Origin of the sequence: Gemella haemolysans, assembly GCF_028308085.1 — a bacterium.
GTDB classification, from domain to species: Bacteria; Bacillota; Bacilli; order Staphylococcales; family Gemellaceae; genus Gemella; species Gemella haemolysans_D.
Map to the genome: position 1 here is coordinate 115,344 of NZ_JAQMFS010000027.1, position 57,671 is coordinate 173,014.

Sequence of the window (57,671 nt, forward strand, 5' to 3'; positions counted from 1 at the left end):
ATTACTTATTAAAGCTCTAGCAATTGCTATACGTTGTGCTTGTCCACCACTTAGCTCTTGTCCACCTTCACCAATGTTAGTATCAAATCCTTGTGGAAGAGTTGAAATTAATTTATCTAATCCTACTAATTTACTAATTTCTTTTAAGTACTCTTCACTAACATTTTCATCAGTATAGAATAAAATGTTATTACGAATTGTATCAGGGAATATATATGGAAACTGTGAAATATACGAAATATTATTTGACCAGTGTACATTTTTTAGATTTGTAACTTCGTCATTAATTAATATTTCACCTTCACTTTGTTCATTAAATCCAGATAATATTGAGATTAATGAAGTTTTACCACTCCCACTTTGTCCTACAAGACAAATTTTTTCACCTTTGTTTATAGATAAAGTTATATTATCAAGAATTTTCTTCTCGTCTTTTATTAAACCTATATTTTTTAGTTCAATACTATCCACACTCTCAATAGAAGATTTCTCAGATTTATTTTTCTCATTATCAATTATCATTCTGTTAATATCTTCATAAGCCATTTGACCATCGAGTGTTGCGTGATAATCTGTTGCAGCTTGTTTCATCGGCAGGAAAAATTCAGGTGCTATTAATAACACCGTTAATGATGGCAATAGTACTGTACTACCATCTAATAATAATATACCTAATCTAACCGCTAAAAGTGCAATTGCTATAGTTGTTAAGAAATCTAATGCGAAGCTATTTAAAAATGCCACACTTAGTGTTTTCATTGTACTTTGACGATATTCTCTATTTTTCTTCTCCATTATCGGTAAGTAATTTTTACTTACTCCTAAGAATTTAAGTGTTTCCACTCCTCGAATTGTATCAATAAAGTTATTAGACAGAGCTCTATATTTTTTATACTGTCTATTTGCCATATCTCTAGCATTAATTCCTAGCAGTATCATAAAAATAACGATAACTGGGATTACAGATATAATCATTAATGCAGATACATAATCTGTATAAAATATAAAAATAACTACTAAGGTTGGTATGATTGCTCCACGAATTTGTTTGGATACATTCAATTCAAAATACTGTTTTACTTTTCCAATACCATCAATTGCTAAAGTTACTAATTTTCCTGATCCTTCTCTTGAAGTAAAATCAGGGCCTAAATCAAAATAACTTCTTAGAAGTTTTTTTCTAAGTTCTTTTTCGAACTTGATCGCATGGTTTTCTGTGAAATATTGTTGTAAATGTAAAAATACTATCCTAAATATAAAACCTATTAAAAAAAGAACACTATCTCTAACAACATTATCATAATTTTTATCAAATAACCCTACTATAGCTTTTGATAAAAAAGCAGCCTGTATAATTATACAAGCTGCTTCGAATATTGATAATATTAATAGTGTCAATGTAAGACTTTTTTTAACAGGAAGTTTTAATTTTGCTTCCTTTTTTTTCATTGACTAATACTCCAATTCATCTTCTTTAGTTAGTCGTTTTCTAAAAATAGAATATGACCAAACTTGGTATCCTAAAACGAATGGCAATAGGAATAATGCAACTATTGTCATAAGTCTTAGTGTGTATACTCCACTAGCAGCATCATAAATAAATAGTGACTGACTAACATCATTGCTGTTTATAATAGCACGTGGGAACATACCAGCGAAGACACTTAGAGTTAGGAACGCTAAAGTTCCAGATGTACTTAAGAATGCACCTAAGTCACGACCTTTAAAGTTTAAAACAAATGATAACACGAATAATGCTACCGCTACTAATGCTAATACTAAACCAACATAGTAGTTTGTTGTGAAAATATCTGTTTTAAATAATGCCCAAATTGCGAATACTAATGTTACTACTGCAGCGAATGGGAATAATAATGCTGATGTAGCACGAGCTGCATTTCTTAATTCTCCTGTAGTTTTAAGAGCTAAGAATTGTGCTCCGTGAACTAACATAAGAAGTAACATCATAATTCCACCAAGAATAGTAAATGGTGATAATAATCCTAAGAAACCGTCAACTAAGTTTTTCTTATCGTCTAGGTTTGCTCCTGTCATGAAGTTAGCTACTGCAACTCCCCATAATACTGGAGGAAGTAAGCTACCAACAAACATTGCTATATCGAATGATTTAATCCAAGCTCTATTATCTCCTAATTTACCTCTAAATTCAAATGATACGCCTCGTAGGATTAACGCTATAAGCATTAATACAAATGCGATGTAGTATCCACTGAATAATTTACCATACCAGATAGGAAACGCTGCGAACATCGCTCCACCACCTGTTAATAACCAAACTTCGTTTGCATCCCAGAAAGGACCAATTGTATTGAAGTAAACACGTTTATCTTCATCAGTTTTACCTAGTACTTGAGCTAGTACCCCAACTCCGAAGTCATATCCTTCTAACACGAAGAACCCTGTAAATAGTATTGTAATAAGTAAGAACCATATATTTGGTAAAGCTACTGACCAATCCATACTATGCTACCTCCTTCACAGTTGTTTCTTTTTTGTTCATTGTATATCTGAACGCTACAAATTGTGCAATACCTAAAATTGTGTATAGTACACAGAATACTAATAGTGAGAACAATACTGATGATGCTGAGTTTGGAGAAACTCCAGATTCAGTAGCCATCACTCCGAAGATTAAGAAAGGTTGACGACCCATCTCTGCCATAATCCAACCACAAGCAGTAGCAACTTCAGCTACTAGTAAAGTCCATGGCATAAGTTGTAAGAACCAACGTTTTTTAATTTCAGTTCTCTTGAATGCATATATAGTACCAAGTAACGACATTAAGATTAAGATACCAACTGAACCAGACATAACTCTAAATGAGTAATAAATTGTTGGTACGTCTGGTGTGTAATCGATGTGTTTTCCGACTACTGGATAGTATTTCTCATCCATTTCTTTTTGAAGAGTTTTCATACCTTTAAGGCTTCCTTCAAATTTATCATATGCTAAGAAACTTAACATACCTGGAACTTCAAGGTAATGTTCTGCTTTCTGTTGTTTTTGATCAATTGTTGCTAAAACTGAGAATGGTGCTGAATTTCCTGTATCTTCATACAGAGCCTCAGCAGCTGCAACTTTCATAGGATATTCTCTTACTAAGTATTGCATTTGAGAATGTCCAGTCCAAAACAATCCTAATGAACCGATTAAAGCAGCTACGATAGATACTTTAAATGCTTTTCTAAACACTGCAACTTCTTGTTTACGAACCATTTTCCAAGATGCAATACCTGCAATTGTAAATGCTCCTACAGTTAACGCCATTGTTACTACGTGAGGGAATTGGTTCCATAAATATGGGTTTTTAATGATTGCTAAGAAGTCAATCATCTCTGCTTTTTTACCAATTACGTTGTTCTCAACGTATTTAACACCAACTGGGTGTTGCATGAATGAGTTAGCTGATAAAATCCAGAACGCTGACATAAGTGTTCCGATACTTACTAACCAAATACACATTGCGTGTAATTTTTTGTTAATTTTCTCCCAAGAGAAAATCCAAATACCGATAAATGTAGACTCAAGATAGAATGCAAGTAATGCTTCTATCGCAAGTGAAGGTCCAAAAACATCCCCTACGAATGAAGAATATTCAGACCAGTTCATACCAAATTGGAACTCTTGTAGGATACCTGTAACAACCCCAACAGCGAAGTTAATTAGGAATAAGTGACCAAAGAACTTCGTAATTCTTTTGTAATGTTCATCGCCAGTTTTAACATAAATGCTTTCAAAAATCGCGATTAAGAACACCATACCAATAGTAATTGGTACAAAGAAGAAGTGGAACACTGTTGTCGCTGCGAATTGTATCCTAGCAAGTAATAGTGGATCCAACATAGATATACCTCCTTTAAAAATATTAAATTATATTTAGTGCAAATATTTATATTATTATTGTATAACATAGTCTTTATTATAGCAAAACAAAAATGATAAAAAGTAGCACTTTTCCTACTTTTTACCATTTTTCGTTCACATTTTGTTCACAAATTACAATAAAATCAATATTATCGCATTATTATACTTTATATTTTTAAATTTTTTTCTTATTTTAATTGTGAGTTACTCCCAACATTAGACTAACGATTAATATTATTAAAACTAATATACAAATTCTTACGAATCTGAAATCTTTTTCTTCAATATAAACATAAAGTAACCCAAAGATTCTCAGTACTGGAGTTAATATTAACAAAAAGATACCAAACATTAAATACGAATGATAATTTAATGTAGTTAAACCTTTTAGCATTTCTGAGAAAGTATATCTTTCAATAGTTAGTACACCATCCACTCCATATATAAAGCTAAGCACTATACCTGTTATAATAAAGAATGAACTAATGAATACTCCAGTCTTTAAAATATTAGAAATAACGATATTTATATCTTTTTTCTTTTCCATATTAAAGCACCCCCACCCCTTTTAAGAACATATTAACTATGGTAAATAATAAGATCGGTAGGAATATATATCTTATATATTTTGCATCTAATCTTTGCATTACCTTTGCTCCAGTTCTAGAACCTATTAAAGTTCCTATAGCTATAGGAGCTGCGATTGCTGGATTTATTGTCCCATTAAAGAAGTAAATTAAAGCACTTGCTGTTGCTGTAACACCCATCATAAAGTTACTCGTAGCTGTACTTACTTTTATAGGAAGTTTCATATAACTATCTAATGCAACAACTTTGAACGCTCCACTACCAATTCCAAGCAATCCACTAGCAAAACCTGCTCCAAACATTACTAGTGATCCTTGAGGAACATTAGTAACATTATATGCTACGGTTTTACCTGTTGCTTTATCATAATATGTTGAATTTAATTTATATCGATCAGCATATTTATCATTTTCTACTTTTTCTTCTTTTTTCACCTTAGTTATTAATCCTGTTTTCTTCAACATACCATAAAAAGAATTCAACAGAATTAACGAGAAAAAGATATATAGCAACTTAGAAGAGAATATTCCTGCCATAAGGGCTCCTACAACTCCTCCTGCTGTAGTGAAAACTTCTAAAAGCATACCAACTCTCATATTACTCACATGATCTTTCACAAATGCTATTGCTGAACCACTACTTGTCGCAATTACCGCAATGATACTTGCACCTATTGCATATTTAATATCTATTCCAAATAAGATTGTTAATGCTGGTGTAATAATAATTCCACCACCAAGTCCTACTAAAGAGCCTAGAAATCCTGCTAAAACTGCTATTATCATAAACTGTATTATCTCAATCATAATTTCTCCTTCTAATCTTTAGAATATATTACTAATACATTTGAACTTACTTCCAACTCAATAGCTTTTTCATTAGCAAATTCGTTACTCGTTGCATTAGGACGATTTAAAGTCAAGACTAAATTTTCTACTTCATATTTAGAATTTTTTATAGACATCTTCGTATTCTCATAAATTGGAACTATTGAGAAATACTTATACCCTTCAATTTTTTCAAAAATATTTTGTCCACTATGTGCTATAGTTATTATATTATTATCATCAATAATTTTTACTTTAACATTGTTATATTTTTCATTATTTAGAAGTAAAATATTTCCAAAGAAGTGATCAAGTCTTCTGCCTGTTGCTCCATATATATCTATTTCTTCTACTGAATCAAATAGTTCTAGTATATTTTCTAAAGCAAAGTCAGCATCAGTTAAATCTTCACTATGTTTTACTCTAAAGTACTTAGATTTTTGTTCAACTTCTTTTCTTTGTTCAGAGTTTATTGAATCAAAATCTCCGCAACTTAATAATGGATTTATACCCTTATCAAGTAAGTACAATGCTCCTCTATCTACTCCACACCATAAGTCAGATAAAGGTAATTCTTCTGGAAATACCCCACCTAACATTATGCTTATTTTTTTTGTATTCATTATTTTAACAACTCACCTAATGTTTTTTCTTTATCGCTTGCTCCAAATAAAAATGATCCACAAACTAATAAGTCTGCACCTTTATCTCTACAAGCTTTCGATGTTTCTACATTTATTCCACCATCTACTTCTATTAAGAAGTTATAATTTTTTTCTTCTCTTATCTTAGCTAATTCTTCAATTTTCTCAAGCATTTCTGGAATGAACTTCTGACCACCAAACCCTGGATTAACAGTCATAATTAGAACATAATCTACTTTTGGTAATAAGTATTTAATACTTTCAAATGGTGTTTGAGGATTTAATACTATACCAGCTTTTTTTCCATTATTCTTGATTACTTGTATTAATCTGTCTGCATGATTTGTAGCTTCTATATGAAAAGAAACCATATCGCAACCAACTTTACAAAATTGTTCTACATAATTTTCTGGATTAGCAATCATTAGATGACAATCAAAAACTTTGTCTGTTTTAGGTCGGATTGCTTCAATTATTGGAAATCCAAAAGAAATGTTAGGAACGAAATTCCCATCCATTACATCTATATGAAACATATCAATTCCTATATTTTCTAATTCTTTAATATCTCTTTCTAAATTAGCAAAATCTGCTGATAAAATTGAAGGTAAAATTTTCTTCATCTTATCTCTCCTTTATATATTTTCTTTTTTGATTTTGTTTTTCTGTAAATAAAACTTTATAATCTTCATAGCGACTTTCTAATATTTGTTTACTTTCTACCGCTTCTTTGACACCACATTGAATTTCCTCCATGTGATTACATGGTTTAAATTTACAATCATAGTCATGAAACTCTCTAAATAAGTATTGTAAATCTTCTTTTTCAATAAATGTAATATCAAGTGAAGAAAAACCTGGTGTATCTGCGATATAAAAATCATCAATTTGATAAAATTCCGTATGTCTAGTCGTGTGTCGTCCACGTCCTAAATGTTTCGAAATTTCTCCTGTTTCGATATCAAGGTGTTCTGCTAGTTTATTAATAAATGTAGATTTTCCTGCACCTGATTGACCAGATATCGCTACATACTTATTAGAAATAACTTCTTTTAATTTATCGATATCTTCTTCAGAATTCGTAAATACTTGATATCCTATTTCATAATAATAATTCATTATTTCTTTCATCTTTTCTAGTTCATCATCTTTTAATAAATCTAACTTAGTAAAAATGATAATAATATCTACATCACTATTTTCATTTAAACAAATTGTTTTATTTAGTAGCTTACTTGAAAACTCAGGATCTTTAACAGATACTACAATAATACTATAATCTATATTCGCAACCTTAGGTCTTAGTAATTCATTTTTTCTTTCTAAAATTTCTACTACATATCCTGTATTATTATCACTCATTTGAATTTTTACATCATCACCTACTAATGGTGTGATATTCTCATTTCTGAAATTTCCTCGTGCACGACACGTAACGATTTCTCCAGAACAATTTACATAATAAAATCCACTAAGCGCTTTTAAAATTTTTCCTTCTTTTGTCATGTTCCTCCTATACCTTTTTGGTATTTTTTGTAACTATTTGTTTAGTTTCGCTTTTATATCTGCTTTAGTTTTTTCTGCTAGTCTTAACATTTCGATAGAGTGTTCTTCAGAAAGTTTTGTCATAGTGTCTCCTGACACCATTCTTGCTACTTCAGCAATCTTCTCTTCTTCTGATAGTTCTCTAATTACAGTTAATGTTCTCTTATCTATTATTTCTTTACTGATTAGTAAATTTGTATCTGCTAAGGCTGTGGTTTGAGGTAAGTGCGAAATACAAAGTACTTGCGAACCTACACCAAGTTGATACATTTTTTCAGCCATCCTTTGCGACACTCTTCCACTTACTCCAGTATCAATTTCATCAAATATTATCGAAGTAGCTTCTATGCTTCTTGAGAAAATTATTTTCAGAGCTAACATTACCCTTGAAAGTTCCCCACCTGAAGCAACTTTAGATAAGGATTTTAAAGGTTCTCCTAAATTCGCACTAATTAAAATCTTAACATCGTCTTTTCCTGTTGTTGAAAATTCTTTTTCTTTGAAATCAACTTTAATAGTACTCTTTTCCATGTATAAGAATTTCAACTCATCTTGAATAAGTTTTTCTAGTTTTAGCGCTGTCTCTTTTCTTATTGAACTTAACTCTTCGGCTAGAGTCGTCAGTTCTTCTTCGATTTTTTTACTTTCCTCTAAGTAGTTTTCAAAGTTCTCTTCATAGTTTTCCAACTCATCTAATTCTTCTTTAATCGTTTCTGTAAAGGTAATAAGATCATTAAGTGGCTTAGAGTATTTTTTCTCTAATGTTTTTATTTTATCTAATCTAAAAATCAAACGATCTAATTTTTCCTCATCATATTCAATTACATCTGTATAACTAGAAACTTCATATTTTAAATCATCAAGAATATAGTATAAATTTGTAATCTCTTCATATTTTTCTTCAAAGTTAGAATTATACCTACTTAGCTCTCCTAGATTAGATCTAATTTCTGCAAGTTTTGATATTACTCCATACTCACCATCAATACCGTCTGTAATACTATGAGCAAGGGTATTTACCTTTTCGAAGTTCTCTAAGTAATCGATATCCTTTTCAAGATCTAAATCTTCGTCTATTTTAAGTTTCATCTGACTTAATTCTTTATACTGGAATTTTAAGAAATCCACTTTTTGAAGAACATCACTTTCTTGTTGTTTTAAATTATCGATTTTTTCTTTGATTACTTGGTATTCTTTAAATTTTTCTTTATATTTTAAATATGCAGGTTGAATTTTTTCTCTATTAAATGAATCTACCAAATTCAGGTGATTTTTTTCTACTAATAATACTTGATTATCGTGTTGTTCATGAATATCTAATAAATGAGCAGCTACTTTTTTTAACGTAGATAGATTAACTATTGTTCCGTTAATTCTACACACACTCTTTCCACTGCTGTAAATATCACGACGAACTACAATAACCTCATCTTCAAGATCTAAATCAAGTTCATTAAAAATTCTCTTAACTTCTTTACTCTTAGGAAAATCAAATACACCTTCAACACTCGCCTTCTCTTCACCATAACGAATATAAGACGTCGATGTTCTTTGACCAGACAGTTGTGAAATTGCCGCTAGAATCATTGATTTCCCTGCACCAGTTTCTCCACTTAAGACAGTTAAACCATTTTTAAGTTCTATAGTAGCTTTTTCAATTATTCCAAATTGCTTAATATTTAACTGAATTAACATCGGCTCCTCCTCTATTTAAAGTGATTATGAGCATTATTTACAATATGCTCTATATTGATTTTACTATTTTCCACTTCTTTATCTGCATTATATTTTAGAAGCATTAAGAATTCAATATTCCCTTCTCCACCTGTTATTGGAGAATAAGATAGATTTGTCATACTAAATCCAACACTATTTGCTAATAGCAATACTTTTTCTACGACTTCTAATTGAACTTTTTTATCTCGAACAATTCCACCTTTTCCTACCTTATCTTTTCCAGCTTCAAATTGAGGTTTTACAAGTGCGCAAACTTCTCCACCATCTTTTATTATTTCAGCAAGATTTGGGAGTATTAATGATAGTGATATAAATGAAACATCAATTGAAGCAATATCAATTTCATAGACATCAAAATCTTCTTTAACGGAATGTCTGAAGTTAGTTTGTTCCATTACTTTTACACGTTCATCATTGCGTAGTTTCCACACAAGTTGATTAGTACCAACGTCCAATGCATATACAAACTTCGCTCCGTTTTGTAATGCGCAGTCTGTAAATCCTCCAGTTGATGAACCAATATCAATCATTACTTTGTCTTTCACATCAAAGTTCAACTCATTAATCGCTTTTTCTAGTTTAAGTCCTCCGCGACTAACATAAGGCATCTGTTTACCTTTAATTCTAAGTTCCGCAGTTGATTCAACCTTCTCCCCTGCTTTATCAATTCTAATATTATCATTATAAACTATACCAGCCATAATAGCTCGTTTTGCTTTTTCTCTTGATTCAAATAATCCTTGACTTACGCAAAGGACATCTGCTCTTTCTTTTGCCATAGTTACCTCTTTTTTATTTACTAAGTGTGCATTTCAAAATAAATATTAATTTTAAAATTTACACAGTCTTTCCTTTTAATTTTATCATATTAATCGTATTTTATCTATGAGAATGGTACGTTTATATATACTTTATATCTAAATTTAAATAATATTCCACTTATTTTTGAGTGATTATTTTATAGTCTAATAAAAATAAGAGCAACCTAAGGAAAATTTTCCTATTAGGTCGCCCTTTATATTAATATTTTATTTTACTTTTTTTATGTTCCAAATATCTTTAGCATATTCAGCTACAGATCTATCTGCAGAGAAGATACCAGCATTAGCAGTATTTACTAAACTCATTTGTCCCCATTTTTCTTTATCTTGATAAGTTTCAGCAACTTTTTCTTGAGCTGTAATATAACTTTCAAAGTCAGCTAGACACATATAGTTATCTTGAGTTAATAAGTAGTCTACGATAAAGTTGAAGTTCATACCACCTACAGTCATAGTTCTAATGAAATCTAATGTTTCTTTAATTTTTACTGAATTATTGTAGTATTCCCAAGGTTTATATCCATGAGCATATAACGCATCTACTTCTGGAGTTTCTAAACCGAAGATAAAGATATTGTCATCTCCTACCGCTTCATGAATCTCTACATTAGCTCCATCAAGTGTTCCTAATGTTAAAGCTCCATTTAGCATTAGTTTCATATTTCCTGTTCCACTTGCCTCTTTTCCAGCTTGTGAAATTTGTTCACTAATGTCAGCCGCTGGAATTATTTTTTCTGCTAGTGTTACTTTGTAATCTGGTAAAAATACAACTTTTATGTATTCACGCACTAATTCATCACATTCAATCATTTGAGAGATTGAGTGGATAAATTTAATAATATTTTTAGCCATTTGGTATCCTGACGATGCTTTTGCAGCAAAAATAAATGTTCTAGGTACTGGACGTAATCCATTATATTTAATCTCTCTATATAAATATACGATGTGTAATGCATTCAGTAATTGACGTTTATATTCATGAAGTCTCTTAACTTGTACATCAAAGATAGACTCTGGATTTACAGTTATACCTGTTGTATTTTGAATGTAAGTAGCAAGTTGTTCTTTTTTAATTTTTTTAATTTCTAGAAGTTTATCAACAACTTTTTTGTCATTTTTATAATCATTTAATTTACTGATTTTAGATAAATCTTTAACGAAGTCATCACCGATTAATTCTTTCAGATATGATGCTAGTTCAGGGTTTGCCTGTCCTAACCATCTACGATGAGCTATACCGTTAGTTACATTTCCAAATTTAGTTGGATATAATTCGTTAAATGCTCTAAATGTTGATTCAACAAGAATGTCACTATGTAATTTCGATACTCCGTTAACATTATGACTTCCTACTATTGATAAATTAGCCATTCTTATTTGATTATCATAAATAATTGCTGTTTCTGCTAATGTATAATCTTTACCTTGATCAATTACCCATTGACAGAATCGTTTATTAATTTCTTCAATAATTGAGTAAATACGTGGTAATAATGGTTTAAATAAATCTACAGACCATTTTTCTAACGCTTCCGCCATAATTGTGTGGTTAGTGTAGGCAAAAGTTTTAATTGTAATTTCCCAAGCCTTATCCCAAGAATAACCATATTCATCAAGCAATAATCTCATTAATTCTGGAACTCCCATCGCTGGGTGAGTATCATTAATATGTAATGCAACGTGTTCACTTAAGTTTTCTAATGTTCCAAATTCATTATAATGATTTTTTACTAATTGTTGCAATGAAGCACTAATAAAGAAGTATTGTTGTTTAATACGTAATTCTTTACCTTCATTTGTGCTATCTGCTGGATATAATAATTTAGAAATTGATGAAGCTATTGCTTCTGCTTCTGAAGATTTTGAATATTCTCCGCGTTCAAACAGTTTCATATTAAATCCTGTTTTTGCTTTTGCTTCCCATAAACGTAATGTATTTACAGTTTTTGTTTTATATCCTGAAATTAATAAATCATATGGTTCAGCTTGAATTGAAGTATAATCTTTGTGTTCTACAGTGAATCCATTTTCTGTCATTTTTTCTTCAACATGTCCATAGAACCTAACCTCAATTTCCTCGTCATTTCTATAAACAAGACCATATTTCCCTAAATCTAACCAATAATCTGGGAACTCCTGTTGCCAACCATTGTTAATAACCTGCTTGAAGATTCCATATTCATAAAGAATAGAAAAACCTGTTACTGGATAATCACTACTTGTTAAAGCATCTAAATAACATGAAGCAAGACGTCCAAGACCACCATTCCCTAATCCTGGATCTGGTTCGATATCATAAATTTCATCTAAATCGAAGTTATTGTCAGAAAGATATTCTTTGATTTCTTTTTCGACTCCAAGATTAAATAAATTGTTTCTTAAAGTTCTACCTACAAGAAACTCCATTGACATGTAGTAAGCACGTTTTTGCTTTGTTTTCTTTAATTCTTGTTCATACGCAAATTTTTTCTCAGATAATTTTTCTCTAACAGTGCTCATTAACGCTTCATAAACTTGACGTTTACTCGCTGTTTTTATTGTGATCCCAAATTGTCTTTTTAAATATTTTTCTATTCTGTGTTCTAACTCTTGTTGTTTCATTAATCTCTCCTATAATCCATCTCGTTAGACGATTTCACTGTACATATTTATATATTGTAGTGCTGATTTTTTCCAACTTACATCTTGTTGAATTGCATTCTTCATAATTTTATTCCAAATATGACGTTCTTGATAATAACAATACGTTGCTCTATAAACCGCATCTAACATATCATATGCATCGAAACTTTCAAATGTAAATCCTGTTCCTGTTTTTCCATCGAATGGTTCAACTGTATCTCTTAACCCACCAACTCTGTGAACAATCGGTATAGTAGCGTATCTCATTGAAATAAGTTGAGATAAACCACATGGTTCAGTTTTAGATGGCATCAAGAACATATCACAAGAGCTATATACTTTTGATGATACTTCTGATGAGAACATAATTAAACTTCTTACTTTATCATGACGACGATATTCTAACGAACGAAGTGCATCTTCATAATGACGATCACCTGTTCCTAAAATCACAAGTTGAGCACCTGTTTTTAAGATTTCATCAGCTACATGAAGAACTAAGTCAATTCCTTTTTGGTGAGTTAATCTAGTAACCATTCCAATCATAGGGATATTTTCATTTACTTCTAACGCTAAATCTTCTTGGAATTTTAATTTGTTCTCTACTTTATTTTTTAATGTTTTAACATCAAAGTTCTTATAAATGTTTTTATCAGTTTTTGAATTAAACTTATCAATATCCAAACCATTAATTATGCCGTGAAGTTTTCCTTGCTCTATTCTTAGTATATCATCTAAACCATATGAGAAATATGGATCTAGTATTTCATGTGCATAAGTTTCACTTACCGTATTTATTCTATCAGCCAATTGAATAGCACCTTTCAATAGGTTTAAATCACCTTTGTATATAAGAGCATCAAAATATTTATTATCTAATCCAAAAAGATTACCCATTTCATAAGGATTGAACTTTCCTTGGAATTCAATATTATGGATAGATATTACACTTTTAATATTTTGATAAAAACCTTCTCCTCTTGACTTAATATCATCTAAGTAAATTACAGATAAAGCTGCATGCCAGTCATTAGCATTAACTATATCTGGTTTATAATCAATATGAGGTAATATTTCTAATGCAGCTTTTGAAAAGAATGCAAATCTTTCACCATCATCATCTTGACCATATACACTATCTCTATTAAAATATTGTTCGTTATCGATAAAATAATAAGTTACTCCATTTACTTGCGTTTCAAAAATTCCACAATAAACTGTTCTCCATCCTAAATTAATAAATATATGTTGTTTATATTTTAAATCATACTTTTGTCTATCTATTGAAGAATACAAAGGCAGTACTACCCTTGCTTCTACATTTTCATCTTGAAGTGCTTTAGGTAATGATCCTATAACATCTCCTAGTCCTCCAACCTTTACAAATGGTGCCGCTTCAGCTGCCACGAATAATATTTTCATTATTGTTCTCCTTATTCGTTATTTATTTCATACTAAAAGGGTTAGTTTTAGATGTAGTCTATCTGTTTATTATACTCCTTTTCCTTCCGAAAATCGAAGGTTTTACAAATATCTCCCACATTTTATTCTAACCCATATTTTTATTATACTACTTTATTTTTTTCTACAATAACTTGACAATTTTCAGCTCCTTTTAATTCCACTCTTTCGGAAACAGTAGCCGACTTATCTAAAATTACATAATCTAAGTAAGCTGATTTTTTAATAACACTATTAGGCATTATAATAGAATTTTTAATAACTGCACCTTCTTCTATTACAACGTCCCTAAATAAAATACTGTTTTCAACTATACCATTAATTTCACAACCATCACCTAGAATAGAATTTTTCACGATTGCACCTTCTCCATAAGTAGTTGGTACACTATCTTGTACTCTAGTTAAAATATCAGTACCTGATAAGAATAATTCATTCATCTTATTAGGATCTAATAAATCTCTATTAAAGTCATAAAACTCTTGAACACTATTAATTGTTCTTGTATAATTCTTGATTTCATATCCATAAACATTTAATCTATGGAAATTCTTAGTAATATAATCTAACAATAAATCCTGCCATCCATATGTCATCCCTTTTTTAACAAGTTCTTTAAACATCTCTTTAGACATTATGTAAATTTTAACTTGCGTAGGGCACACTTGATCATATCCATCATAATGATATAAACTATCATATACTCTATCTTTTTCATCAAAAATAATTTGTGATTCACGTTGTTGAGGTTTTCTATACGTATAAGCTAATGTAATATCAGCATTTGTAGATTTATGATATTTAAGCATTTCTTTAAAATCGATATTTCCAACAATATTTCCATCTGCCAATATACAATATTCTTCTAATAAAGTATCTGCATATTTTGCCGCATCTCCCAATGCTTCGATTTTATTTTGTGCAACTCTATTTGATTGATGGTTTGACATCGGTGTTATAAATTTCAACCCACTATTTTTTCTGTTTAGATCCCAGTCTTTCCCCCAACTTAAGTGATCCATTAATGACTTATAATGGTGATTTGTCACTACTGCTATATTAGATATCTCAGCTTTAACTAAAGAAGATAACATGAAATCAATCATTCTATATCTTGACGCAACCGCTAAAGATGCTAGTGTTCTATTTCTTACTAATCCTTGCAGATCATCGTTACGATAGTTATCCGCAAATAAAATACAAAACGCTCTTACCATATTATTTTCCCTCTACTTTCCTATTCTCATTTACAACTTCATCCCTACCGATTACTGTTATTTGTTCTTTTCCTAGAACAATTTCTCTATTACCTACTTCTACATTTTCTTTAACTACTGAACCTTCTGAAATAATTGAATTATAGACTTTAGCTCCTTTTTCAATAACTGCGCCTTTCATGATGATACTTCCCACTACTTCAGCACCTTCTTCGATTCTAACTCCTGAAGAAATTATAGATTCTGAAATAGTTCCATATACAGTAGTCCCATCTGAAATCATAGAATTTCTAACATTAGCACTATGTCCTAAATATTGAGGCATAGCACCTTCATGTCGATAATAAATTCTCCATAATTTATCATCAATATTAAAGTTTTCTTTATTTTTTATTAGATCCATATTTGCTTCCCATAAGCTCTCAATTGTACCTACATCTTTCCAGTAACCATAGAATGGATAAGCATAGATATTTTTTCCTTCGTTCAACATCATTGGGATAATATTTTTACCGAAGTCTTTTTCACTATCTGGGTTTTCTTCGTCACGAATTAAATATTCTCTTAATTGTTGCCAACTGAAAATATAGATTCCCATCGATGCCTTAGTTGAGATTGGATTTTCTGGTTTCTCTAAAAATTCAGTTACTTTAAGATCAAAGTTTGTGTTCAATATTCCAAAACGACTAGCCTCTTCAATTGGAACATTAATGTGTGCGATTGTTAAATCTGCTCCTTTTTCTTTATGGAAATCTAACATTTCTTTATAGTTCATTTTATAAATGTGATCTCCTGATAAAATAAGAACATATTCTGGGTTATATTGCTCTATATATTTAATATTTTGATATATTGCATTAGCAGTTCCTTTATACCATTCTCCAGTTTTTCCTGCAGTATAAGGTGGTAGAATAGATAACCCTCCATCCATTCTATCTAAATCCCATGGTTGACCATTCCCCATGTATGAGTTAAGTTCCAAAGGCATAAATTGTGTTAGTACTCCTACAGTTGAAATTCCAGAGTTCGCACAATTAGAAAGTGGAAAATCTATAATTCTATATTTTCCTCCAAAAGGTACAGCCGGTTTAGCCATATCTTTTGTTAATACTTGTAATCTTGTACCTTGTCCTCCCGCTAGTAGCATTGCTACAACTTCTTTTTTTCGTGCCATTAAGTTGACCCCCTTCTTCAAAACTTGTTTATTTCTTTTCTATATACATTGTCGCATAAGGCGGAATGTTTAAACTCAACGTATATTTAAATTCATTTTTTTCTTTATTAATTGTTTTAAGATTTCTATTTGATACTGCGATACCATCGTATTTTTTAGCATCAGAATTCAACACAATCTTGTAACTTCCCCAAGTATCTACCCCAATTTCATAATTTTTCAATACTTGATTTGAGAAATTACTAACCACTAAGACTTCTTTACCTGATCTATCTTTACGAGAAAAAGCAAAAACATTGTTATTATTATCATCTACAACATGCCATCTAAAGCCATCCCAATCACTGTCGTTTTCCCATAGTGCTGGCTTAGTTTTATAATACTTATTAAGTTCTTTTACATATCTATGTGTAAATACATGCTTAGGATATAACATTAATAACCAATCAAGTTCTCTTTCTTCATCCCATTCGATAAATTGAGCAATATCAATTCCCATAAATGCTAATTTTTTCCCTGGATGTGCATACATATACCCTAAAAATGCTTTTAAGTTTGCGAATTTATCCTCGTATGGAACAGGACTCTTATCTAAAAGAGATTTTTTCCCATGTACTACTTCATCATGTGAGATTGGAAGAATGAAATTTTCAGAGAATGCATAATGCATTGAAAATGTAAATTTGTTGTGTACTCCTTTTCTAAAGAAAGGATCTGTTTCTAAATAATCAAGACTATCATTCATCCATCCCATATTCCATTTGAAGTCAAATCCTAAACCACCATGTTCAACAGCAGCAGTTACTTTTGGATAGCTCGTTGATTCTTCTGCTATCATACTTACACCTGGATAATTTTCTTTTACGTATAAGTTAAGATTTTTTATAAAATCTATTGCTTCTAGATTTTCAAATCCACCGTAAATATTTCTAGCACATTTGTCTTCATCTCGGCAATAATTTAAAAATAACATAGAACTAACCGCATCGACTCTTATTCCGTCTATGTGGTAATCTTCAATCCATGATACTGCACTTGATGTTAAAAATGACTTAACTTCATTACGTCCATAATCAAACACCCTAGTACCCCAACCTTCGTGCTCCATTTTTCTCGTATCAGAATATTCATAACATGGTGTTCCATCAAATTCATATAATCCATGAGCATCCTTTGTAAAATGTCCAGGAACCCAATCTAGTATTACCCCAATATTATTTTGGTGACAAATATCAACAAAATACATAAAATCTTCCGGTGTTCCATATCTTGAAGTTGGTGAAAAATACCCTGTAGCTTGATATCCCCATGATTTATCATATGGATACTCTGTGACTGGTAATAACTCAACATGAGTGTAATTCATTTCTTTTACATATTCTACCAGTCTATGTGCTAATTCCCTATAACTTAGTTCTTTTCCCTCTTCGTTGTGTTTCCAAGATCCAAGATGTACTTCATAAATATTCATAGGCTGATGATAAGGTACCGTCCTATTATCCATCCACTTTTTATCTTTCCATTTATATTCTGGTAAAGTATAAACTTTTGATGCTGTTAACGGTCTAGTTTCAGCATGCTTAGCATATGGATCAGCCTTCCATAACTCAACCCCACTATGTGTAACAATTACATATTTATAAGCATCAAACTCACAAACACCAGGAACTTTAATTTCATAAATTCCTCTATCATTTATTTTTTTCATTTCATATGTATATGGATACCAAGAACAAAACTCACCTGTAACAAAAACTCTTTTCGCGTTTGGAGCCCATACTCTAAAAGTACAAGAATCCCCATCTAAAAACGATCCTAAAAATTTATGGCTATGGTAATTAGTTCCTTCATGGAATAAATATTCTGCCATATTATTATTCACTAAATACCCCCTCCTCTACAAAAGTAAACGTTTTCTTTTGATTTTAAAAAAATTTAATTTTATAAAAATTTCATAAAAAATAGTTTAAATTAACACTAATTTTTTCTTTATTTTTTATACCTATAGTATAACATATGAAAGCTTTTATGTAAATGTTTTCTTTGCTATTTTCTTATAAATTATTATCTCGAATTTAATGCTTTAATACTAATATAATTCTATTTTTTTAAATATTAACATTTACTTTTAAAAATATTTGTATTAAAATTAAGTAGATTATTTTTGTAAAACAAATTGATAATGAAAATTTTATGTTTCGGAGAAGAAAAAATGATTAAATTTAATCCTATAAAAAATAAATTTCCTAAAGGAGCAATAAATAATATAGAATCTTTCCACTTTGAGGTATTGATTAAAGATGATTTCTATTTCAATGATTTCAAAATTATTATAAAAAATGAGTTTACAGGTGATATTATATCTAAAAGTCTGAAATTTAAAGAAAAGTCTGAAAATAATTATTCCAAATATTTCGTAGAATTTGAACCTTTTAATATCGGCCTATACTTTTATCATTTTGAAGTTCACTTTGATAGTTTTTACGTATATTTAAAAAATGATAGATTAAATGCTAAACTTGTTAATAGTAATGATGAACTACCTGACTGGCAACTTACTGTTTATGATTCAAACTTTACAACACCAGATTGGTACAAAGGTTCAATTATGTATCAGATTTTCCCTGATAGATTTAAACGAAGTGATAAATATACCGCTACAATCGCAAAAAATGAAAATGTAAGAATTAGACATGAAAATTGGGACAGTATTCCACACTCATCTATTACTCATAAAAATTATGGTGCAAAAGATTTCCTAATGGGAAATCTACTTGGAATAGAGGAAGAAAAAGATTACTTTAAGAAATTAAATATAGAGAGTATTTATTTAAATCCTATTGTTGAAAGTCCTGAAAATCACCGATACTCTACTGCTGATTATTTTAATGTTGATCCGTATTTTGGAACTAATGAGCAATTCGAAAATTTCTGTAAAGATTTCAAAAAGGATAATATTAAAATTATTCTAGATGGTGTTTTTAGCCACACAGGTTCTGACAGTATTTATTTCAATCGATATAATAATTATGACAGTATTGGTGCTTATAACTCTCAAAATTCACCATACTATTCTTGGTTTAATTTTATTAATTTCCCTAATGAATATCACTCTTGGTGGGGATTTGACAATTTACCTACAGTTGTAAAAGAAAACAAAGAATATAGTGATTTCATCAATAATAAAGATACTGGTGTTATTAACTTTTGGCAAAAATTAGGAATTGCTGGTTGGAGACTTGATGTTGCTGATGAATTTCCTGATGAATTCTTAGATAGAATTCGTGAAAGTGCAAAATACTATGATAAAGATTCCCTAATTATTGGAGAAGTTTGGGAAGATGCAACTAATAAAATTTCTTACAATACACGACGACGATATTTCTTAGGTGATCAACTAGATAGTGTAATGAACTATCCATGGAAAAATGCTATTATTAATTTCGTAAAATATAAAAATGCAGATGATTTTACCCTTGAAATACTAAAATTGGTAGAAAACTATCCTCGTCCTGCCCTTGATGCGGTGATGAACTTACTTGGAAGTCATGATACTGAGCGTGTTCTTACAATGTTAGCATTTGATAATCCAGAAGATATACCTGTTCATGAACGACCAACATATAAAATGTCAAAAGAACAATATTACGAAGCAAAAAATCTATTGAAATTTGCTAGTTTTATACAATTTACATTACCTGGTGTTCCTTGTATTTACTATGGTGATGAAATTGGAATGTATGGATTTAGAGATCCATATAACCGACTAGGATTTTCTCATAATAATAAAGACGAAGATTTACTAAATCATTATATCGAATTGTCAAAATTTAGAAATGAAAATAAAAATGATTTTATTACAAATTTTGAATTTATTTATACTAATGAAAAATGTGTTGCTTACAAACGTAATCACATTCTTTGTATAATAAACTTAGATTCTAAGGCTCACTTTATCGAAGATTATTCTGGTGAAAAAATATTTGGAAACAATGAAATATATCCAACACCATTTGGGACAGTAGTAGCTCCTAACAGTTATGTTGCAATAAAAATTAAATAAAATAAGGGATCGACCCAAAAGTATTAGATTTAAAAAATAGTTTACATAAATACTCTTAGACGTAGTTGTTTATTAATATCTAAATTCGCTTCATAAAAACTTTTTAGATATCTAATAAAATGTAGGGAGGGACTCGACAAAATCTTGTTTCTTAAGAAATCACGATTTTGTTAAGTCACTCCCTCTTCGTTTTACATCCTTATTTAGGATTATATATACTTGGGAGTACGTAAAAATAGACACTAAGACTGATTCAATCTTAGTGTCATTTTTATATTATCCAGAGTTTCTAAGTCCAGTAGCAACTCCATTAATTGTTATATGAATTGTATTAATTTGAGATTCTGGTAACTTACCTTCTCTAGAACGTTTGATTAATTCTACCTGAAGTAAATTCAAAGTATTAAAGTATTGTAACCTATTTTCTAAACTTCGAGTTAAGTATGTATTATCTTCTAGAAACTCTTTATGTTCTGAGATTTCTAGTACTACTTGTTTAGTTAAGTTCCATTCTCTTAAAATTTCTTCATATACATTTTTAGTTTTTTCATCATTACAAAGATTTGCATATTCTTTTGCAATATCCATGTCTGATTTCGACATAACCATATCAACATTTGATAGTAATGATGTGAAGAATGGCCAGTTTTTGTACATTTTACGTAATTTTTCAATATTCTCTTTATCTTTATTAATGTAATTTGAGAACGCTGTTCCTACTCCATACCAACCTGGAAGCATGATTCTACTTTGCGACCATGAGAATACCCAAGGAATGGCTCTTAAGCCACCGATATCCGTAATTTTTTTACGTGACGCTGGACGCGATCCAATATTTAAACTTGAGATCTCTTTAATCGGTGTTGCTTCGAAGAAATAATTGTAAAAGTTTGGATTTTCAAATACTAACTCACGGTATTTATTATAACTATCATCAACAATTTCATCCATAATGATTTGAATTTCTGGAATATCTCTTATGTCAGTATTCACTTTATCAGCATTCATTCTTTGAATTACAGCAGAGAATAGTGCTTCTAGATTATAATAAGCTGCATCACTATTTCCATATTTAGCTGCAATGATTTCACCTTGCTCAGTAAGGCGGATTCTATCTTGAACACTTCCTAAAGGTTGTGAAATAATCGCATCATAACTTGGTCCTCCACCTCGACCTACAGTACCACCTCGACCGTGGAAGAATGTAACTTTGATATTGTGTTTCTCACCAAGTGATGAAAGTTCTTGTTGAGCTTTGTATAATGACCATCCAGATGATAAATATCCACCATCTTTATTACTATCTGAGTATCCTAACATTATCTCTTGGTATCGACCATTGTCACTCACCCATTTTTTCACTATATCTAAGCTTAAGTATTTATCCATAACTTCATATGAATTTTCTAAGTCTTCAATAGTTTCAAATAATGGTACGAGTTGTAACCTAGCAAAATCGCTACCTACTAATCCAACTTCTTTTAGCATTATTGCTAGTTCTAATAAATCTGATACACTAGTTGTATGAGATATAATGTTTTGTTTAATAACATTGTCTCCAAGTCTATCTTTTAATTTTCTAGCTGTTCTAAAGATAGCAAGCTCTTTTTTTAATTCTTCTGATTGTTTATCTACATCATTAATACTTAGAGGACGTGGATCTTCTTCTAATTGTTTTAATAACAATTTACATTTTTCATCTTCACTTAGAGAACTATAATCTTTTTCAATATTTGCACTTCTTAATAATTCCGCTACAGAAGCTTCATATACACTTGAATCTTGACGCATATCTATACTTGCTAAGTAGAATCCAAAGATTTTCACAACATTAAGTAATTCCTCAAATTCTCCAGTGATTAATATTTCACCTTTATTTTCTAATAAAGATGTTTTTATTACTTCTAAATCTCTAATAAATTCTAATGATGTTAAGTATTTTTCTCCTATTTCCTTGTCATTAAGTAAGAATTCTTTAGTATTTTCAAGTTTTTCTTTAATATAAAATATTGCTCTTCTATATGGTTCTTTTTCTCTATATACTGATGAATCATTAGAACGGTTAGCTAATTCTTCTAATTCTTTGCTTTCTTGAATATATTGAGTCGACATTGAGAAAGTTCTGTATAGACTTTCTAGTTTATCTAAATAGTAATTTGAAATAAGTTCACACTGCTTCATAGCTGATAAATTAAGTGTTTCAGCAGTTACAAAAGGATTTCCATCACGGTCTCCTCCAATCCACATTCCCATAGTTATTGGAGTTTCATTTTTTAAATCTATATTATATTCTTCTAATAACAACTTATACTCAGTCATTAATTTCCCAATAGCTTTTATGAAAGATAGATTATAGTATTCTAGCACATTAGTAATCTCATTTGCTACTTTTAGTTTTTTCTCACGAATAATATCACTTTGAATTAATATTTCAATATGTTTTTGAATTGAATTTTTCCATTTTCTTTCGTTGATTAGGCCATTTTTTACATCTCTATGTTTTCTCAATAATGAGTGTAATTTCTCAGTTAAATCAAGAATCGTCTTACGTTGAACCTGTGTAGGGTGCGCTGTTAACACAGGTACAACATTAATGTTGTCTAAAATATTTTCATCTTTAATATTTTTAATTGAATCAGATAACTTACCTATATAAGACTCACCTGAATTATTTTTATAGTTTACCTCGTAAGCTAAGTCAACATCTTCGGCAATATTTATTAAAAGAGGTAACACTGAAAAGAAATTTGCAACAATTTCCATTTCCTCTTGTGTTAAATCTTTAATAATAAGATTTAATTTTTCATAATTTTTCTGATCTGCTAATGATTTCAATTCTACTATCTTTTGAAAAGTTTCTTCTGAAATTAATTTTTGAGTTGCTTTCAATAACATTTCAGTAAGAATCTTAATCTCCTCTTGGATAATATTTTCATTTACATTGCTTTCTAGTCTTGTTTTTTGCATCTAGTTACTCCTTGATAAGATTTTTACTAATAAAGTTTATTTTATCAGTTTTAACTACATACTCCATTATAAAACTTTTTTAGAAATAACACAATGAATTTTGACCATTTTTTTCATTTTCTCATGTATTTTACTAACTTTTTTTGTTTTTTTAATTTTATTGTTCTTATTTTGTTTTATCAAATAATGTTTTATATTATCTCTAAAAATTCTAATAATATTCTAATATTCACATGATTTATCATTCTAACAACTAAAAGATTAAATCAGTAGTTGTTAATTTCTATACATAAAAAATCGAGGAATTTGAAAGTAAAATTTTATCAATCTTAGTCTCAATAATTTCCTCGATTTATATTTTATTATTCTTCTTCGTAAATTTCTTCTTTCGCTGCTAATGTAACAGTTGCTACTTTTTGGTCATCAACAAGATTAATTACTTTAACACCTGTCGCTGTTCTTCCAAGTGTGCTAATTGTTGAAACATCTATTCTAATAATAATTCCTTGGTCAGTCATAATCATTAAATCTTCATTTCCTGCGATTGATTTAACCGCTACAATCTTACCTGTTTTCTTAGTAACTTTAGCAACTTTAACACCTTTTCCTCCACGGTTAATCACATTGAATTCCGTAGATTTAGAAATTTTACCAATACCATTTTCTGTTACTGTTAAAATTTTCTTAGATTCATCAACAACTTCCATTCCTACTACATAGTCATCTGGAGACAGTGTAATACCTTTAACACCACGACTTACACGTCCCATTGTACGAACTTTTTCAGCATTAATTCTAATCGCTTGTCCATTTGCTGTAACAATCATAATATCTTGATCATCAGTAATTCTTTGAACATCAATTAGTGAGTCATCTTCATCAAGTTTAAGAGCAATCTTACCTTTCTTAAGAATACTTGCGTAATCTCCTAATTTAGATTTCTTAATGATACCATATTTAGTTGAGAAGATTAAGCTTGTTCCCTCTTCTTGAAGATCAGAAATTGCAATAATAGAATTTACTTTCTCTTCTTTTTCAATTTCTAATAAGTTAATGATAGGTATTCCTTTAGATTGTCTACTCATTTGGTTAATTTCATAACCTTTAAGAGTATAAACCTTACCTTTATCTGTAAAGAATAGAATATGATCGTGAGTTGAACAACTTAGCATATAAGCTACATTGTCCTCATCATTTGTAGTCATACCATTTACTCCACGTCCACCACGACCTTGAGACTTATAAGTACTTGCAGCAAGACGTTTAATGTATTGGTTATGAGATAAAGTAATAATAATTTGTTCTTTTTCGATTAAATCTTCATTTTCGATTTGATCTACTTGTCCTTCAATTATTACACTACGACGTTTGTCTCCGAATTTTTCTTTAACTTCTAATAACTCGTCTTTAACTATTTGAATTACACGTTCCGGTTTAGCTAGAATATCTTCTAAGTCAGCGATAAGTTCCATAAGTTTACTGTATTCTTCCTCAATCTTATCGCGTTCTAAACCTGTAAGTCTTTGAAGACGCATGTCTAGGATAGCTTGTGCTTGAATCTCAGTTAAACCGAATTGATCTATTAATCCAGCTTTTGCTTCCTCAGCAGTTTGAGATCCACGAATTAAGCTAATAATTCTATCAATATTATCTAAGGCAATTCGTAATCCCTCTAATATGTGGGCACGAGCTTGCGCTTTTTTAAGATCGAATTTAGTTCTTCTAACTACTACTTCTTTTTGGTGCTCAAGGTAGTAATAAAGTACTTCTTTAAGATTTAATAACTTAGGTACTCCATTTACAAGAGCAATCATGTTAACTCCAAATGAGCTTTGTAATGGTGTTAATTTGTATAAATTGTTTAAAATTACGTTACTGTTAACATCACGACGTAATTCAATTACAATTCTAATACCTTTTAAGTTACTTTCATCACGAAGGTCAGTAACTCCTTCAATTTTTTTATCACGAGCTAATTCAGCAATTTTTTCTACTAATTTAGCTTTGTTTACTTGGTAAGGAATTTCTGTAATAATAATTCTTTCTTTACCATTTTTCATTTGTTCAATTTCAGTTTTACCACGCATTATTACAGAACCACGTCCTGTTGTGTAAGCTTTAACTATTCCACTACGACCTAGTAAAAATGATCCTGTCGGGAAATCTGGTCCTTTTATCTTAGACATAAGTTCAGCAATAGTTATTTCAGAGTTATCTGCTAATGCGATTACTCCATCGATAACTTCCCCTAAGTTGTGTGGCGGAATATTAGTCGCCATACCAACTGCAATACCACTACTTCCGTTGACTAGTAAGTTAGGTATTCTTGCTGGTAATACTTTTGGTTCTTGTTTAGTACCATCATAGTTATCTTGCATATCAACTGTATCTTTGTTAATATCACGAAGTAACTCAGAAGCAATTTTGCTCATTCTTGCTTCCGTATAACGCATCGCAGCAGCTCCATCTCCATCAATAGAACCAAAGTTTCCTTGTCCATCTACTAAAGGATATCTACTGTTGAAATCTTGCGCTAAACGTACAATTGTACCGTATGTTGCAGAGTCACCATGTGGGTGATACTTCGCCATTACTTCCCCTACAACGAAGGCACTTTTTTTGTAAGGTTTATCATATGTTAACCCTAAGTCATTAAAAGCATAAAGTATTCTTCTATGAACTGGTTTTAACCCGTCACGTACATCTGGTAAGGCACGTGATACAATAACACTCATTGAATAATCTAAGAATGAATTTTCAATTTCAGTCGTTATGTTTCTTAAGGTAATATTATTTTTATTATCTTCCATGTTCTATCCTTTCTTTCTAAATGTCTAAGTTTATAACATTTAGAGCATTATCTTCGATGAATTTACGTCTTGGTTCTACTTTTTCACCCATCAATGTATCAAATGCTGCATCCGCTCTTTGAGCATCATCAATACTTACTTGATACATTAAACGATGTTCTGGATCCATTGTAGTATCCCATAATTCCTCCGCATTCATCTCTCCAAGACCTTTGTATCGTTGAACAGTGTACTTTTTATCTCCAGCATGTTCTTCAATATTTTGTTTAAGTTCTTCTTCTGTATGGCAGTAGAATTCTTTTTTACCTACTTTTAGACCGTATAGAGGTGGTCTAGCGATATATACATATCCTGCGTCGATAAGTTCTCTCATATATCTGAAGAAGAATGTTAATAATAATGTTCTAATGTGACTTCCATCGACATCGGCATCGGTCATGATAACAATTTTATGATAACGAAGTTTATCAATATTTAATGTTTCCCCTATTCCCATACCAATAGCTGTAATTAATGAACGTACTTCGTCATTAGATAATACTTTATCAATTCTTACTTTTTCTACGTTCAGAATTTTACCTTTTAATGGTAAAATAGCTTGGAATTTACTATTACGTCCAAGTTTTGCACTTCCTCCCGCAGAATCCCCTTCGACTAGGAACAGTTCACATTCAGCTGCATCCTTACTTGAACAGTCAGCTAGTTTCCCTGGAAGGTTTGTAAATTCTAATGCATTTTTACGACGTGTAGATTCACGAGCTTTCTTAGCTGCAATTCTTGCACGTGATGCTTGAAGTCCTTTTTCAACTATTATTTTTGCTATTTTTGGATTTTCTAATAAGAATCTATCTAGTTCTTCAGAGAATAACTTATTAGTAATTGTACTCATCTCTGAGTTTCCTAATTTAGTTTTTGTTTGCCCTTCAAATTGTGGATTTGGGTGTTTAATTGAGATAATCGCAACAAGTCCTTCACGAACATCATCACCAGTTAGTGACTCTTTGTCTTTTATAAGTTTATTTTTCTTTCCGTAAGAATTAATAATTCTCGTAAGAGCTGTTTTAAATCCACTTTCGTGAGTTCCACCCTCATGTGTATTAATGTTATTAGCATAACTTAATACATTATTAGAGTATCCTGTGTTATATTGCATTGAGATTTCAACTTCTTTCCCATCCATCTCACCATGCACATAAATAGCTTCGTGTAAAGCATCTTTATTTTCATTTAACATTTCTACGTATTCTAATAATCCACCTTCATAATAGAAAGTCTCTTCTTTTTCTTGTCCTTCTCTTTCATCTTTAAGTATAATTGTTATACCTTTATTTAAGAAAGCAAGTTCTCTAATACGTGTTCTTAAAATATCGTATTCATATACTGTTGTTTCTTGGAAAATTTCTGGATCTGCCTTAAAACGAATAGTCGTTCCAGTTCTATCAGTATTTCCTACCACTGTAATTCCTTGAACTACATCTCCTCGTTCAAACTTCATTGTATAGATTTTCCCATCACGATAAACTGAAGCTTCTAGATTCGTAGATAAAGCATTTACTACGCTGGCACCTACCCCGTGAAGACCACCCGATACTTTATATCCGCCTCCACCGAATTTACCTCCGGCATGAAGTACTGTAAGAATTACTTCAAGTGCTGGTTTTCCAGTTTGTTCTTGAATATCTACTGGAATACCACGTCCATTATCTTCTACTCTTATCCAATTTCCTTTTTCAATTGCAACTGTTATTGTGTCACAATATCCGGCTAAGGCTTCATCTATAGAGTTATCTACAATTTCCCAAACAAGGTGGTGTAGACCTTTACTAGATGTAGAACCGATATACATACCTGGTCTTACCCTAACGGCTTCAAGTCCTTCAAGAACCTGAATCTGATCGGCATTATATTCTTGTATTTGTTTTTTTTCTACCATGATTTTTCCTTTCATTTTAGTAAATTTATAAAATAAATTTTCTAGATTAATTCACTAATATTTCCATTTTCTATTTTGAAAACTTTAGCTTTTTTTAATAAATCTTCTTTAATATCTGATATCGAAGGTGTTGTAATGAATGTTTGTACATTTTCATTAATTGCATCTAATAATTTTAGTTGTCTATTCTTATCAAGTTCACTAAGAACATCATCTAAAAGTAAGACTGGATATGTACCCGTTTTTGATTTAAGATAATTTATCTCAGCTAATTTAAGTGATAATACAATGCTTCGTTGTTGTCCTTGTGATGCATACATTTTTGCATCAAGATCATTTATATAAAATCCAAGGTCATCTTGATGCGGTCCTATTTTAGTACTTCCACGCATTATATCATCAAAGGATTTTTTCATCATAACTTTAGTTAAATTCTCTTCAGTAAATCCTTCCTCCGTTACATCAGCTATATTAAGGGATTCTAGAACTGAACTTTTATATTTAATCGTTAATGATTCTTGGCCATTAGATATATTCATCATATTTTTATAGGTCAATTTTGAAATATCTTGAACAAACGATACTCTTTCTTTTGTTATATATATAGCGACTTTAGCTAATTGAAAAGTAAGGGTCTCTAAATATGCAAGAGATATCTCATCCTTTGGATTTTTTCTCATATCTTTTAAATAAGAATTTCTCTGTTTTAATAAATGTTGATACATTAGATAATACTTATGATAAATACGTGAGAACTGATAAAATTCTCTATTTATAAACTCTCTTCTAAGTGAAGGGGATCCTTTTACTAATTGTAAATCTTCTGGTGAAAATAATACAACGTTAAGCTCTCCTACAAAATCAGTTAGTTTATTTTTTTTTACTCCTGCAATTTTAGCACTTTTACCTTTATTACTTATACCTAACATAATATCGAGATTCTTATTATTTTTATTAACTACACATGACATTGCAGTGGCAGTTTCACCAAACATTATGCATTCACTATCGCTTTTTGTTCGATAACTGCGTCCAAGCGCTAAGCAAAAAATAGATTCTATAATATTAGTTTTTCCATTCGCATTGTTTCCTACTAAAACATTAAGCGAGGGATGTACATCTATATTCATTGATAAATAATTTCGAAAGTACAGTAATTTTAAACTCTTAATTCTCATTAATAATTATGAATTCATTTCCTTCTAATTTAATAATATCGTTTGAATATAATTTTTTCCCTCGTCTATTTTCTAATTCTCCGTTCAACTCAACTTCTACATCTTGTAAAAAGTACTTAGCCTCTCCTCCAGAACCTATGAAACCTTCTAACTTTAAAAATTGTGCTAACGTGATATATTCACTATTAATAAAAACTTCTTTCATTTTACACCTCCTAAGTATTTAAAAATGAAACTATATGTATATAAATATATTTTATATATTTTAATTATACCAAATTTCTATGTTTTTTTCAACATTACTCCTATTATTTTATTATTATGTAATTCAAAAATAACTATATATATCAACTATTTTAAAAGATTACAAACGATTGTAGTTCACATAAAAAACACCATGATAATTAATAAATTTAAAATACAATTTTTTTAATGTCATTATAAAAAAAATAGTATTTTAATACAGAAATTTATTTTTTAAAATGAATATATTGAAATCGTTTTTCTTTTATATTTATTACCTATATTGTATAATAAAGGTGAAAAGTATATTAAATTTCTGAAATAAAGGAGGGTATTTTATGTACAGCATTGAGAAATTAGAAAAAATACTAAATGAAAAAGTGTATTCTATCGAAGAAACAAGCTATGGAGTTACTAATAATAATTTTATAGTTACTACTGATAAAAATAAATACTTCTACAGAACTTCTAAAGATTCAACAAAAATAGTTAATAAAGATAATGAAAAAGAAGCTCTTAAACTACTATCAAATGAACCGTACTTTCTAAAACCAGTTTATATTAATAATGATAATTTAATTACTGTGTTTCAGCCAAATCCTAAAACATTCATTTCACAAAGAAGTTTGTCAAATATTGTAAGAATAGGAAAACTTTTAAAAGAGTTTCATTCAAAAAAATTTCAAGCAGAAAATACTTTTAATCCTATTGATCAATTTAATAGTTACTATAATCAAATCGATGAATTGCCCTATGGATTAGATGATTATATGTATATAATAGATGAATTTAAAAAACTATACAAGGCTGATAGACTATGCCATAATGATTTAGTTGAAGGTAATTTCCTCTTCACTAAAGATGCATTATATTTAATAGATTTTGAATATGCTGGATATAATGATTACTACTTTGATATTGCGAGCTTCATCTCAGAAAATGACTTAAACTATGAGGAAACAATAACCTTCTTAAAAGCATATTTTACTGATGAAGAATGTAATTATGATAAATTAAAAGTCTTCTTGAATTTTTGTGATTTACTTTGGTATACATGGGCTACACTGTTATATGAAAAAAGAAATGAAGAAATATATAATGAAATAGCTAAAGAGAAGCTTCATAGATTAAAGAATCCAAGAAAAATAGTCTATTAACTAATAAGTTTGATAAAAACTCAAGATAAGAATTGAATTCCTATCTTGAGTAAAATTTTATATCTTGAATATATTAAAAAAAAGGTTACTTACAAAATTATGCAAGTAACCTTTTTATCAACTTTTATTATTTAGCTAAAGCTGCTTTAGCTTGTTCACAAATGCTTGTGAATCCAGCTGCGTCGTGGATAGCGATTTCTGATAACATTTTTCTGTTAATATCGATTCCAGCAACTTTAAGTCCATTCATTAGACGGCTGTAAGATAATCCGTTTAATCTTGCAGCTGCATTAATACGAACGATCCATAATCTTCTGAAGTTACGTTTTGTTTGACGACGGTCTCTGAAAGCATACATTCCTGATTTCATTACTTGTTGCTTAGCAACTTTGAATAATGTATGTTTTGAACCAAAATATCCTTTAGCTAGTTTTAAAACTTTTTTACGGCGACGACGAGTCACAGTTCCACCTTTAACACGTGGCATATCTAATTCCTCCTTATGTATAACTTAAATAAGTATTTACGCTATAATTAATCTTCTTTAATATTATTTAACTAATAAAGTTCTAATACGTTTGTAATCACCACGAGATACTAATGAAGCTTTACGTAAGTGACGTTTTTGTTTAGTAGTTTTTCTTGAAAACCAGTGAGAAGTATAAGCACGGCTACGTTTTAATTTACCGCTAGCTGTTTTTTTCACACGTTTTGCTAAACCACGGTGAGATTTCATTTTTGGCATTATCAAATTCCTCCTATATTAAACCTTTATTTCTCTTTTTTTGGTGCTAGAACTAAGAACATACTGCGACCTTCCATTTTAGGTTTTTGTTCGACAGTAGCTATATCGCTAGCCTCGTTAGAAAAGTTTTCTAAAACTTTCTGTCCAATTTCTTTGTGGGTGATTGCTCTCCCTTTAAAACGAATAGAAACTTTAACTTTGTCTTCTTTTGCTAAGAATTTTCGTGCATTTTTCAACTTAGTTTCAAAATCGTGCTTTTCAATTGTTGGAGATAATCTTATCTCTTTTGTTGTTACGATTTTTTGTTTCTTACGTGCTTCTTTTTCTTTCTTCTGTTGTTCAAATTTGAACTTACCGTAGTTCATAATTTTAGCAACTGGTGTTTTAGCATTTGGAGCTACTAGAACAACATCTAGGTTCATACGCTCTGCAATTTGCATCGCTTCTACCTTAGTTTTAACTCCTAATTGTTCTCCATTTTGGCTAATTAAAAGAAACTCTTTCGCTTTAATACCTTCATTTACTTGTGCAGTATCTTTACTAATGATCAGCACCTCCTATTTATAAATTCATTAAATACTAAAAGCATTAAAAAAAACTGAGTGTAAAACACCCAGCATAAAATTCTACATTTCATCTACATTAACCTGTACAATCAAAATTGGCAGGTGAGAAACGGGTGCTTCTACTTTTGTATTCAACATTATTTATTTTACATATTTTTTCTAGATTTGTCAATAGGAATATAATATTTTTTTTATATTCCTATCAACTTTTATCTATTTCTTATTAAATAGAACCTAATTCTTCGTGTAATTCTTCTTCAATTGGTCTACTTAATTCATTATTAACTTCAGTTTCTAATACTTTTTCTGCTTTAATATCAACATCATTATATCTTGGCATTCCTGTTCCGGCTGGAATTAGCTTACCAATAATAACGTTCTCTTTAAGTCCCATAAGTTTATCAACTTTTCCTTTAACAGCTGCGTCTGTAAGAACACGAGTTGTTTCTTGGAATGAGGCTGCAGATAAGAAACTTTCTGTTTCTAATGAAGCTTTAGTGATACCTAGGATTACAGGTTTAGCTGTAGCCATGTTACCTCTTGCTTCAAGAATTTTTTTGTTTTCATCTGTAAATTTGTGAATATCTACTAATGAACCTGGAAGTAAATCAGTATCTCCAGCGTTGATTACACGTACTTTTCTTAACATTTGACGTACCATAACCTCAACGTGTTTATCACTGATTTCTACCCCTTGCATACGATAAACTTTTTGTACTTCAGTTAATAGGTAACTTTGTACTGCTTCTAGACCTGCAATTGATAGCAATTCTTTTGGTTCAATAGAACCTTCTGTTAAAGCTTGACCACGTTTAACTTTGTCATCTTCTTTAACTAACATACGGCTTGCACCATAGTCTTGGTATTCTCTTTCTTCACCGATTTCACTTAATACGTAAATTCTACGTACGTGGTTATTATCGATTTCTACTTTTGTAACTGTTCCATCAACTTCTGAGATTAATGCTTTACCTTTAGGATTACGTGCTTCAAATAACTCTTGAATACGAGGTAAACCTTGTGTGATATCGGCACCGGCAACCCCACCTGTGTGGAACGTACGCATTGTAAGCTGTGTACCAGGTTCTCCGATAGATTGAGCGGCAATTGTACCAACTGCTTCTCCAACTTCTACTTTTTCACCTGTTGCTAAGTTTTTACCGTAACATTTCTCACAAACACCGTGACGTGAGTTACATGTAAATGCTGATCTAATAACAACACTTTCGATTCCAGCTGCTTCAATTTCTTTAGCTGTATCTAATGTAATTAATTGACCATCTTCAACGATAACTTTTCCAGTCTCTGGGTGAACAACAGTTTCTTTACTGTATCTACCTTCAAGACGTTCTTGTAAGCTTTCGATTTCATCTGTTCCATTTTTAAGTGCTGCAACTCTTAATCCACGAGATGTACCACAGTCGTTTTCACGAACGATAACATCTTGTGCAACGTCTACAAGACGACGAGTTAGGTAACCTGAATCGGCTGTTTTAAGGGCTGTATCGGCAAGACCTTTACGCGCACCGTGAGAAGAGATGAAGAACTCTAATACTGTTAATCCTTCTTTAAATGATGAACGTACAGGCATTTCCATGATACGTCCTGATGGAGAAGCCATCAGACCACGCATACCGGCTAACTGTGTAAAGTTTGACGCGTTACCACGGGCTCCAGAGTCACTCATCATATAAATTGGGTTAGTAGCTGGAAGAGAGTCCATAAGTTGATCTTGGATAATATCTTTTGCTTTAGCCCATTGAGCAATAACATTTTGATATCTTTCTTCTTCTGTTAATAGACCACGTCTATATAATGTTGTGATTTTATCAACATTAGCTTGTGAGTCTGCTAAGATTTCATATTTGTTAGGAAGGACGAATACGTCACTTACCCCTACTGTAATACCAGCTCTTGAAGAATATTTGAATCCTAAGTCTTTCATTCTGTCTAACATCATTGAAGTTTCAGTAATGTGGAATCTATTGAAGATTTCAGAAATGATTTTTGATAAGAATCCTTTTTTAAATGGTGTTGCTGGTTCTTTTTCAGCTATATAAGCTTTTAATCCACCTTCTGTTAAGTCAGATGGTGCTACGAAATATTTATCAGGAGTCGCTGTTTCTAAGTTTTCCTTAGTAGGTTCATTTAAGAATGGGAATCCTTCTGGTAATATATCGTTGAAAATTACTTTACCAATTGTAGTAACAAGTAATTTTTTGTTTTGTTCTTCTGTAAACGTTGGGTTTTCAAAAGATTTAGCTGCGATACCTACACGAGTGTGAAGGTGAATATATCCATTTTGGTATGCAATTCTTGCTTCATCAGCATCTTTGAAAATCATACCTTCCCCTACTGCTCCAGGTCTTTCTAGTGTTAGGTAGTAGTTACCTAATACCATATCCTGAGATGGTGTAACTACTGGTTTACCATCTTTAGGGTTAAGGATGTTTTGAGCAGCTAACATTAGCATACGTGCTTCTGCTTGAGCTTCTTTTGATAAAGGAACGTGTACGGCCATTTGGTCACCATCAAAGTCGGCGTTAAACGCTGTTGTTACAAGAGGGTGAAGACGAATAGCACGTCCTTCAACTAAGATTGGTTCGAATGCTTGGATACCAAGTCTGTGAAGAGTCGGGGCACGGTTAAGTAATACTGGGTGCTCACGAATAATATCTTCTAAGATATCCCAAACATGATCTTCCATTCTTTCGATTTGATTTTTAGCATTTTTAATGTTATTAGCTAATTCACGTTTAACTAATTCACGCATAACAAATGGTTTGAATAATTCAAGAGCCATTTCTTTAGGTAATCCACATTGGTACATTTTTAAGTTTGGACCAACTACGATTACTGAACGTCCAGAATAGTCAACACGTTTACCTAATAAGTTTTGACGGAAACGACCGTGTTTACCTTTTAACATATTAGATAATGATTTTAATGTTCTATTACCAGGACCTGTTACTGGACGACCACGACGTCCGTTATCGATTAATGCATCAACTGCTTCTTGTAACATACGTTTTTCATTTTGTACGATTAGCCCTGGTGCTTTAAGTTCGATAAGTTTTTTCAGACGGTTGTTACGGTTAATTACACGTCTGTATAAATCGTTTAAGTCACTTGTTGCAAAACGTCCACCATCTAATTGAACCATTGGTCTTAATTCTGGTGGAATAACTGGTAACACAGTCATAATCATCCATTCTGGTTTATTTCCAGAGTGTTTAAACGCTTCGAATACTTCAACACGTTTAATAATTTTTACAACTTTTTGACCCGATTTATAATTACTTTCACTTAATTCTTTAAGTTCATTTTTAAGGTCTTTAAGTTCTTTTTCAATATCTAACTCAGCTAAAAGGTCACGAATAGCTTCAGCTCCCATTTTAGCTACGAAAGAGTTTGCTCCAAATGTACTACGTGCTTCACGTACTTCACGTTCAGAAACGATTTGTTTTTTCATGAAGTCAGTTTCACCTGGATCGATAACAATGTAAGAAGCAAAGTAAATTACTTCTTCTAATTGTCTTGGACTAAGGTCAAGTAGAAGACCCATTCTACTTGGAATACCTTTGAAATACCAAATGTGGCTGACTGGGGCAGCTAATTCTAAGTGCCCCATTCTTTCACGACGAACTTTGGCTAAAGTTACGTCAACTCCACATTTATCACATTTTATATTTTTATATCTTACTCGTTTGTACTTTCCACAAGCACATTCCCAGTCTTTAGTTGGACCAAAGATTCTTTCACAGAATAGTCCATCATTTTCTGGTTTTAAAGTTCTATAGTTAATAGTTTCAGGTTTTTTAACCTCTCCATAAGACCAACTTCTGATTTTTTCAGGAGAAGCTAAACTAATTTTCATATATGCAAAATTATTTACGTCTATCAAGGAGCATACCTCCTTTATTTTTTTGTATAAATGCCTTGAATAGTTCTTTGTGATTGATTGTCAAATTTTTATTATTCTTCATCTGTATCGTCTTCTACATCTTCATACTCATCAGTATCTGACATTAAAAGACTTGCCAAAGCTTGATATCCTGAAGTTTCTTCTTCAGCATCTTCTTCTACATCTTCGTATTCATCAGTATCAGATAGAAGTAAGTTTGCTAAACTTTGATATCCTTCTTCAGCACTTTCTTCAGAAGCTTCTTTTGTTTCTTTAGCTTCTTCTGATTTTTCTTCGTTGTGATCATGGTTATGTGATTCGTGGAAGTCAATTGTATCTCCTAAATCGATATCACCCATATCTACTTCGTTATCTTCATTATCCATTACTCTAAAGTCCATACCTAAGGCTTGAAGTTCTTTCATAAGCACTCGGAATGATTCAGGAACACCTGGACGTGGAATGTTTTCACCTTTAACGATTGCTTCATAAGTTTTAACACGACCGTTAGTATCATCTGATTTGTATGTTAAGATTTCTTGAAGAGTATATGCAGCACCATAAGCTTCAAGTGCCCATACCTCCATCTCACCAAATCTTTGTCCACCAAATTGAGCTTTACCTCCAAGTGGTTGTTGAGTTACTAATGAGTATGGTCCAATTGAACGTGCATGAAGTTTATCATCAACCATGTGGGCAAGTTTAATCATGTACATTACCCCTACAGATACACGGCTGTCGAATGGTTCACCTGTACGTCCATCATAAAGAACAGTCTTAGCGTCTTTAGCCATTCCAGCCTCAGCAACCGTTGACCAAACATCTTCATCAGTAGCTCCATCGAATACTGGTGTAGCAACGTGGATTCCTAATTGTTTAGCAGCCATACCTAAGTGTAGCTCTAATACTTGTCCAATGTTCATACGAGATGGAACCCCAAGTGGGTTTAACATTACGTCAACTGGTGTACCATCTGGTAGGTAAGGCATATCTTCTTCTGGTAAGATATTTGAGATAACCCCTTTGTTACCGTGACGACCGGCCATTTTATCCCCTACACGGATTTTACGTTTTTGTACAATGAATACACGTACAAGTTCATTTACACCGTTAGGTAATTCTGCACCATCTTCACGTTTAAAGATTTTAACATCAGCAACTACTCCATCTGCCCCGTGAGGTACACGTAATGAAGTATCACGTACTTCTTTAGATTTAGCTCCAAAGATAGCATATAATAATTTTTCTTCTGGAGTTTGTTCAGTTAATCCTTTCGGTGTAACTTTACCTACTAAGATATCTCCATCTTTAACTTCAGCACCGATTCTGATAATTCCTCGTGCATCTAAGTTTCTAAGTGCATTTTCACCTACGTTAGGAATTTCACGAGTAATTTCTTCAGGTCCTAATTTAGTATCACGAGCATCAGTTTCGTATTCTTCTACGTGGATAGAAGTATAAACGTCATCTTTTACAAGACGCTCACTCATGATAACAGCATCCTCATAGTTATAACCATCCCAGTTAACGAATGCTACTACAAGGTTTTTACCTAAAGCTAATTCTCCTTTATCCATTGATGGACCATCCGCAAGGATATCTTTAGGTTCTACTCTATCTCCAACTTTAACAATTGGTTTTTGGTTATAAGCTGTAGAGTGGTTAGAACGTACGAATTTGTGAATTACGTATGTATCTAAGTCACCTTTAATCTCTTTACCTTCAAGTGTTTCAATGCGACGTACTTTAATTTTCGCTCCATCTACGTATTCTACGATACCAGGATATTTAGCAATAACAGCCGCTCCTGAGTCACGTGCTGCAAGGTGCTCCATACCTGTACCAACAAATGGTGCTTCCGTAATCATTAGAGGTACTGCTTGACGTTGCATGTTCGCTCCCATAAGTGCACGGTTAGAGTCGTCATTCTCTAAGAACGGAATACATGCAGTGGCTGCAGATACTACCTGTTTAGGCGATACGTCCATGAAGTTCATCATTTCACGAGGTTTAACTGTGTTATCCCCTCTAAAACGACATACTACTTCTTCATCAACGAAGTAACCTTTTTCATCAACATTCGCAGTTGATTGTGCTACTACGTATTTATCTTCTTGATCAGCAGTTAAGTATTGTACATTTTCAGTTACGTATGGACGCCCTTCTGCATCAAATTCAACTTTTCTATATGGAGTCATAATGAATCCAAACTCATTTATTCGTGCAAATGATGAAAGTGAGTTGATAAGACCTATGTTTGGTCCCTCTGGTGTTTCAATCGGACACATACGACCATAGTGTGAATAGTGAACGTCACGAACTTCCATTCCTGCACGTTCCCTTGTTAAACCACCAGGTCCAAGTGCAGATAAACGACGTTTGTGAGTAAGCTCACTTAGTGGGTTTACTTGGTCCATGAATTGTGAAAGTTGAGAACTTCCGAAGAACTCTTTAATAATTGCTGTAACTGGTCTTACGTTAATAAGTTGTTGTGGAGTGATTTCATTAGTATCTTGAATACTCATACGTTCACGCACAACACGCTCCATACGAGAAATACCTACACGAATTTGGTTTTGTAATAATTCACCAATACAACGTAGACGACGGTTACCAAGGTGGTCAATATCATCTACACGACCGATTAATTCAAATTCAAATCCATCGTTATTTCTACGGTTTCTAATTAATAATAGGTAGTAGTTAATACTTGCTACGATATCAGCAATTGTTAATGTAAGAACATCTTTATTAGGTGCTCCATTACCAATTACATGTAATACTTGATCATCAGTTAATTCATCAATATCGAAGTCATTACCTACTTTTACTTGGTTTACAACTTTGAATAATTGTAATTTTAAGCTATCACTTCCATCAAGACTTTCATTCATATCGAATTCAACTACGTTAGCTGTAGTACCTAATTCTTCATAAATTCCATCAATGATTTCACGTGTTAACTTAGTACCTTTTTCTACTAAGATTTCTCCTGTTTCTGTGTCAACGATTGGCTCAACTAGAATTTGATTTTCTAGACGTTCTCCAACGTGAAGTTTGTTGTTTAATTTGTATCGTCCTACTTTAGCTAAATCATATCTTCTTGGATCGAAGAATCTACCATGTAAAGTAGCTTTAGCAGTCTCTACGTTAGCCGGCTCACCAGGACGTAATTTATCATAAATTACTTTTAACGCAGTTCCTGTGTCTAAGTTTTCATCTTTTTCTAATGTGTTTAATAGTTCTGCATCTTCACCGAATAATTTAATAATTGATTCATCAGATTCAAAACCTAACGCTCTGATAAGCGTTGTTAAAGGAATTTTTCTAGTTCTATCAATACGAGCATAAACTAATCCTTTAATATCTTTTTCAAATTCCAACCAAGCTCCTCTGTTAGGAATAACAGTTGTTTTATAGGCATTTGGAATATTTTTAACTTTAAGTTTGTCATCTTCTGTAAAATATACAGAAGGCGAACGTACTAATTGAGATACAATTACACGCTCTGCACCATTGATAATAAACGTCCCAGTTTCAGTCATCAACGGTAATTCACCCATAAATACTTCTTGTTCTTTAATTTCGTCACGTTCTTTATTGATTAAACGTACGCGCACTCTTAAAGGTGCTGAATATGTAGCATCACGTTCTTTAGATTCATCTACATCATACTTAGGTGTTCCTAATTTATAGTCGATAAATTCTAAACTCAATTTATCATTGTTACCTTCAATTGGTGATACATCTTTAAAAACATCTTTTAGACCAGTTTCTAAAAATTTATCATAAGATAAGGTTTGAATTTCAATTAAGTCCGGTAAATCAATTACCTCTGATATTCTAGCATAGCTACGTCTTTGTCTGTGCTTACCAAATTTAACTTTTTGCAACTGTGTCACCTCTCAGCTTTTCTCTTAAAAACTAAAAAGAAAATATATACATTTTCTCTTACTTACTTATATAATTTAGGCAATTCTATCCAAAAGAAAATAGAATTACTTGCAATATATCATTTTATCATAGTCATAGCAAGTTGTCAATTATTTTACGGCTTTCAGTATATAGTAGCCTTTATTTTTAGTAACTATTTCTACTCTAGAAAAAGTCTCTTCTAATAATTTTTTACAACTAGCCATTCCTTGTTTTTTTTGTATAACCACCCAAAGCTCCCCCTGAGCATTTAGATGTTCATAACTATCTGTCATTATTTTATGTACGATTTTTTTCCCAGCTCTTATCGGTGGGTTTGTTAATACTATATCAAAGTTTCCTTCGATATTATCAAAGGAACTACTTTCTAGTACTTCTACTTCATTATTTATGTTATTAAGTTCAATATTTTTTTTTGATAGTTCTAAAACCCTATTATTTACATCTACCATAGTAAACTTAAACGTCGGATATTTTTTTGCTAAAAATATAGATATAACTCCATAGCCACATCCAATATCAGCAACTTTAGCATCTTCCTTTTCAGTATTAAAACTTTCTAACATCGTTTTAGTTCCAAAGTCAACATTTTCTTTTGAAAATACCCCGTTATCTGTATAGAACTTCAAATTCTCATTTGCTATTGTTGAGTTGATAATTTTTTCACGACTTTCTGTCGTCGGATTATTTGTATAATAATGTTCCATAATAAAGACACCTCTTAAAATGAAAGAAAATAGTATATCCCACAGTTAGACACTTGAGATATACTATTTTTGTTATTATCATCGTATCAAATATTCTCAAATAGAATATTATTGTTTATTTACATCTATCTTTTTATCTACTTAGATTAGAAATTATTTAACTTCTACAGTTGCTCCAACTTCTTCTAATTTAGCTTTGATTTCTTCAGCTTCTTCTTTAGAAACTCCTTCTTTAAGTGTTGCTGGCGCACCATCAACTTTTTCTTTAGCTTCTTTTAGTCCGTCTCCAGTGATTTCACGAACAACTTTGATTACTTTAATTTTTGAGTCTCCAGCGCTAGCTAAAACTACGTCAAATTCAGTTTTTTCTTCAGCAGCTCCAGCAGCAGCTCCACCAACTACAGCTACAGGTGCAGCAGCAGTTACTCCGAATTCTTCTTCAATTGCTTTTACTAAGTCGTTTAATTCTAAAACTGACATTTCTTTGATAGCGTCTAAAATTTGCTCTTTAGTCATTATAAATTTCCTCCGATTTTTAAATTATATATTTTTAATATTGTTGTTTATTAAGCTTCTTGTTCAGCTTTTTGGTCTGCAACAGCTTTAACAGCTAAAGCAGTATTGCGCATTGGCGCTGTTAATACAGATAGTAACATTGAAAGTAATCCTTCGCGACTTGGTAATGTAGCGATAGCTTTAATTTCAGATTGATCTGCAACTTTTCCTTCTATAACACCAGCTTTTAGTTCTAAGTTTTCGTGTTCTTTAGCGAAATCGTTTAAAACTCTAGCAGGAGCTACAGCATCGTCTGTTGAGAAAGCAAAAGCATTTGGTCCAGTTAGAACTTCGTCTAATCCTTCAATTCCTGCTTGCTCCATCGCACGACGAACTAATGAGTTTTTATAAACTTTTAAAGTTAAACCTTCGTTACGCATGTTGTTACGTAATTCTGTTACTTCCGCAACGTTTAATCCACGGTAGTCAGCGATAACAACTGAAGAACTTGATTTAATTTCTTCTGCGATTTGATTTACTAACTCTTGTTTTCTCTCAATAGCTTTTGACATTGAACTTCCTCCTAAGTAGATTTATCAATTTCAGTACCATTAAAAAAACCTTCTTGCATGCGAGAACATACAAAAAGGCACATAAGTTTCTTTTCGAATTTTGTCCTCGGTAGGTTAATTAAGGATTTCTCCCCCTACTGTCTACGGTACATTTTCAACTGACTTAGTTATTTTAATATATATAATTTCATTTGTCAATAGTTTTTTTAAAATTTTCTTTTAAAAAACTATTTTAGAACATTTTTATCTTTCTTATTTATTTAATCTGTCACTACAATATTTCTCTATTGCTTTAGATGTATACTCTGCTACACCTTCACCAAATTTATCTATATTTTTTTTGAATTCTGGGTTATGAACATATCCTTTCCCTATATATGAGAAGACTTCTATACTACAATCAAAAGCATATTCGTTCATATTATTATATAAATCTTCTACCTTAGATTGTACTTCTTTTTCTGCTACATCTACATTTTCATCTTTGAATTTCGCCATCGAACGAAATACTTCATTAAATTCCTCGGTTACTATTTCTTCTCTTCCACTTTGACGCTTTTTAGATTCTTCAATTGTATCTTTACCATATTTTTCTACTGCTTGATTTTCATACTTATTTAGATCCTCTTTTTTAAATCCATTAAATTTTTCTTCTATTGTCATTGTTTTTTCTCCTTTATAATTGCTAATTGTTTTTTCTATATTATGTAAAATCACTTCAAACTTTTCTTTTTCTCTTAAAATTAATTCACGTTGTTGTTCAAGTATTTTTAAATTATCAAAATCACCTTCAAGTAATTCTTTTATATCATTTAACTTAAACTTAAGAAATCTATAGAATAATATTTTTTGTAATTTCTCTAAATTTTCCTCGGTATAATCTCTATAACCGTTATCTAACTTTTGAGGAATTAGTAAACCAATTTCATCATAATATTGTAATGTTCTTGCACTTACTCCAGTAAGTTTCACAACTTCATTTATCCTCATAATCATCCCTCTATAATTTATAATATTTCACTAGTGATATTCTTATTATATACTATGACGTTACGTGAGAGTCAATAATTTATAATAAAAAAATCGCTAGGAATTTTCCTAACGATTCTATATAAATATTATTCAAATACTTTTTTAAGATCAATCGCTTTATTTAAAGCTTCAGTAATAACAATACCGATAACCATAACGATTACTTGTGATAAAAGAAGTGATCCGTAGATAGCTGTAAATGCACCAAACTCGAATGGTACTCTAGCTGAATTATCACCACTAAAAATAGTAATTTCATATGCAATAATTGGCATACAAATAACTAGGTATAAAATAATATTAATGATGTGTCTAGCAATTCTATTTTTTACAAATTTAAAAACAAAAATACTGATTGCTAAAGCTAATCCTGTTCCTAAAGTTCCAAAGAACACATCTACTATACCAAGTGGACTAAAGATATTAGCGATTGCCACTCCTAAAGTAATTGGGAACCAATATTTTTTGCTAAACACTACTAATTGTGAAAGTGATTCACTTATACGAAATTGGATAGCACCGTATGAAAATGGCGCGATAGCTAATGTTAATACAACATAAATCGCTGCGATTAACGCTTGAATAGTTAAAACTTTAACTGTATTATTTCTCATTATATCTCCTTATCTTGTTCAAGAGAAAATAAAAAAGTACTGATTTGAGAAACCAGTACTTCAGGTTTTTTTTATAGATGGATCTCTCAAACATCTTTTATTATAATAAAGTCAGAAGACAAATAACCTTACCTATGTAAAATTAAATATCAACGTCATATATACTAACATACATTATAGTCATTAGTCAACCAAAATATAAAAAATTCTTAAAAAATAACTAATAGCAAAAAAAAGTATAAAAATACCTTGCATTTACAATTTTAATATGTTAAAATGAGGTAGTTGTATCTAACAACACTTAATTCATTGTAATTAAGAATATTAATTAATATTTCTTAGTAATAAAAATAAGGACCAGGAGGTGAATCGAATGCCAAACATTAAATCATCAGTATTAAGCGTAAGAAAAGATGCTAAAACAAACGCTGCTAACACAGCTAAAAAATCTGAAATGCGTACAGCTATTAAAAAAGCTAAAGTAGCTAAATCTGAAGGTGCTGCTAACGCTGCAGAGTTAGTAAACCTTGCTTACAAAAAAATCGATAAAGCTGCTAAAACTAATTTAATCCACAAAAACGCAGCTGCTAGATATAAATCAAACCTAGCTAAATAATTTAAAGACTACTCAGACTTCTGAGTAGTTTTTTTTATTTCCACAGAAAAAAGAAGAACATAGACATGTTATCTACATCCTTCTTTAAAATTAATACTATCTATTACAATTTTTTATGATTCTTTCAACAGCTTCTTGTATATTTTCTGGACTAGTAGCAAGATTAATTCTTACATAACTATTATACCCTTTTCCAAACCAATGTCCAAAGTCAATTGCTAGTCCACATTCATCTTGAATGAATTGTTTCGTGCTTTTTCCATTTAAAACATTCTCAAGGTTTAAAAATACTAGATATGTTCCTTCCAATGGATAAACTTTAATTTCTGGTACTTTTTTAGCTAATGTATCATGAATTAAATTATAATTGTGTAAGATTGTTGCTTTTAATCCTTCTACCCAATCTTTTCCATCTCTATAACCAGCTTCAAGAGCTATTTGCCCTAATAAACTTGGCTCTGCTCCTAGATTTTCTTTACTAAATTTATCAAATTGTTCACGAACATTACTATCCGGTATTAAAAGTGTCGCATGTACTAGTGAGGCAAGGTTAAAAGTTTTTGATCCTGAATTAGCTACTATTAAACGATTATTATATCTACCACCTTCTAATGCTAATGCTGAAATTTGTTTATGATTTCCATATGTGAAATCTTGGTGGATTTCATCAGATAATACAAGAACATCGTATTTTTCGCAAATTTCAAATACTCTTCTCTGCTCTTCTAATGTCCAAACTCTTCCGACTGGATTATGAGGTGAACAATGGATATATAACTTGACATCTTTTTCTCGAATCTCTTTTTCAAAAGTCTCAAAATCTATTTTGAATTTACCATCTTCCTCTAGTAATGGAGATTCTACTAATTTTCTACCACTATTTCTAATAGAATTAGCAAAAGGATAGTATACAGGTGGCATAATAATAACCGCATCTTCTTTTCTAGTATACGCCTGAATCACCCATAATATAGCTTGAACTATACCCGGAGCAAATCTTATCCATTGTTTATCTACTTCGAAATCGTATTTTTCTTTATGCCAATTTTTATATTCATTATAGTAACTTTCTGGTAATTTAGTATATCCAAATACTCCATGTGCAACACGTTCACTCAACGCTTCTCTAATACTTTCGGGAGTTTTGAATTCCATATCAGCTACCCATAAAGCTAGTAATTCAGGATCACCAAATCGTTCTTCCAAAGCATCCCATTTTAAACTATTTGTATCTCTTCTTTCAACATAGTATTTTTTTACAAATTCTTCTACTCTAGTCATTTTTTCTCCCCCTATGCTTCTAATGCTCTTAGAAAATCTTCAACTAAATCTTCAGCATCTTCTACACCTACAGAAATTCTTAGTAAATCTGGAGTAAGTCCATAAGATAAACGTAATTCTTCTGGTATATCAAAATGAGTTTGAGTAGTAGGATAAGTTACTAACGTTTCTACACCACCTAAACTCTCAGCAAAAGTAGCAACTCTTAATGAACGTAAAAATTTATCAATTTTAGTAGCATCATTTAATTTGAAACTTAGCATAGCTCCTTTTTTCGGATATAATACTTCTTTCACTTCAGGATGTTTCGCTAATTCTTCAGCTAATTTTTTAGCATTTTTTTCTTGTTGATTAAAACGAAGTGGCAATGTTTTTAAACTTCTAATGAATAACCAGCTATCAAATGCCGATAAGACAGCTCCAGTTGTATTAGAAATCCACGCTAATCTTTCTCCAATTTGTTCATCATTTGTAATAACAGCACCAGCAAGTATATCGTTGTGACCTGTTAAATATTTAGTTGCTGAATGAACAACAATATCAGCTCCCATAGTTAGTGGCTTTTGTCTTAATGGTGTTAATAAAGTATTATCAACAATTAACAACGCATTTTTCGATTTAGAAATCTGAGCAACCTTCTCTATATCAACTTCTTGCATTAATGGATTAGTTGGTGTTTCTATAAATACCGCTTTTATATTATCTGTGATTTTATCTTCAAGATCTTTTTCATCTGTGAAATAAACAAATTTCTGTGCACCTTTACGTTCTAACTCATCAAAGTATCTAAAACTTCCCCCATATAAGTCTCTAGACACTAAGAATTCACTATTTAAATCAAATAGTTCAAAAACTAGTTGAATAGCACTCATCCCTGAACTAGTCGCTATCGCACGACACCCTTCTTCAAGTTCACATAAACCTTCTTCTAAAATTGTACGAGTTGGATTTTTAGTTCTCGTATAATCATATCCTGTACTTTCTCCTAATCCAGGATGAGCATAAGCTGTCGATAAATATATCGGCGTTACTATTGCTCCAGTTACCTTATCTTTTCTATTTCCTAATTGAGCTAATTTAGTTTCTATTTTCTTCATTAAACAATACCTCATTTTATTTTTCTATTTTAACAATATTATTATATCACTATATTAAATTATAATAAACTAATTTATCTGAATTTTTTGTTTTTTATGAAATATTTTTCATTAAAAGTTTCTTAATTATCTGAATAAAAAATAAATGATTATCTGAACTTGTTTCAAATAACCATTTATTATGTAAATTTAGATATCGATAAACCATTTTAAAAATTTAAAATATTCAGGGTAACTAGTACTCAAAAAATTTATTTTTATTTTAATTCATCTATCAATTTATTAATATAAAGATCTAATATTATGTATTTATCCATATATGAAGATTTTAATAATTTGTCATAATCAGTTGATAATATTAATGTTTTCATAATTTTATCAACGCTATAATTTCTGATCCCTTGTGCTGCCAACTGCACTCTATACGGATGAACACCTAATTCCTTAGCTATATCTTTTTGTGAATAATGCTCATTTAGAAGTACTTTCACCTTATAATACATTCTTAATTGGCCGCTAATTAAAGATAGCAAGAATATTGGTTCTTCTTTTTTTAATACTAATGAATTATATACAACTCTCAATTTAGCATAATTTTTCCCAAATAATTCATTGGTTAAGCTGAAAACATCATACTCTAAACTTCTAGTTGCTAATAGTTCTATATCATCTCGAGTTATTATCTTCTTCTCGTCACAATATAAAAGTAGTTTTTCCAATTCTTTTTTTATATTTGCAAAATCTAAACGAGTGTAATTTACTAGAAATTCCGCATCTACTTTAGAGATTTTCATATCATGCACTGCCACTGTTTTCACAATGTACTCTGAAATCTCCTTCTCATTAAAGTTAGAAAATTCTTTAACTTCTCCTGCTTCTTTAATCATCTTTATTAATTTCTTTCTACTATCGATCTTATCCGATATTTTTAAAATCAACACAACTTCTTCATTGATATTCTCTAAATAATTCATCAATGCATCAACATTATGTTCTACTTTAATTTTTTTAGGTTTCGCTAATAAGAAATTACAATTCTCAGCAACGACAACTTTTTCATTCCCAAATAATCCACTACTTCTGCATTCATAAACTAAAGTTTCTATAGTATTTTCATGCATATTAATTTTTACATAATTAAATTCATCTAGTTCTTTAAGATATTTTTTCGCTATACTTTTCTCATAATCATTAATAGCTTCAAAATTTTCTCCATATATCACATAGATATTTTTCATCAATCATCTACCTCAATCTCAAATTCTCTATCCTGATTTTTCACCTTTACTTTTTTATCATAATAAAAAACAGATGTACTACCAAATTTCATCTCAGTTCCATTATTCAAAACGATATACTCTACTTTTTTATATTGAGCTATATCTTTTAATTCTAATAATTTTTTAGTCACACTATCTACTACTATAATCTTATTCACTAAGTTATTTGCTAATAAATTTGTCGCATATTCACTTTTATTTTTTTTAGCTGAAGTAAGTAATAAATAATTGATTCTATCCTTACCTTCATAGTTCATAAGTGAATCATATTCACTCATTATATCATATTCTCTATCTTTTTTTCTGTAATCTGTATAAAAATTTTTCATATTACTAGATGTATTTATTATCATATTATTACTATTTTCTCTAATGTAATAAATATTTTCTTTTCCTATTTTTAGCTCCTCTATATATTCTCTAGGTATATAACTCGAAATAATTAATAATATAGCGACTGTCAAAACTCCGGTTGCAGCACGCAAATATTTAAATCTGTTCAATTCTACCATAATATATACAACTACTATAAAAATAACAATTATTATAAATATACTTTGCTTTCCAATTCTTAACGGTTTTACATATAAGAATATTTCTTGAAGTTTATCGAAAATAGTAAAGGTAAAATTTAATAACGGTTTACACAGAATATTAAATATAGGAATACTTATTAAAAATATAATATAACTTATCAATACTAACGGGAACAATACTATACTGAATATTGGAACTAAAACTATATTACTTAGTACAGAAATATAAACTATAGTATAAAAATTATAAAGTAATATCGGCACACTTGCCAATGTAGAAATAATACTAATCCTCAAAGACATATGTAGTTTATTTCTAGAAGTTTTAATATAACTTTCTGACATCAATAAACTAAATGTTATAAAGAATGATAATTGAAAACCTATATTAAAAGCATATAACGGATTGTAGAATAATAAGATTAAAAATGTAAGAAGTAAACTATCCAATTTATCAATACTTTTTCTTCTGAAAATTATATATAATATAATCATAAAACCTGCTCTAAGAACAGATGCACTAGCCCCACTTAATAACATATATAACGGAATTATAATTAAGATTATTTTTTCAATATAATCAACACTTACTTTAAGTTTTAATAAAATAAAATATATTAATGATATTAGTACCCCAATATGTAAGCCAGAAATTGCTAATAAATGACTAGTACCTAAGTTTTTAAAAGAACTAATTTCATCTCTCAACAAATAACTTTTATCTCCAAAAATTAAAGCTTGAAAATACCCACTCTTATCAAAGGTAAGTTCTCTATCTATCTTCAAGGTCATTTTGTTCCTAAAGGTTTTGAATTTAAAAAGAAGAGAATCTAAATGCTTAACCTCAGATATTTCATTAATAGAAACTTTTTTAAAGATTCCTCTATTCTCGTTATACTTTTTATAATCAAACGAATAAAAATTAGTTTTACTTGGAACGTCTTCTATATTAGCAACTACAGATAATTTTCCACCCCAAAATTTTTCTTTAAAAAATTTCTTCTCTTCTTCACTCTTAATTTTATAGTTTATTAGTACATCCTCATCTCCAATACGTCCAATTCCCGACATATAATTTCCATTTACATTTAAATTATCAGAAATCACTAGTTCAAGATTATTATTTTCAACATTTTTCAAATGAGAAATATTAGTTTTTTGTTCATATGCTCCGCGAATAAAAAAAGCTAAGAAGACTATTAAACAAATAATAGTTTTCCTAGCATTAAGATTTTTATTTTTCCAAGTTATTAGTAGAAAAATAACAATACATAGCATAGATATCATTAAATTATAATTTAATAATATCGCCCCTAATGCTAGTAAAGAAAGTTGTAAGTATATCATTACTATTTATCTAGTAACCTTTCTACTACATTATTTACGTCATAATCTATTTTTCTTACGACAACGCCTGATTTTTCTAATAACTCTCGAGCATATTCATTATTTCTATAATCATTTGCATAGCAAATTTCTTTTATCCCTGCTTGAATTATAGATTTTGTACAATTCAAACATGGAAAGTGTGTAACATAGATTGTTGCACCTTCAGTTCCAACACCAAATTTAGAACATTGTAAAATAGCATTTATTTCGGCATGAATCGTTCTAACACAATGCCCTTCCACTACTTTGCAACCAACATCTATACAATGTTCATCACCTTTTATTGAACCATTATAACCACCTGAAACTATTCGTTTATCTTTAACTATTGTCGCTCCAACAGATAACCTGCTGCAAGTCGATCTAAGCGAAAGCAGGTGACTTTGAGCCATAAAGTACTCATCCCAACTAATTCTTTGCATAACTATACCTCTATTTTATCTTTAATTTTCTCAAAAGTAGCTTTTCCTATTCCTTTTACTTTTGTTATATCTTCTTTCTTTTTAAAATCCCCATTTTTTTCTCTATATGAAATAATTGCTTCAGCTTTAGTCTTTCCAACTCCTGAAATTTTCATAAGTTGTTCTTTATTGGCAGTATTTATGTTAATCACATCTCCACTAGATGAACTAGTAACACCATCGGATATTTGTTTTGGCTTTTCTCCATGTTTAAGAACATAAATAACCATCTGATCTTTAACTTTTTGACTTAAATTCAAAGTAGAAGTATCAGCATCTTCTAATAAGCCACCAGCTTCTTCAATTAAATCTTTTACCCTTTTATCCTTCGTTGTTTCAAATACTCCAGGGTGTTTAACCGCCCCTTTTACATCAACAAAAATTTTGGAATCTTGTTCTTCTTTTTTGTCATCCTTACTTACTTCTGAATTTTGAGAATTAGAAAAGGTTACATCATTATAGTCCTCTGTTTTATCATGACCAAAATACAAAAGTCCTCCAATTATAACAAGTAAACTACAGAGTAATGCCAAAACAATCGCCTTAACATTTTGTTTAAAAAATAAAACAACGCCTTCTTTATTAATTTTCATATTTCTCCCCCCTAGTACTAATATTATATCATTAAATTTATTATAATAATACTGAAAACTTAACCTTCTTATTATTTATAATTTATGCTATACTAAGGTAAAAATAAACATTATCATACAATAGATAGGAGAGTTACTATGGCTAACGAAATGAATTTATTAAATTGGACATTCTTCAGAGAAGTTGCTATCCCGCAAGATATTGCAAACTTATTGATAAACGGCGAACAACCAGTTGCTGCATTTGCAACAATAAGAGATGTTGCAGTATTTACAGATAAAAGACTTATTGTAAAAGATGCCCAAGGACTAACAGGAAAAAAAGCAGAAATCTATTCTCTACCGTACTCTTCAATATTAATGTGGTCAACTGAAAATGCTGGTAAAATCTTCGACTTAAATGCTGAAGTAGAACTTTGGACTAAAGTTGGAAAAATAAAAATTAATCTAAAAAAAGACATCGATATTCGAAGATTCGATACACTATTAGCTCAATACATACTATAGTCTTATTACTTAAAATTAAAAAACTAAAAATCCTAAAAATTAGAGTTTTTCTCTAACTTTTAGGATTTTATTTAAATATTACAGTTGAAGTTTATTTCCGTCTTTATATACTTCGTCAATAATTGCTCCACCTAGACATACATCACCATCATAGAAAACAACCGCTTGTCCTGGAGTAACAGCACGCACTGGCTCCTTATAAACAACTTTTACTTTGTTATCTTCTAATACTTCTACTTCTACTTCAGTATCTGGTTGACGATATCTGAATTTTGCTGTACAAGTGAATTTATTAGGTTGTGGATTTTTCGTTGTGAATGATAGTGAACTTGCTAGTAAGCTATCTGAATATAGTTTTTCATTGTGGAATCCTTGGCAAACATACAGTACATTATTTTCAAGGTCTTTACCACATGCAAACCATGCTTCACCTTCAGTATCTTTAGTTCCACCAATACCTAATCCATGACGCTGACCGATTGTATAGTGCATTAAACCAATGTGCTCTCCACGAACATTACCATCTAAATCAACCATTTTACCACTTTGAGCTGGTAGGTATTGAGATAAGAATTCTCTAAAGTTTTTCTCACCGATGAAACAAATACCTGTTGAGTCTTTTTTCTTCGCTGTAGCAAGACCCGCTTCTTCAGCAATCTTACGCACATCTTTTTTCTCAAGTTCTCCTACAGGGAATAGAATATTTTTGATTTGATGTTGTTTTAATTGAGATAAGAAGTAAGTTTGATCTTTATTATTATCAACACCACGTAACATTAAACGTTCTCCATCAACATCTTTAACTCGTGCATAATGTCCAGTCGCCACGTAGTCAGCACCTAAGTCTTCAGCATATTCTAAGAAAACTTTAAATTTAATTTCTTTATTACACATAATATCTGGGTTAGGTGTACGACCTTTTTTATATTCATCTAAGAAGTACGTAAATACTTTATCCCAGTATTCTTTTTCAAAGTTAATAGAGTAATAAGGAATATCTAATTGTTCACATACTTTAATTACATCTTCGTAATCTTTTTCCGCAAGACAAACTCCTCTGTCATCTTTTTCTTCCCAGTTTTTCATGAAAACACCGATAACATCATAACCTTGTTGTTTTAAAAGATATGCTGTTACAGATGAATCTACTCCACCACTCATTCCAACTACTACTTTTTTGTTGCTATTCATTATTAGTTCCTTTCTTTTATTCTTTTCTCTAAAGTTACAATCTTTTCAATAACTTCATCAATTAATTCTCTGCTAGTATCAAATCCTACACTAATTCTAACAGAATGTGCAGCACGTTCAATATTATACATTTCTGTAATTATACGACTTCCTTTAATGTTCCCTGAACTACAAGCTGATCCACCAGAAATATAAATGTCTCGAGCATCTAGATACGTAATAAGTCGTTGTGCTTCAATATTTTTAAAGTAAATATTTAATATATTCGGCAATGAATTCTCTATAGATCCATTTACTTCAAATTCAACTTCATTTTTTTCAAGTTCTGAAATAAAGTAGTTCTTCAATTCTCTAAGAGTTGGAATTGAGTTTAATGTCTCTGATAAACAGTCATTAAGAACTAATATCCCTAACAAATCGGTTGTACCGGAACGAAGACCATTTTCCTGACCCCCACCTAAAAGTAGTGGTTCAACATCTCCATCTTTTGCATATAAAAATCCAAAGTTATTAAGAGAACCTAATTTATGAGCTGAAGCTGAAGCAAAATCTAATCCTAATTCTTCCACATCAATTTCTACTTTACCTAAAGCTTGAACAATATCACTATGCAATAGTATATTTTTATCCGCAATAAGTTCTGAAACCTCTTTTATAGGATTTAGTACCCCTGTTTCATTATTTGCTAACATAATTGAAATTAATACTGTATTAGAATTAATCTTCTCTTTTAATTCATCTAGAGATATAGCTCCACTTTCATCTACTGATAATTCATGAACTTTAAATCCAAATCTTTCAAGTCTCTTGGCACTAGCTTTAACAGATGGATGTTCTATAGATGTAATTATTATTTCTCCAGTTTCAAATCTATTTAATACGTGATTAAAAACTGTATTATTACTTTCAGTACCACCTGAATTAAAAATTATTTCATTACTGCTTGCATTTAGAGTATTAGCTATTTTTTCGCGTCCTTCACGAACTAGCCTATTATTTTTCTTTCCTAGAGTATGGCCACTACTTGGATTAGCATAGATTTCTTTTAGTATATTCATATTCTTTTCTATGATATCAAAATGTTTTCTTGATGTTGCTGCGTAATCTAAATAAATATTCGCCATATCATCGCCTCCTAATATTAATCATATTATATTTTAACATAAATAATGGTCAAATAAAATCAATACCACTTTGTAACATAGAAATTCATAAGTTATAAAAATTATTAATCCCTTTCTTATCAATATAGAAAGGGACTAATATTAATATTATTTGATTTTTTCTCTTAGTTTACTTATGACTATTATTAATATTGCCAATACTCCTGAAACATACAACAATATATTTTGTTCCTCTAAAATAGGAGTATTAATCACTCGTGGTTGAGTGTATACTAAATAACAAAATGTCATTGGATAAAATAGAAGTTTTGCAGATCTTGTAGCACTAACTTTCTTTAATACTCTAACACTACTTACAATCGGAACAGTTATCAGAATATACATCCAATCAATTGGTAGTTTTCCGAAAAAGTAAGCAGGTATGATACAAATAAAACTTATGAAAGCTATTATTTTAAAAATTATTGTATATACTGTATACATAAAATCCGCAGAATTTTTTAATTTGAATAAGCCATTAACAATAATTAAAATAAAAATATAAGTACCTATAGTAAGTTTAATTTCATTACTAATATTGTAGTTAGACCCTTGTGTAATAAATGTAGAAATATTCATATATAAGTACATTATTATAATCGGAATATATGTCCAAACATACGCTAGGAATTTACTATTTTCAAAATATGGTACTTCCCATTCCCAGATGTACTGTCTATCAATTACTTCAAGAATAAGGGCATCTAAAAATGTTCCTGCTATTAAATTAAAAAGAACATCTTCAAAATTTCCTCGTGCTAACATTAACATTATAAAATTAACGATTACAAACAATCCGACTCCCAAGAAACCTGCAAAATATAACACTATCATTGCTGGTGTATTTTTAGAAGCACTCTGTCCGTATCTATTAAGATATTCTGTATTTTCTGCTACCAAATAATTATAAATATTTGAAATACTTGAATTATCTTGTTTATTTTTTAATATCCCAGCCAACAGCGATCTTACTGGGAAAAATTCAATTTTTGTAAAATCTATATTGCAAATTTCTGTCCAAAAATCATCATTCATTTCTGAATCCTTAGAAACTATTTTTGACAGTTCTCTCATACTTTTTAAATCATTAACGTTTTCTTTCAACTTATCAACTAAAAGTAATGCTTGTCTACGACTTTCTTCTAGTTTTTCTTCACTAATTTTATTCACTCTTCAACTCTCCTATTCCTTAATAGTTATTTAAAAAATAATTTTCAACATCTTCTAACATTTTTAACCCTAACTCCTCAAATTCTTTATCTTTAACACGTTTGGTATAGTTTAAAATACCTAATGCCGAGATAAAAATCATGCAGTACTCTAATTCCTCAGAAAGAACTTCCTCATTTGAGTGTTCATAATAATATTTTAAAAATAGATCTTTTTTTAATTTATCATTATCTAAATCTTGATAAAAATATTTAATGAAATCTAAATAATAACTAGCATATTTAACTCTTTCAAAATCTATTAATACTAAATTATCGTCTTTTCTCATAATATTTCTAAGACCAAAATCTCCATGAATTAAAACTAGTGTTTTTTCATACTCTTCGTCTAATTTACTAATATTTTTTAGAAACTTAGAATGAAGCTCACTTATTTCAGTATATTCTTTTCTATCAGCTAATCTATATACATTTTTTTCTAGAACTTTTTCCAATGAAATTTCTTTGTCATTTTCAATTGAGAGCCAATTTCCCCTATGAAAATCAGATATTAGCTCTGCTATTTTTATTATATCTTTATCATTCACGCTTTCTTTATTCAGTGGAATAAAGTCTTCATATTTCAATACAAGTGCAGAATATTCAGGAAAATCTAATAAAAAATTACCTTTATTTCTTAAAACTTTATACTCTAGTTTATATTTTAATGGATCTTTAAAAATTTTAACGAATACGCGTTGTCCTAATCTTTTAGAAAATCCAATAAAATGCCTATTTTCAGAAATATGATTTATTTGTTGTAAGTTAGTATCTAATAATTCTTCAAGTTTTCTTTTCATAATTACACCAAAATATTTATAAAAAGGGATTGACTCAAAAATCATGATTTTAAAAAAATCAATTTTGTCGAGTCAGTTCCCTTTCTAATGCTTATCCTCTAACTTCTTCTAAGTCTAATGTTGACTTCGCATTTAGCGTTAACGGATTAGCAAATATATTATTTTTATAATAATAATATCCTGCCGCTCCCATCATCGCCGCATTATCACTACAATAACTCATTTTTGGAATAAGTACTTCTACTCCTAATTGTTGTTCTAGCTCTAAGACTTGCTTACGAAGTTCGCTATTACCTGCAACCCCACCTGCTAAAATCAACTGTTTAACACCTAGATTCGCAATAGCTTTCTTAGTTTTTGCGATTAAAACTTCTACTACCGCCGTTTGGAAACTGCAAGCTAAATCTTCAGGTACGATCTCCTCACCTCGTTGTTTTGCATTATGTACAAAGTTAATTACCGCTGACTTCATACCTGAAAAACTAAAATTATAATCGTCACTATCAATCATTGCACGAGGGAATTTATACTTATCTTCGCCCAACTTAGCAAGTTTGTCTACTTTAGGACCTCCTGGGTACTCAAGATTTAACTGTCTTGCTACCTTATCGTACGCTTCACCTACAGCATCGTCATGAGTAGAACCGATTATTTCAAAATCAAGTTCATCTTTCAAATAAACTAGTTCTGTATGTCCTCCACTAACAACAAGAGCTAATGATGGATAAACTATATCATGGTCTATATTACTAGCATAAATATGTCCTGCAATATGATGTGCTCCTATTAAAGGTTTATCTAAAGCATAACTTAATGTTTTCGCTACATTAACACCAACTAATAATGAACCTATTAATCCAGGTCCTTGTGTTACACAAATTGCATCTATATCGTTTAAAATAATTTTGGCTTCTTCCAAAGCTTCTTCAACAATTTGCATTACTACTTCTATATGCTGTCTACTCGCTATTTCAGGAACTACCCCTCCAAATTGTTTATGTGTTTCAATTTGACTACTTACTATATTCGATAGTACTTCTTTTCCATTTTCAACTACAGCTACACTAGTTTCATCACAACTTGTTTCTATAGCTAAAATAGTTACATTTTCTAAATTTTTATATTCTTTCATTACTAAAATCCCTTACCATTACAAAAGCATTTTCTCCATTGTTTTTGTAATAATTTTTTCTCATATCGACTGTTGTGAATCCAGATTTTTCATAAACAGTTATTGCAGGCATGTTACTTACACGAACTTCAACAATTGCTTTTTTTACACCTTTTAGTTTTAAAAGTTGCATTACATAAGTGAAGAAAATTTGTCCTAATTTTTTATTTTGATGCGGTTTGTCAATAACTATCTTATTAACTTGATATTCATCAGCAACAAGCCAACCACCACAGAATCCAATAATTTCACCGTCATTAAATAATCCGTAATACTCTGAGTTTTCATGTTCCAACTCAGACTTAAACATTTCTTTCGTCCAAGCATCTTCGAAATTATCTACATCTATTCTTGATAATACATCTAAATCATTAACGTCAACTTTATTTATTTTTATCATTTTCAAGTTCCCTTTCTGCTTCAGTTTTTCTTAAGTATTGTGGTTTCATATTATAACAATCCACATCTTCTAATGAATCATAAATTTTAAAAACATTAGCCGCACGAACCATATCATTATTTTTTGAACCTTCTAAAAGAGAATCACTTAACTTTTCTATATCTTTACTAATATAAACAAATTCATCACTTTGAGATGATAAAAAGTTATTAATTTCTTCAAGAGAGTAGTATCCTTCTTCCAGTACCTCTACTAATTTTCCTTCTTCATTTTTATAAACTGCACCAAAAACATTTCCTCGACGAGCATCAATAAATGGAACTAGTAATTTGTTGCTATCAAACTCTAACAAAGCTTGTAACTTTAAAGAAGATACTTTCTTCAAATTAATCTTCAGTGTGTATGCTAAAGTTTTACAAACAGCAGCGACTACACGAATTGCTGTATACGATCCTGGTCCTTCACTAGATATAATTTCAGTTAAATCCGTTTTTTTCTTATCTGCTTCTTTTAAACAATTATCGATTTCTTCTAAAA

The 57,671-nt window shown here is 30.6% G+C and carries 47 protein-coding genes and 2 other annotated features (2 of these 49 cut by a window edge); of the genes, 4 read left to right on the forward strand and 43 right to left on the reverse strand.

Annotation, left to right across the window (positions count from 1 at the left end; genetic code table 11):
- The 15 genes from cydD to glgB all read right to left on the reverse strand — a co-directional run.
- On the reverse strand, positions 1-1,449 hold the 5' portion of the coding sequence (gene cydD, locus PNO30_RS02210; protein ID WP_271987008.1) for a thiol reductant ABC exporter subunit CydD. Its footprint begins 267 nt before the window's first position; only the first 1,449 of its 1,716 coding nucleotides appear in the window; it begins with the start codon at positions 1,447-1,449; its stop codon lies off the left edge, out of view.
- A gap of 3 nt (positions 1,450-1,452) precedes the next feature.
- Positions 1,453-2,481 (reverse strand): cytochrome d ubiquinol oxidase subunit II, encoded by a 1,029-nt coding sequence (cydB, locus tag PNO30_RS02215; RefSeq protein ID WP_271964708.1) that lies wholly within the window; start codon positions 2,479-2,481, stop codon positions 1,453-1,455.
- Position 2,482: 1 nt separating this feature from the next.
- Positions 2,483-3,865 (reverse strand): cytochrome ubiquinol oxidase subunit I, encoded by a 1,383-nt coding sequence (locus PNO30_RS02220; protein ID WP_102169637.1) that lies wholly within the window; start codon positions 3,863-3,865, stop codon positions 2,483-2,485.
- 214 nt (positions 3,866-4,079) lie between these two features.
- Positions 4,080-4,433 carry a DUF1634 domain-containing protein gene (locus tag PNO30_RS02225; RefSeq protein WP_271964709.1) on the reverse strand — a complete coding sequence of 118 codons (354 nt, stop codon included), beginning with the start codon at positions 4,431-4,433 and terminating at the stop codon, positions 4,080-4,082.
- A 1-nt stretch (position 4,434) separates the two neighbouring features.
- On the reverse strand, positions 4,435-5,280 hold the full coding sequence (locus PNO30_RS02230) for a sulfite exporter TauE/SafE family protein (protein WP_271964710.1): 846 nt from the start codon (positions 5,278-5,280) through the stop codon (positions 4,435-4,437).
- Between the two features lie 11 nt (positions 5,281-5,291).
- A complete protein-coding gene (locus PNO30_RS02235) occupies positions 5,292-5,924 on the reverse strand; it encodes a thiamine diphosphokinase (protein ID WP_271964711.1) in 633 nt (210 codons plus the stop codon).
- Positions 5,924-6,568 carry a ribulose-phosphate 3-epimerase gene (gene rpe / locus PNO30_RS02240; protein WP_271964712.1) on the reverse strand — a complete coding sequence of 215 codons (645 nt, stop codon included), beginning with the start codon at positions 6,566-6,568 and terminating at the stop codon, positions 5,924-5,926. The genes PNO30_RS02235 and rpe overlap by 1 nt, the downstream gene beginning before the upstream one ends.
- Before the next feature lies 1 nt (position 6,569).
- Positions 6,570-7,451 carry a ribosome small subunit-dependent GTPase A gene (gene rsgA, locus PNO30_RS02245; protein ID WP_271964713.1) on the reverse strand — a complete coding sequence of 294 codons (882 nt, stop codon included), beginning with the start codon at positions 7,449-7,451 and terminating at the stop codon, positions 6,570-6,572.
- A 33-nt stretch (positions 7,452-7,484) separates the two neighbouring features.
- Entirely contained in the window at positions 7,485-9,185 is a 1,701-nt protein-coding gene (gene recN / locus PNO30_RS02250; protein WP_271987009.1) for a DNA repair protein RecN, read from the reverse strand.
- A gap of 11 nt (positions 9,186-9,196) precedes the next feature.
- Entirely contained in the window at positions 9,197-10,006 is an 810-nt protein-coding gene (locus PNO30_RS02255) for a TlyA family RNA methyltransferase (protein ID WP_102169630.1), read from the reverse strand.
- A 249-nt stretch (positions 10,007-10,255) separates the two neighbouring features.
- The gene (locus PNO30_RS02260; protein ID WP_271987010.1) at positions 10,256-12,649 is read right to left on the reverse strand and encodes a glycogen/starch/alpha-glucan phosphorylase; all 2,394 of its coding nucleotides are present in this window, start codon (positions 12,647-12,649) and stop codon (positions 10,256-10,258) included.
- Positions 12,650-12,673: 24 nt separating this feature from the next.
- The gene (gene glgA / locus PNO30_RS02265; RefSeq protein WP_271964716.1) at positions 12,674-14,092 is read right to left on the reverse strand and encodes a glycogen synthase GlgA; all 1,419 of its coding nucleotides are present in this window, start codon (positions 14,090-14,092) and stop codon (positions 12,674-12,676) included.
- A gap of 143 nt (positions 14,093-14,235) precedes the next feature.
- Positions 14,236-15,348, reverse strand: a complete 1,113-nt coding sequence (gene glgD / locus PNO30_RS02270) for a glucose-1-phosphate adenylyltransferase subunit GlgD (protein ID WP_271987011.1) — start codon at positions 15,346-15,348, stop codon at positions 14,236-14,238.
- A 1-nt stretch (position 15,349) separates the two neighbouring features.
- A complete protein-coding gene (locus tag PNO30_RS02275) occupies positions 15,350-16,522 on the reverse strand; it encodes a glucose-1-phosphate adenylyltransferase (protein WP_271964718.1) in 1,173 nt (390 codons plus the stop codon).
- A gap of 28 nt (positions 16,523-16,550) precedes the next feature.
- Entirely contained in the window at positions 16,551-18,404 is a 1,854-nt protein-coding gene (glgB, locus tag PNO30_RS02280) for a 1,4-alpha-glucan branching protein GlgB (protein ID WP_271987012.1), read from the reverse strand.
- A gap of 330 nt (positions 18,405-18,734) precedes the next feature.
- On the opposite strand from glgB, the gene PNO30_RS02285 reads away from it, so the two are divergent.
- Entirely contained in the window at positions 18,735-20,585 is a 1,851-nt protein-coding gene (locus PNO30_RS02285) for a glycoside hydrolase family 13 protein (RefSeq protein ID WP_271987013.1), read from the forward strand.
- A gap of 276 nt (positions 20,586-20,861) precedes the next feature.
- Here PNO30_RS02285 and ppc read toward each other — a convergent pair whose 3' ends face one another.
- The 5 genes from ppc to yaaA form a co-directional block, all read right to left on the reverse strand.
- Entirely contained in the window at positions 20,862-23,552 is a 2,691-nt protein-coding gene (ppc, locus tag PNO30_RS02290; protein WP_271987014.1) for a phosphoenolpyruvate carboxylase, read from the reverse strand.
- Positions 23,553-23,914: 362 nt separating this feature from the next.
- Entirely contained in the window at positions 23,915-26,362 is a 2,448-nt protein-coding gene (gyrA, locus tag PNO30_RS02295; protein ID WP_271966304.1) for a DNA gyrase subunit A, read from the reverse strand.
- 16 nt (positions 26,363-26,378) lie between these two features.
- On the reverse strand, positions 26,379-28,295 hold the full coding sequence (gene gyrB / locus PNO30_RS02300) for a DNA topoisomerase (ATP-hydrolyzing) subunit B (protein WP_271966305.1): 1,917 nt from the start codon (positions 28,293-28,295) through the stop codon (positions 26,379-26,381).
- A gap of 41 nt (positions 28,296-28,336) precedes the next feature.
- On the reverse strand, positions 28,337-29,425 hold the full coding sequence (gene recF, locus PNO30_RS02305; protein ID WP_271966306.1) for a DNA replication/repair protein RecF: 1,089 nt from the start codon (positions 29,423-29,425) through the stop codon (positions 28,337-28,339).
- A 37-nt stretch (positions 29,426-29,462) separates the two neighbouring features.
- The gene (yaaA, locus tag PNO30_RS02310; protein ID WP_003146324.1) at positions 29,463-29,678 is read right to left on the reverse strand and encodes a S4 domain-containing protein YaaA; all 216 of its coding nucleotides are present in this window, start codon (positions 29,676-29,678) and stop codon (positions 29,463-29,465) included.
- Between the two features lie 376 nt (positions 29,679-30,054).
- On the opposite strand from yaaA, the gene PNO30_RS02315 reads away from it, so the two are divergent.
- Positions 30,055-30,873 (forward strand): choline/ethanolamine kinase family protein, encoded by an 819-nt coding sequence (locus tag PNO30_RS02315; protein ID WP_271966307.1) that lies wholly within the window; start codon positions 30,055-30,057, stop codon positions 30,871-30,873.
- 127 nt (positions 30,874-31,000) lie between these two features.
- Here the strand turns inward: PNO30_RS02315 and rplT are convergent, their stop codons facing one another.
- From rplT to PNO30_RS02365, 10 genes are all read right to left on the reverse strand, one after another.
- Positions 31,001-31,360, reverse strand: coding sequence for a 50S ribosomal protein L20 (gene rplT / locus PNO30_RS02320; protein ID WP_271966308.1), 360 nt, complete (start codon positions 31,358-31,360; stop codon positions 31,001-31,003).
- A gap of 63 nt (positions 31,361-31,423) precedes the next feature.
- The gene (gene rpmI / locus PNO30_RS02325) at positions 31,424-31,618 is read right to left on the reverse strand and encodes a 50S ribosomal protein L35 (RefSeq protein ID WP_003145690.1); all 195 of its coding nucleotides are present in this window, start codon (positions 31,616-31,618) and stop codon (positions 31,424-31,426) included.
- A gap of 26 nt (positions 31,619-31,644) precedes the next feature.
- Positions 31,645-32,172: a translation initiation factor IF-3 gene (infC, locus tag PNO30_RS02330; RefSeq protein WP_271966309.1), complete on the reverse strand. Its 528-nt coding sequence runs from the start codon at positions 32,170-32,172 to the stop codon at positions 31,645-31,647.
- A 29-nt stretch (positions 32,173-32,201) separates the two neighbouring features.
- Positions 32,202-32,315, reverse strand: a sequence feature (ribosomal protein L20 leader region).
- 92 nt (positions 32,316-32,407) lie between these two features.
- Entirely contained in the window at positions 32,408-36,088 is a 3,681-nt protein-coding gene (gene rpoC, locus PNO30_RS02335; RefSeq protein ID WP_271966310.1) for a DNA-directed RNA polymerase subunit beta', read from the reverse strand.
- 71 nt (positions 36,089-36,159) lie between these two features.
- Positions 36,160-39,981, reverse strand: a complete 3,822-nt coding sequence (gene rpoB / locus PNO30_RS02340) for a DNA-directed RNA polymerase subunit beta (RefSeq protein WP_271966311.1) — start codon at positions 39,979-39,981, stop codon at positions 36,160-36,162.
- 150 nt (positions 39,982-40,131) lie between these two features.
- Positions 40,132-40,728 (reverse strand): class I SAM-dependent methyltransferase, encoded by a 597-nt coding sequence (locus PNO30_RS02345; protein ID WP_271966312.1) that lies wholly within the window; start codon positions 40,726-40,728, stop codon positions 40,132-40,134.
- Positions 40,729-40,881: 153 nt separating this feature from the next.
- The gene (rplL, locus tag PNO30_RS02350) at positions 40,882-41,244 is read right to left on the reverse strand and encodes a 50S ribosomal protein L7/L12 (RefSeq protein ID WP_271966313.1); all 363 of its coding nucleotides are present in this window, start codon (positions 41,242-41,244) and stop codon (positions 40,882-40,884) included.
- Between the two features lie 50 nt (positions 41,245-41,294).
- Positions 41,295-41,795, reverse strand: a complete 501-nt coding sequence (gene rplJ / locus PNO30_RS02355) for a 50S ribosomal protein L10 (protein ID WP_271966314.1) — start codon at positions 41,793-41,795, stop codon at positions 41,295-41,297.
- Between the two features lie 32 nt (positions 41,796-41,827).
- Positions 41,828-41,960 (reverse strand) — a sequence feature (ribosomal protein L10 leader region).
- Between the two features lie 87 nt (positions 41,961-42,047).
- Complete coding sequence (locus PNO30_RS02360; protein WP_271987015.1) at positions 42,048-42,785, reverse strand: MerR family transcriptional regulator; 738 nt, start codon at positions 42,783-42,785, stop codon at positions 42,048-42,050.
- A gap of 128 nt (positions 42,786-42,913) precedes the next feature.
- A complete protein-coding gene (locus PNO30_RS02365) occupies positions 42,914-43,441 on the reverse strand; it encodes a QueT transporter family protein (RefSeq protein WP_003146333.1) in 528 nt (175 codons plus the stop codon).
- 373 nt (positions 43,442-43,814) lie between these two features.
- Between PNO30_RS02365 and rpsT the strand changes: the two genes are divergently transcribed.
- Positions 43,815-44,057, forward strand: coding sequence for a 30S ribosomal protein S20 (gene rpsT / locus PNO30_RS02370; RefSeq protein ID WP_003145397.1), 243 nt, complete (start codon positions 43,815-43,817; stop codon positions 44,055-44,057).
- A gap of 96 nt (positions 44,058-44,153) precedes the next feature.
- Here the strand turns inward: rpsT and PNO30_RS02375 are convergent, their stop codons facing one another.
- The 6 genes from PNO30_RS02375 to PNO30_RS02400 all read right to left on the reverse strand — a co-directional run bounded on the left by PNO30_RS02375 (position 44,154) and on the right by PNO30_RS02400 (position 50,694).
- Complete coding sequence (locus PNO30_RS02375) at positions 44,154-45,338, reverse strand: MalY/PatB family protein (protein ID WP_271987016.1); 1,185 nt, start codon at positions 45,336-45,338, stop codon at positions 44,154-44,156.
- An 11-nt stretch (positions 45,339-45,349) separates the two neighbouring features.
- The gene (locus PNO30_RS02380) at positions 45,350-46,435 is read right to left on the reverse strand and encodes a PLP-dependent transferase (RefSeq protein WP_271987018.1); all 1,086 of its coding nucleotides are present in this window, start codon (positions 46,433-46,435) and stop codon (positions 45,350-45,352) included.
- A gap of 257 nt (positions 46,436-46,692) precedes the next feature.
- Positions 46,693-47,673 carry a DNA polymerase III subunit delta gene (holA, locus tag PNO30_RS02385; RefSeq protein ID WP_271987019.1) on the reverse strand — a complete coding sequence of 327 codons (981 nt, stop codon included), beginning with the start codon at positions 47,671-47,673 and terminating at the stop codon, positions 46,693-46,695.
- Entirely contained in the window at positions 47,673-49,598 is a 1,926-nt protein-coding gene (locus PNO30_RS02390; protein ID WP_271987020.1) for a ComEC/Rec2 family competence protein, read from the reverse strand. Before PNO30_RS02390 ends, holA begins: the two co-directional genes overlap by 1 nt.
- A gap of 2 nt (positions 49,599-49,600) precedes the next feature.
- The gene (locus PNO30_RS02395; protein WP_003146342.1) at positions 49,601-50,062 is read right to left on the reverse strand and encodes a ComE operon protein 2; all 462 of its coding nucleotides are present in this window, start codon (positions 50,060-50,062) and stop codon (positions 49,601-49,603) included.
- A 2-nt stretch (positions 50,063-50,064) separates the two neighbouring features.
- Positions 50,065-50,694: a helix-hairpin-helix domain-containing protein gene (locus PNO30_RS02400; protein ID WP_271987021.1), complete on the reverse strand. Its 630-nt coding sequence runs from the start codon at positions 50,692-50,694 to the stop codon at positions 50,065-50,067.
- Positions 50,695-50,832: 138 nt separating this feature from the next.
- On the opposite strand from PNO30_RS02400, the gene PNO30_RS02405 reads away from it, so the two are divergent.
- On the forward strand, positions 50,833-51,201 hold the full coding sequence (locus PNO30_RS02405; protein ID WP_271987022.1) for a PH domain-containing protein: 369 nt from the start codon (positions 50,833-50,835) through the stop codon (positions 51,199-51,201).
- Between the two features lie 78 nt (positions 51,202-51,279).
- Here the strand turns inward: PNO30_RS02405 and mnmA are convergent, their stop codons facing one another.
- The 7 genes from mnmA to tsaB form a co-directional block, all read right to left on the reverse strand.
- Positions 51,280-52,392 (reverse strand): tRNA 2-thiouridine(34) synthase MnmA, encoded by a 1,113-nt coding sequence (mnmA, locus tag PNO30_RS02410; RefSeq protein ID WP_271987023.1) that lies wholly within the window; start codon positions 52,390-52,392, stop codon positions 51,280-51,282.
- Positions 52,393-52,394: 2 nt separating this feature from the next.
- Entirely contained in the window at positions 52,395-53,516 is a 1,122-nt protein-coding gene (locus PNO30_RS02415; protein ID WP_271987024.1) for a cysteine desulfurase family protein, read from the reverse strand.
- A 147-nt stretch (positions 53,517-53,663) separates the two neighbouring features.
- A complete protein-coding gene (locus tag PNO30_RS02420; RefSeq protein WP_271987025.1) occupies positions 53,664-54,725 on the reverse strand; it encodes a hypothetical protein in 1,062 nt (353 codons plus the stop codon).
- A 19-nt stretch (positions 54,726-54,744) separates the two neighbouring features.
- Positions 54,745-55,563: a phosphotransferase family protein gene (locus PNO30_RS02425; protein ID WP_271987027.1), complete on the reverse strand. Its 819-nt coding sequence runs from the start codon at positions 55,561-55,563 to the stop codon at positions 54,745-54,747.
- A 91-nt stretch (positions 55,564-55,654) separates the two neighbouring features.
- The gene (gene tsaD, locus PNO30_RS02430) at positions 55,655-56,695 is read right to left on the reverse strand and encodes a tRNA (adenosine(37)-N6)-threonylcarbamoyltransferase complex transferase subunit TsaD (RefSeq protein ID WP_271987028.1); all 1,041 of its coding nucleotides are present in this window, start codon (positions 56,693-56,695) and stop codon (positions 55,655-55,657) included.
- Positions 56,682-57,134 (reverse strand): ribosomal protein S18-alanine N-acetyltransferase, encoded by a 453-nt coding sequence (gene rimI / locus PNO30_RS02435; RefSeq protein ID WP_048803041.1) that lies wholly within the window; start codon positions 57,132-57,134, stop codon positions 56,682-56,684. Before rimI ends, tsaD begins: the two co-directional genes overlap by 14 nt.
- A protein-coding gene (gene tsaB, locus PNO30_RS02440; RefSeq protein WP_271987029.1) for a tRNA (adenosine(37)-N6)-threonylcarbamoyltransferase complex dimerization subunit type 1 TsaB crosses the window boundary here: on the reverse strand, positions 57,118-57,671 show its 3' portion. 115 nt of this gene lie beyond the right edge of the window; only the last 554 of its 669 coding nucleotides appear in the window; its start codon lies off the right edge, out of view — the gene reads right to left on this strand; it ends in the stop codon at positions 57,118-57,120. The genes rimI and tsaB overlap by 17 nt, the downstream gene beginning before the upstream one ends.

Bases quoted from the DNA above. Each gene is read 5' to 3' on its own strand.
- PNO30_RS02360 (WP_271987015.1), bottom strand. From the start codon at position 42,785: ATGAGGATAAATGAAGTTGTGAAACTTACTGGAGTAAGTGCAAGAACA.
- rimI (WP_048803041.1), bottom strand. From the start codon at position 57,134: ATGATAAAAATAAATAAAGTTGACGTTAATGATTTAGATGTATTATCA.
- rpe (WP_271964712.1), bottom strand. From the start codon at position 6,568: ATGAAGAAAATTTTACCTTCAATTTTATCAGCAGATTTTGCTAATTTA.
- PNO30_RS02315 (WP_271966307.1), top strand. From the start codon at position 30,055: ATGTACAGCATTGAGAAATTAGAAAAAATACTAAATGAAAAAGTGTAT.
- PNO30_RS02220 (WP_102169637.1), bottom strand. From the start codon at position 3,865: ATGTTGGATCCACTATTACTTGCTAGGATACAATTCGCAGCGACAACA.
- yaaA (WP_003146324.1), bottom strand. From the start codon at position 29,678: ATGAAAGAAGTTTTTATTAATAGTGAATATATCACGTTAGCACAATTT.
- rplL (WP_271966313.1), bottom strand. From the start codon at position 41,244: ATGACTAAAGAGCAAATTTTAGACGCTATCAAAGAAATGTCAGTTTTA.
- rpmI (WP_003145690.1), bottom strand. From the start codon at position 31,618: ATGCCAAAAATGAAATCTCACCGTGGTTTAGCAAAACGTGTGAAAAAA.
- glgD (WP_271987011.1), bottom strand. From the start codon at position 15,348: ATGGTAAGAGCGTTTTGTATTTTATTTGCGGATAACTATCGTAACGAT.
- PNO30_RS02260 (WP_271987010.1), bottom strand. From the start codon at position 12,649: ATGAAACAACAAGAGTTAGAACACAGAATAGAAAAATATTTAAAAAGA.
- PNO30_RS02225 (WP_271964709.1), bottom strand. From the start codon at position 4,433: ATGGAAAAGAAAAAAGATATAAATATCGTTATTTCTAATATTTTAAAG.
- PNO30_RS02375 (WP_271987016.1), bottom strand. From the start codon at position 45,338: ATGACTAGAGTAGAAGAATTTGTAAAAAAATACTATGTTGAAAGAAGA.
- PNO30_RS02365 (WP_003146333.1), bottom strand. From the start codon at position 43,441: ATGAGAAATAATACAGTTAAAGTTTTAACTATTCAAGCGTTAATCGCA.
- PNO30_RS02415 (WP_271987024.1), bottom strand. From the start codon at position 53,516: ATGGCGAATATTTATTTAGATTACGCAGCAACATCAAGAAAACATTTT.
- glgA (WP_271964716.1), bottom strand. From the start codon at position 14,092: ATGAAAATATTATTCGTGGCAGCTGAAGCGGCACCATTTGTAAAGGTT.
- recF (WP_271966306.1), bottom strand. From the start codon at position 29,425: ATGAATATAGATGTACATCCCTCGCTTAATGTTTTAGTAGGAAACAAT.
- gyrA (WP_271966304.1), bottom strand. From the start codon at position 26,362: ATGGAAGATAATAAAAATAATATTACCTTAAGAAACATAACGACTGAA.
- PNO30_RS02230 (WP_271964710.1), bottom strand. From the start codon at position 5,280: ATGATTGAGATAATACAGTTTATGATAATAGCAGTTTTAGCAGGATTT.
- rplT (WP_271966308.1), bottom strand. From the start codon at position 31,360: ATGCCACGTGTTAAAGGTGGAACTGTGACTCGTCGTCGCCGTAAAAAA.
- PNO30_RS02285 (WP_271987013.1), top strand. From the start codon at position 18,735: ATGATTAAATTTAATCCTATAAAAAATAAATTTCCTAAAGGAGCAATA.
- PNO30_RS02235 (WP_271964711.1), bottom strand. From the start codon at position 5,924: ATGAATACAAAAAAAATAAGCATAATGTTAGGTGGGGTATTTCCAGAA.
- PNO30_RS02425 (WP_271987027.1), bottom strand. From the start codon at position 55,563: ATGAAAAGAAAACTTGAAGAATTATTAGATACTAACTTACAACAAATA.
- PNO30_RS02345 (WP_271966312.1), bottom strand. From the start codon at position 40,728: ATGGAACATTATTATACAAATAATCCGACGACAGAAAGTCGTGAAAAA.
- PNO30_RS02275 (WP_271964718.1), bottom strand. From the start codon at position 16,522: ATGGCACGAAAAAAAGAAGTTGTAGCAATGCTACTAGCGGGAGGACAA.
- holA (WP_271987019.1), bottom strand. From the start codon at position 47,673: ATGAAAAATATCTATGTGATATATGGAGAAAATTTTGAAGCTATTAAT.
- tsaD (WP_271987028.1), bottom strand. From the start codon at position 56,695: ATGAAAGAATATAAAAATTTAGAAAATGTAACTATTTTAGCTATAGAA.
- PNO30_RS02255 (WP_102169630.1), bottom strand. From the start codon at position 10,006: ATGGCAAAAGAAAGAGCAGATGTCCTTTGCGTAAGTCAAGGATTATTT.
- ppc (WP_271987014.1), bottom strand. From the start codon at position 23,552: ATGCAAAAAACAAGACTAGAAAGCAATGTAAATGAAAATATTATCCAA.
- rplJ (WP_271966314.1), bottom strand. From the start codon at position 41,795: ATGTCAAAAGCTATTGAGAGAAAACAAGAGTTAGTAAATCAAATCGCA.
- recN (WP_271987009.1), bottom strand. From the start codon at position 9,185: ATGTTAATTCAGTTAAATATTAAGCAATTTGGAATAATTGAAAAAGCT.
- gyrB (WP_271966305.1), bottom strand. From the start codon at position 28,295: ATGGTAGAAAAAAAACAAATACAAGAATATAATGCCGATCAGATTCAG.
- PNO30_RS02380 (WP_271987018.1), bottom strand. From the start codon at position 46,435: ATGAAGAAAATAGAAACTAAATTAGCTCAATTAGGAAATAGAAAAGAT.
- PNO30_RS02400 (WP_271987021.1), bottom strand. From the start codon at position 50,694: ATGAAAATTAATAAAGAAGGCGTTGTTTTATTTTTTAAACAAAATGTT.
- rsgA (WP_271964713.1), bottom strand. From the start codon at position 7,451: ATGACAAAAGAAGGAAAAATTTTAAAAGCGCTTAGTGGATTTTATTAT.
- rpsT (WP_003145397.1), top strand. From the start codon at position 43,815: ATGCCAAACATTAAATCATCAGTATTAAGCGTAAGAAAAGATGCTAAA.
- mnmA (WP_271987023.1), bottom strand. From the start codon at position 52,392: ATGAATAGCAACAAAAAAGTAGTAGTTGGAATGAGTGGTGGAGTAGAT.
- cydB (WP_271964708.1), bottom strand. From the start codon at position 2,481: ATGGATTGGTCAGTAGCTTTACCAAATATATGGTTCTTACTTATTACA.
- PNO30_RS02395 (WP_003146342.1), bottom strand. From the start codon at position 50,062: ATGCAAAGAATTAGTTGGGATGAGTACTTTATGGCTCAAAGTCACCTG.
- PNO30_RS02390 (WP_271987020.1), bottom strand. From the start codon at position 49,598: ATGATATACTTACAACTTTCTTTACTAGCATTAGGGGCGATATTATTA.
- PNO30_RS02405 (WP_271987022.1), top strand. From the start codon at position 50,833: ATGGCTAACGAAATGAATTTATTAAATTGGACATTCTTCAGAGAAGTT.